Below are 56,670 nucleotides of genomic sequence, written 5' to 3'. Positions count from 1 at the left end.
GAACACCCCCATCGTCCAGCCAAGACAATTGCAGAGACGAAGCCCAAATGCTTAGGGAGCAAAGCCCCACTGTGGCAAACGATTATTCAAACAGAAAGTTCCGTGGTAGAGAGAAGTTTCATATAAATTTTTTCTTTATCTGGATCCGTGGGCGTTCGTCCGCACGCCCCGACGGGCGGCTGGTGAAAGTTATCTTCAAGGATGCTGCTGCAATTATAATCTGATTATAGCAAGATACATCCTGAAAAGAGTCCAGCCGTCACGGATTCAGAAAATTTTCTTTCGGCTTTTCCTTTTCCTTCCTCGGATGAAGGTATGATTCTGTGCGCCTTGATGGGTATTGGAGACTGAATCTCCCAAAAGACTCAGTATAATGTGCTTTTGTGACCCAATTCACAATAAAAGGCCAAAAGAAGTCTTGCCTTTTTTTACTCCTTTATAAATACAACTCATCTGGATAATGCCTGTCGGTGGCACTCTTGCTCTATCGCGGGAATTCAAATCCAGCGATCCTTGTCATACAGAGCTGCGTCATTGCGCCAATGGACAGAATAAATACACATCGACGGGCTCAGTTGTTGGTTATGCTTCCTCTGCTGATATTGTTGCAGGGTTGCGTTTATGGCCTGCTCGATCTGGCTGTGCCCAATTCGGGCTATCGTCAAGTGATTACTATTACTGCCAGCTACGGCGAACATCCACGCCAGCAGCTTGACCTGTATTTGCCGGAACAGGACAGAACCGAAGCGCCGACACTGGTCTTTTTTTACGGTGGCAGCTGGGCGAGAGGGAGCAAGGATAACTATCGCTTTGTTGGCCAGGCGTTTGCAGAAGCAGGTTACCCGATCGCTATCCCCAATTACCGTGTGTACCCGGAACATCTGTTTCCTGACTTTATCGTCGATGGTGCCGATGCACTGGCCTGGCTGAAGCAGGAGGGTTTTGCGGAGCGTGGGATTGTGCTGATGGGTCATTCCGCTGGTGCCCACATCGCCGCCATGTTGGCATATAATTCCACCTATGTGGAAGCCAGCGGCCTTGACCATGCACAGATTCTGGCACTGATCGGGTATGCCGGTCCCTACGATGCTTTCGACCTCAGCAGCCGCAAATTACAGCGGATTTTTGCACCAGCACAGCCGCTGGCAGTGTCCCGTCCGATTAATTTTGTCGACGACAACAGCCCTGCCAGTCTGTTAATCCATGGCCTCAGGGATAAAACAGTGATGGCTCAGCACAGCAAAAACCTGGCCGCTCGCTTACGTGCGCACGAGGTTGTGGCCGAAACCCGTTTCTACCGGAACAATGGGCACGTCGCGGTGGCCGCCAGCCTGGCCAAGCCGCTGCGCCGCTGGACACCGGCCTATGCCGACACTTTGGACTTCCTCGCCAGGTTGACCGCTGAGCCTCTTCTGACCCGAATCTCTGACTGATACACCAAAAACAGGAGCGCAACTCAGGAGAAGCGTATGAAAACCCTCATTGCCGCAACAATGGTGACCTTGTTGGCAGCAGGATGTACTTCAACGCCCTCGATCAGTACAAGCTCAACCGAAGTCCAGGAAGTGAGGTTCAACTGTACGGACGGGCAATCTCTTGCCGTTCGTTTTTTCCCAGCACAAGGCGTTGCCGTCCTGGTGCGAAATAGAGAGACCATGGAACTCCATGAGCAAGTGAGTGGCTCTGGATTCATCTACAGCGATGGTTCCACCGCGATTCGCGGCAAGAGCAATGATCTGACCGTCGAAATCGGAGATCAAGTTCCTTTGCGATGTATGGCTTTATAGGCAGTGCTGATTCAGACCCCTGAATCAGTGAGGGCTGGGCTCTCGTTTTTTATGTATCTTGCTGTAATCATATTATAATTGCAGCTAAAACCTTGAAGATAACTTTCGCCAGTCGCCTCACGGATTCAGGAAAGCTTAACCCCTGTCAGCTCTATTATGGCTTTATCGGTGACCATATTTTTCGCAATCGTTGCCTTGGTGTTTGTCGCGATCCTATGGCGTCATGCCTCCTGTCACCAGAGTCTCCCCTGTCCCGTCTGGCTGCGTTGGCTGGTTGAGTTAGACAATCCCTTCACCAAGACAAATCGAGCCGCATTCATTGTCCAAACACTCGATATATCAACAGGAATGGTGATATTGGATGCAGGGTGCGGTCCAGGACGCCTGACAGTGCCTCTGGCCCGGAGCGTCGGTCCGAGCGGTCGAGTTGCTGCGTTGGATATTCAGCCAGGAATGCTTGCCAGAGCAAAAAACCGGACAGAGAATGCCGGTCTCAACAATGTGGACTTTCTTGCTGCTGGTCTCGGCGAGGGTAAGCTTCCCGCTCAGCACTTCGATCGCGCGGTCCTGGTCACCGTCCTCGGGGAGATTCCCAATCGTGCCAGTGTCCTCGCCGAACTGTTTGCTGTCCTGAAACCCGGGGGTATTCTGGCGATCGTCGAGGTCATTTTTGATCCCCACTTTCAATCTCGCGGCACTGTCTCGGACCTGGCAATGGCAGCCGGCTTTCGAGAGCGGGCGTTCTTTGGCCACAGACTGGCATATGTTCTTCATTTTGAGAAACCAGAGAGCGACGTACATGCCGCTCATCCCGACGTCTGTCCTTGCTCGGCCTCCGGGGTTGAGCTTGGCCATGGACGTTTTTGATCCTGGGCAGCAATGATGATGCACTCAGTTTTTCCTTCCGCCTCACGGCTCTTTTCATCTGAGTTCGGAAATCTGTCGGCCATGGTACTCAAACGACTGGAACTCGAGTGGCACTACCACCAGAGGCCGGATCTGGAGCAGGCGGATCAACAATTGCTCCAATACGCCATTGAATTCGGGCGGCTGTTGAACGTCGTGTACAGATGGCATTTTTTTCCTGCTCTGCGGGAGGAATGTATCTGGTATGCAGGGGTCTTTGGCGCGCGCGGTTCAAACCACGATGCATTTGCCTTGGTTCTGGATAGTTGGATCATGGCCATTCAAGGGTTACTCAAACCACCCGAATGCAATGAACTCGCTCGACCGCTCCAGTCCATCAGGGATGATCTGGACAGATTGATCCAGGAAGCGTCTGCCAGGCGCAAGGTTTCGATCAAGACGGTCAATCCCGCACTTTTGAAAAAACTCATCCGTGGTGACGTTCAAGGCGCCCGAAAAGTCATTGCAGAGTTCGCTGCAGAGTATGTTTCACCAGACCGTCTGATTGTTGAAGTGATGCTTCCGGCGATGGCTGAGGTCGGACAAGGCTGGCAATCCAATGAGCTGGAGATTTTTCAGGAACACCTCGCCACCGAGGCGATCCGCGGTCTCCTTGCCGGACTCACGGCGATGAGACCAGAGAACCGGCAGGAAAGGAATGCCGTTGCCCTGGTCTCTTGCGGCCCTGGGGATGCTCATGAATTGATTCCCCTGGCCCTTGCCTCCTATTTGACATTCCGGGGTTGGAGTGTGAAGAATCTGGGGGTGGGCTTGCCTGCCAATCAGATAGCACGGGCGGTTGCAGCCTTCGAGCCAAACGCGCTTTTCCTGACATTTACCATGCTCTCCAGATTCGAGGAGGTATTGGATGTGATTGCCCAGGTTCACCGTGCGTCTGAAAGTTGTCGGGTCATTGTGGGTGGCCGCGGTGCTGTTGCGGCCAGGGCCGTGCTCGAAGACCGGGGAGTTCGGGTAGCCCTTGATTTTGATGAGGGTTTTCGTCTGGCTGGTGAGGATTCAGTCGATGCGTAGCCTGACCGCCTTTCGTATGGTCGTGCATGATCGTTCTTCAACAGCGGGGGCACTCCTTGGTGTGGTGGCGATTGTCTTTTTAGTAGGCCAGCAGCTCTCCATCCTGTTCGGTTTATTGAACTACATGTCGGTCCTTGTGGATCACAGCGGCGCAGATGCCTGGATCATGAGCGCCAATGTCCGCAATGCAGATGCGGGTAACCTCATCTCGGGGCGCTATGTGGACCGCGCAATGGGCCTGGCAGAGGTGAAGTGGGCTGAACCGATTCTGATCGGCAGCGGGTTGCTGAAAACAAGCGATGGCTCCTTTGAATCCGTACGCGTCGTCGGGGTCCGGCGTCCTCGCCTCGCAGGAGGGCCGTGGGATTTTGCGAAGGCAGATGAACGAGCTTTGCTGGACTTCGAAGCTGTTACCGTGGATCGACTTGATCTGGACAAACTGGGAAACCCTGTGCTCGGCCAGGTGACTGAAATCGGCGACAGGAGGGTTCGGGTGGGAGCAATCAGCGAAGGCGCCCGGGGCTTTCAGGGGACTCTCGTGTTTGCTTCCCTGGAAAAGGTCAAGGAAATTGTCCGTACTCCTTCGGGGCGTTACTCCGCTATTCTGATTCGTTTTCAGCCCGATGTTGACAAGGAAACTGCTCTCAACAACCTCCGGGCCGTAATGCCGGAACAGACCGTGTATGCAACAGATGAACTCTCCCGCTTGACTCAACGCTATTATTTCACTAACACCGGCATTGGCGGCAGCTTCGGTTTTTCCACCACCATTGCCGTCCTGATCGGCATCATCATTATTTCTCTGACCATGTATGCGAGTGTTCTCAGCCGGGCACAGGATTTTGCAGTTATGCGAGCCATCGGAGGAAGGCGTCGGGATATTGCCGTGGTGGTCTTCAGCGAGGTGTTGATTATCGCAGGCATCGGCGTGTTTGTCGGTTTTCTCATGCTGGCAACCCTGCTCAATGCGACGCATGGCTCCGCTATTCCCAGTTATTTTCCAAAATATGTGCCGCCGATCCTTGCCGGGGTTGCTCTGGCTGTCAGTCTGCTGGGGTCGCTGATTGCCTTGCGTGTTGCTCTCAAAGCAGAGCCGGCTTCGGTTTTTCATTAAAGAATGAGGTTTTTTTGCCCTTTCTCAAGCTAGAAAACATCGCCAGAGATTTCTCCGATGGTCGTCAGATACGGCGGGTGCTGTTCCCGACCAATCTCGAATTCGAGCCGGGTGCATTGACGGTACTTTCCGGACCTTCCGGCAGCGGCAAAACCACCCTTCTCTCCATCATGGGGCTGGTACTGCGTCCTTCCGAAGGATCACTGTATCTGGAAGGACGTGATGTCACCACGCTCTCGGACAATGAGGCGGCAAAGCTTCGTCTGCAGAAATACGGCTACGTCTTTCAGCAGCCGATGCTGATCGAAGGCTTGAGCGTTATGGAAAACATCGCGCTGGCGTTTGCAGTTCAGGGTGCGCACCTGCCGGATCATTTCCGTGACAAGACGGAAGGTCTGCTGAAATCCCTGGGGCTGGAAGAGACCTCGCACATGCAGCCACGGCTTCTTTCCGGCGGCATGAAACAGAGGGCTTCCATTGCCCGGGCCTTGATCAAGGACCCTGCCATTCTTCTCTGTGATGAACCAACATCGGCATTGGATGCGGAAAGCGGGCAGGCGGTCATGGCTATCCTGAAGCGTATTGCGCTCGAGGAAGGCAGAATTGTCGTTGTCGTTTCCCATGATGCGCGGGTTTTCCCGTACGCTGACCGGTTGCTTAAAATTGAAAATGGCACCATTGTCGCCAACACCCATGAGCGCTATGTGGAGGCGAAAGAAGTCCAATGATGAAGGTTCGCGCTATCACAGGGTTTGTCCTTGTTATCCTCGTTGTGGTGATCGGCCTTTCCTACATTCAGATTTCTCTGCGCAAGGCGTCCACCCCACCGGCACCAGGGCGAACGCCATCGTTGGATACGGCACCTGTCCGTTTGTACGGTCTCGTCGAACCACTCGGTCGAGAGGCCTTTGTCGGGCCTCCGCAACCCCGTCGAGTTGAGCGGATCTTTGTCCAGGAAGGGCAGGGAGTATCCGCAGGGCAGGCTCTTTGTGAACTTGAACAGCAAGTCGAGCGGCAGGCCCTTGAAGTTGCCATGGCAAGAGCAAAGGAATTCGAAGGACAACTCGATATCCTCCTTGATGAATTGACAAGAGAACTGCCTTTGCCCGGGGAAGGTCTTGCCGAAAACCGTGCGCTTCAGGTTGCGGTGCAGAGAGTGAGAGAATTGGAGGTTCGACTGGAGCTCATCCTTGATGAATTGAAAAGGAAAGCGCCCTTATCGCGAATCGGTTCCATAAGTGAAGTCGAGTATACCCAGAAATCCCTGGAGGCAGAACTGGTGCGAAGGCAGATTACAACGGCCAAGTCCCAGGCCGTCATAGAATTCAGTCAGAAATCTTTGCAAGCGGAACTGCTCCGCCGGCAAATCGAAACAGCTCGAGCGGAAGTTGAACTGAGAAAGCGTGAATTGGACACCCTGACCCTGCGATCCCCGATGCAAGGGCGTTTGTACAAATTCGATGTACGCATCGGTGAACATTTCACCCCGCAGGATTTTCAGCGGATCGTCATAGGGAAGCCGGAAAAACAGGTGCGCCTTTTTGTTGAGAGTTTCTGGTTCGATACGGTACGTATCGGTGATGTCTTTCAGGTGCACAATGCGGAGACCATGGTCCCCATCGGTTTGGGCAAAGTCGTTACCGTCTCGCAATATATGGGAGCCCGCGATTTTCGCAGCGAAGATACTTTTGAACGTCTGGACACCAAATATGCCCAGGCTATTCTCCACCTCGAAGGAGCGGAATCGGTTCCACTGAACAAGCTTGTTCTCTGTGTGCGGGAAAATACTCAGTAAGAATTCTGGAGTGATGAAAGTTCAAAGGAGAGTTCTGACAACAGAATGATCAATTTTAACCAGGAAAGGTACTGGGTACACCGGTGTTTTGTTACGCCCAAAGCGGCTGCGTCGCCATGAGTCGCCGGGTTGCCCGCGGTTGCAGGTGTGTCAGGCGCGACCGAACGACTGCATGACGGTGCGAGGGTGAGGGTCAACGGTGAAACTGGCGAGGTGACGATACTTGAGTGTAACAGTTCGCCCGACGAATGAAGGCGCCGGTTCAAAGCATCATGATCACAGTTCCAGCCAGGGCCAGAAACACATTGGCAAAAGCATAGGTTCCTGCATATCCCAGGGACGGAATCGGGCTGTTGGCCGCCCGAATGACCGTGTTCAGGGCAGGTGTGCTGGTCATGGCTCCGGTGATGGCCCCCAGCAGGATGGCGGTGTTGAACTTGAGAATATATTTTCCAAACAAAAAACCCACTATGACGGGTATCGTCGTGACCAGGATGCCGCTGAAAAAAAGCAGCGGTCCCACGGTCACAATCGCCTGAACGATCCCTTGTCCGGCTTTGAGTCCTATTCCAGCCATGAAGAACAAAAGACCCAGTTCCATGAACAGCCATCTGGCCGCAGGCGGGACTCTGCCGAACGTCGGATGGATAGAGCGCAGAAAGCCTATGAGTATGCCGGTCAGCAAGAGACCTCCGGCAGTCCCCAGGCCCACGGACACCGCCCCCACTTTGAAGGTTATCTTGCCGATGAACAGGCCGGCGGCAATGCCAAAGGCAAAGGTCAGTAAATCGGTTTGAATGATTTTTCTTTCAACATGCCCCAGTCTCTTGGTCAGTTCTTCCAGCCTGTCTTTGTCCCCGCTTACCCGGACGACGTCGCCCTTTTCCAGGACAGTGCTTTCGTCTATGGGCAGCTCCACATGGGATCTGTTCACCTTGGTGACATAACAGCCATACCTGGCTAACAAATGGAGTTCGCCCAAGGGCCTGCCCACAACATCGGCATGGGTAACAACCACTTCATGGGTTTTGGTGGGAATGGCCAGCAGATGTCTATCGAGAATCTCCGGGCCAAGCAATTTTTCCATGGTCTCATGCCCCTCAAGAGGGCCAAGGACCGACACCCGATCGTCCTTTTCAAGCACCGTGTCCGCGCCTGGCCTGAACATGGCATCTTGGCGAAGAACCTTTTGAATGACGCAACCCGTTCTGGTGGTGAAGCGCAGATCACGCAGGGGTTTGCCCATGACCTGGTCCGACTGAACTTGATAGGCCCGTAGCATCTGGTCACCCCCGGTATCAGCATCTTCATCCTCTTCAGGTGCCAGACGCTTTTGCCGTGCCAGTTTGGAGGCCTCCTCGGATAGATTGACCTTGAGCAGCGATGGGATAAGCCTGATGAAGACCAGCAGGCCGATCAGGCCGAACACATAGGTGATGGCATAGGCTGACCCCATATCCTGTATGATCAGGTTTGCCGATTGGTCATCGGTGATCCTGGCCAGGCCGCTGTGGACTGCATCCCTGGCCGCCGCCAACGTCGGCGTACTGGTCAGGGCACCTGCCAGCAGACCGGCGCTGATTCCTTGGGACAGACCGAAGTAGGAGGACAGGCCAAAGGCCAGGCCAACTGCGGTCATGCTCACCACCAGGGCCAGGCTGAAGTATTTGAGGCCGTCTTCGAGAAATACGCTGAAAAACCTGGGTCCTGCCTGAAGACCCACCGAGTAGATAAACAGGATGAAACCGATTTCCAGGGTGTTGGCTGGAATTTCGAATCCAAAATGCCCGAAAAACAGGCCCGCCAGCAGCACCCCGGTGGTGGAGCCCAGTTCAAACCCCCTGAATGTGATATTCCCGATAAGATACCCAAAACCGAGAACCAGAAAAAAGAGCAGTTCGGGTACATCCCTTATCAGCCCGATAATATCGATTTCCATGGTGTGTTTATTGAAAAAAAATCAAGATGACAATTGAATGAAAGGATGGAACTTTTTTTCCCTGTCTGAGCATGAAGGGTCCCGGCCACTTGACATGGCTCATGCCTGGATCCGTGAGCGTTCGTTTATGCGTCGGCTGTTCAGCGGCTAGATCCAGGTCATGGAAAAAAGGGAGAGAGATGCAGACAGGGAGTGCGCTCAGGTTCAGGTTAAGAAAAAAGTTACCAGCACCGGGACCAGAAAGGTAATGATCAGGCCACTGTATATTGATATCATGACAAATTGCTGGCCGGAAAAGCGGACCACAATCGGCAGGGTTGTGTCCATGGAGGTAGCCCCGCCGGAAGCAATGGTGGAGAGCTTGCCTGCGTATTTCACTAGAAAAGGAAGAATGAGCAGGGTCAATGACCTGCTGACAGGCAACAGCGGACTTGTCTCCCTCTGCAACAATCCACAGAAAATACCGGCAACAAGAAAGAGGACAATGAAAAGCATGGTAGAAGTAGGGAGCTATATTGGAACGGCGGGGTGGTGAACAGGCTGCGACAAGAGATTGTCTCGTGGTGTTTTTGCTGTCTCCATGGAAGACCTGCTACAGAATCTGGCTTAAAAATTTCTTGAGTCGGGGATGCTCCGGACGTTCAAAAAAATGGTCCGGGGTGCCGACCTCGACGATCTCGCCCTGGTCCATGAATACGATTCTGTCCGCCACTTCCCGGGCAAAGCCCATTTCATGGGTCACCACGGCCATGGTCATGCCTTCCCTGGCCAGGGTGACCATGACGTCCAGAACCTCGCCGATCATTTCCGGGTCCAGGGCGGAGGTAGGTTCGTCGAACAGCATGATCTTGGGGGTCATGGCCAGGGCCCTGGCGATGGCCACCCGCTGTTTCTGGCCGCCGGAGAGTTTGACTGGATAGACAGCGGATTTTTCCTCGATCCCCACTTTTTTCAACAGACCCATGGCCAGTTCCTCGGCCTGAGGACGCGGGACCTTCTTCAGTTTGATGGGGGCCATGGTCAGATTCTGCAGGACCGTTTTATGCGGAAACAGGTTGAAACTCTGGAAAACCATCCCCATTTCCATACGCAGGGCATTGATGTCATTTTTCGGATTGTTGATATTTTTGCCGTCCACGGTAATGGTGCCCTGGTCAATGGATTCCAGACGGTTGATGGAGCGGAGCAAAGTACTCTTGCCGGACCCGCTGGGTCCGATGATCACCACCTTTTCCCGGGCGTGGATATCCAAAGAGACATCATTCAAGGCCTTGAGGTCGCCAAAAAACTTGGAAACGTTGCGGATGCTGATGATCTTCTCAGCGGCGTTCATAATAGTTCAACCTTTCTTCCATGGTACTCACGGCTTTCGACAGGATCAGGGTGATCACCAGATAGACCAGGGCGACCATGGTGTACGTTTCAAAGTAATTGAAGGTGACGCTGGCAAATTCCCGGCCGCGGCGCAGGATGTCCGAGACCGCCAGAATGGAGACCAGGGAGCTGTCCTTGAGCAGGGCAATGAATTCGTTGCCGACCGGTGGCAGAATTGTCCGCCAGGCCTGGGGGAGGATAACGTAGAACATGGTCTGAGTACGATTGAATCCCAGAGAGCGGGCCGCCTCGGTCTGACCATGGTCGATGGATTCAATGCCGGCCCGGAAGACCTCACCCATGTAGGCGCCGTAACAGAAGCCCATGGCGATCACCGCGGCCACCAGCGGCGGCATATTTTTCAGGAAAATGAACAGGGCATTGGAGTCCGGAAGATTGGCAAACACCTGGCCCAGGGCGAAATAGATGTAGAAGAGCTGGACCAGAAGTGGGATGCCGCGAACGACTTCCACATAAGTGGAGGCGATCAGATTGATGACCCGGTTCTTGGAGATACGTCCCAGACCGGTGATCAGTCCGAGAACCAGAGCCAGCAGAATGGACATGATCGTGACCTGAAAGGTGACGACGATCCCATCGGGGAGAAATTTTAGAACCCGCCAGTAGGGGTCCGGGCGGGTAATGCACAGATAGGCTATGAGGCCCAGGGCGCCGATCAGGGAAATCCACCAGGCGCTGAAAAGCCCTCGATCACGTCTGCGCGGCAGGGCTGCACCGTCGCCAATGTCAATAACGACTTTTTTTTCGGCCATTGTTCACCTTGGTGCCCGGCTGTGGGATTGGGAGGAGTGCATCTTCCTCTTGCCATGAGCTGTTTGCCCACGGCAAGAGGGGAGGATTACCCTGGCAGAGGCTGATTATTCACGGCCGAACCATTTTTTGTAGATCAGATCGTATTCACCGCTGGACCGGACTGCGGCCAGGGCGGCGTTGATCAGGTTCAGGGTCTCGGTGTCGCCCTTTTTAACCGCAAATCCCAGGTATTCCGGCTCGTCCGGTTCAATCAGGAAGGCGAGATGGAGGTTCCTGGAGAAGTCCGGATTGGTCAGGGCGTAATCCGCGGCAACGGCGTCGTCGGCAATCACGGCGTCAAGACGGCCATTGGCAAGATCGGTGATGGCCAGGCCTACTTCATCATAACTTTTGGCATTGTTTCCGGCGATACGCATGGCCGCAAAATAGCCGGTCGTGCCGATCTGAGCACCGATGGACTTGCCGGCCAGGTCGGCTTCGGAAGCAATGGGGGAACCATCCCGGACGACGACCCCCTGTTTGACCTCAAAGTATGGATCGGAAAAATCCATGGCGTTTTTTCGCTCCTCGGTGATGGACACGGAGGAAGAGATGACATCATAGCGGCCAGCAGCCAAACCCGCGAAAATGCCGTCCCAGGCGGTATTCTGGATCACTGCCTCGAATCCACCCGCATGGGCCATAGCCTTGACCAGATCCGGACCGAAACCGACACATTCACGAGCCTCGCTGATCATCTCCATCGGCGGCCAGGTGCAGTCGGACGCGAAGGTGATCGTGCGTTGCGCCCAGGCCGTGGAGCCCATGGCCACCAAAAGCAAACCTGTCAGAAAAAAACGTTTGAACATACTCTGTACCCTCCATTTGTTTACGTTAAGATGATATGTCGTGCGAGGAGAAACATTGTCTCCCGTGCAGTGTGCCCGCCGGGTGTTGGCCCTGGCAAGCTGAAAAAATAACGATGCACAACCGATATTTTCAAATCGTTCTCTACAAAAGGACCATGCCACACTGAAGCGGTGCAACAGGCAGAGAGAAGATACTCGTTATTTCAACCAGCTCCAAGAATTTTTCGTCCTGCCATGCCGTATACGTGACAATTCGACCTCCATCCTTCCCTTATGTGGGAGAATTACCTTCTTCATCGACAATCGTTTTCCAAAAAAGTCAGGATCGGTGACCATGAATATGTTGGGTATTCCTTGTCTGCCCTGTTTTATGTATTGTGAACTAAGCCTGATCCATTTATTCGTTGATTTTAAATGGTGAATTTTATGCATTGTGTTGAACTTCTCCACTTATCATGTACCTGAATCCGTGAGCATCAGCAGAGGCACAGCTAAGGATCTGCCGATCCTGGCCTGCGATGCCGTGGGTCTTATTACCCACCTGTTGCAGGATGATCGGCGCGTGCTCCTCTATGGTCCGCCGGGGACGGGCAAATCGACCCTGGCGAAACGTATTGCCGCCGCCCTGGCACAAAAGGGTCGTGAATGCCGGTGTCTGAATGCTGATCCGGGTTCACCGGCTTTTGCTGTTCCCGGTGCGGTCTCACTGGGACTATGGTACCAGCATGCCTGGCAAATCCTGGCCATGGAACCCTTGTGCTCCCTGGATGCGGGCCGATTTCGCCTGCCGTTGATCTCGCTGGTGCGACGGCTGACAGCCCGGGAGTCGACAGGGGTGCTTTTACTCGATAGTCCCGGCGTAGTGCGCGGCGTGGCGGGCCGGGAACTGTTAACCAATCTGGTGGAAGCGGCAAGGGTGGATATTGTTCTCGCCCTCTGCGTGGAAGGTCGGCCATGGTCGTTGTTGGATGAACTCAAGGCCCTGCCTGTCGCGGTCTACCTCGTCACCGCCCCAGCAGGGGCCAAACGGCCTGGGAAACGGGTGCGGGCCCGGGAGCGGACCCGGCTGTGGGACGCGTATCTGCAGTCAGGTTTTGAGCGTTGTCTTGATATATCTGCGCTGCTTTGGTTGGGAACACCACCACCCCTTGATGCAGTGGAGGCCTGGGCGGGTCGGCAAGTGGCGTTTTTTAAAGATCGGCACCTGCTGGCCATGGCAGAGATCCTCGCTGTGCAGGGGACAACCCTGCTGGTGCGCACAACAGCCGAAATTGATGCCGCTGATCGAGCGTTGGTGCGTGATGTCCGGCGTAATGCAGGCGGCATGCTGGAAACGGCTGAACCTTTTGCCTCGGAACAGCTCAGCTATCTGCCATCATCAGATCCCGCCTCTGGTGTGATGGAGCTGGGTGGCCTGCGTATCATGGGCCGAGCGGGTGCGGTGGACTTCGACCTGGTGAACGGTGAATTTGGCGATCCCCTGCTTCATCTGCGCCTGCGTCACCAAGGACGCAGCCTGCTTTTTGACCTGGGTGAGGGCCGACGCCTGCCGGCACGGCTTGCCCATCAGGTCACGGACGTCTTTATCAGTCACGCCCATCTTGATCACATCAGCGGTTTTTCTTGGCTGCTGCGATCACGCATCAACCACCCCAGCCCCTGCCGCCTCTATGGTCCACCGGGATTGGCGATCCATATTCAGGGTTTTATCCAGGGAGTGCTCTGGGACCGGGTCAGGGATCGCGGCCCCAGATTTGAGATCGCCGAACTGCACGGCAACCGCCTGCAACGATATCGCCTGCAGGCTGGGACTGATACCTGTGAACGAATGGAGGACACTGCCGCCAACCAGGGCATTATTCTCAGGGAAACAACTTTTCAAGTGCGGGCGGTCTTTCTGGATCATCATACCCCGGTGCTCGCTTTTGCTCTTGAGCCGGTTCATGAACTCAAAGTCCGAAGGGATCGTCTCCATGCCCGGGGATTAGAACCCGGTCCCTGGCTGAAGGAACTCAAGGCCTGTCTGGCTGCCGGCGAAAGAGGGGTGCTGATAGAACTGCCCGATGGGAGCAAAGAACTTGCCAGCGCTCTGGGTAGTGACCTGATTCTTTTTGCAACCGGCAAGAAACTGGTCTATGCCACTGATCTGGCCGATACCCCTGATAATCGCTGTCGTCTGATCTCTCTGGCCCGTGGCGCGCATACCCTGTTCTGTGAGGCCATGTTCCTCGAGGCCCAGAGAGATCATGCTGCCCGCCACGGCCACCTCACCACCACTGCCTGCGGAGAGATAGCCACCCAAGCCGGCGTTGCCCGTCTGGTCCCTTTTCATTTTTCCCGTCGTTACGAGAACGACCCCATGGCCCTGTACGAAGAAATTGCGATAGTGTGCAGCCGTGTGGTCAAGCCGAAAGCTGCGTCTTGATTCGGGGTTGGGTGGGCAACGTCCCTGCTCCAGGGCAGAAAGCCGGCAGGGTCAGGTGGGCTGCCGGGTTCCGATGAAATGGCGATAGCGCTCGCAGGTATCGAGGAGATCCCGGTGCCTGCCGTGGCAGATGATCCGGCCTCTCTCCATGAAATAGATCTGATCCATCCGCTGCAATGCGGCAACATCATGGGTGATCAGCAGCATGCTTTTCCCCTGGCGATTGGCAAAAAGGGTTTCCATGAAGCGGCGCCGATTGAGGTTGTCAAGGCCCTCGGTCGGTTCATCCAGAAGCCAGACAGGGGCGTTTTTCAAAAGGGCCCGGGCAAGAATCAACCGGCGTGCTTCCCCGCCGGAAAGGCGCGCACCGCCTTCTCCGTTCCAGGTATCAAGTCCTTCCGGCAGTCCGGCGACAAAATCAGCGAGCTGGGCACGGACCAGGGCGGCCCACAGTGCCTTCTCGTCGGCCCCAGGGTCGGCAATCAGCAGGTTGTCACGCAGGGTGGCATTGAAAATATGCGATTTTTGCGAAACCAGGGTCACCATCTGCCGCAGCTGTGCTTCGGTGAACCGGCGCAAATCCGTGCCACCGATGGTGATCCGACCCTGATCCGGATCCCAGAAACGGGTCAGGAGGTGGGCCAGGGTGGTTTTGCCGCAACCGGAAGGTCCCACCAGCGCCACCATCGCATGCGGGGCAAGGCGGAAGGTAACCTGGTGGAGGGCCGTTCCGCCGGTGGTTTCCGGGTAGGTGAAGGTGATTGCGTGGTACATAATGTCGAAGTCAGCCGGCATCGCTGCCGGAGTGGTCTCGAAGGAAACCGTTGCCGGTGCCCGGGTTACCTCCAGGATGCGGTGTGCCGCGGCGTGGATTTTTCCCAGCATCTGATAGGCTGGCGGCAAGGGCAGCACAGCTTCAAAGGCAGCCAGGATCCCGAAAGTAATAAGCGCCAGCATTGCGCCGTCAAACCGGCCCGCTTGGGCCATGGGGATGGCAAGGTAGAGCGCCGCGATCGCGGCGCATCCGCTGAACAGGGTCATCATGGCGGTGCAGAATCCATTGATCCGGGCCATTTCTTCCTGCAAGCTGAGTAATCGATCGTTTTCCTGCAGCCGGAACTGACGATGCCTGTGATGGACGCCATAAACAATCAAATCAGCTGTGCCCTGGATATCTTCAATCAGGTTCATTCTGATGGTGGCCATCTGCTGCTGGATCCGTGCACCGATCCTCCGGGCCAGGCGCTGGGCCAGCAGAGGGATCAGCAGGCCGGCCCCTGCAAAAAATATCAGAAAAACGGCAGCCAGGGCAGGAGCCAGGAGCCACAGGAGAAAACCGGATATTGCCGCAACGCTGCAGGCAGCGATGGTTGGGGACAGAACGCGGACAAACAAGGTGTCCAGGGTGTCGATATCGGTGACGATGCGGCCAAGCAGATCGCCGCTGCGATAGCGATACAGGCTGGCGGGTGCCTGCGGTTCTATTCTGGTGTAGAACCAGATGCGCAGGGAGGAGAGCAGGCGCAGAGTGGTCTCGTGAGCTATGACCCGTTCCGCGTACCGCCCGGCGGTGCGGGCGATAGCAAAGGCACGGATACCGGCACTGGGGGTGAAAATGTCAAACATATAGGCCGAGGCCACGCTCAAGCCGGCAACAGCCGAGGCACTGAGGAACCAGCCGGAAAGGGCCAGCAGGCCGATGTTGGCGAGCAGGGTTAGCAGGGTGAAAAACATGGCCAGCATCACCCAGCCGCGATGGGGCCACAGCAGTTTGATAAAAGGCCACAGAGATTTCATGACGCCGCTTCACCGCTGCTGAAAAAAAGGCCGGCATAGATGCCTTGTGCTGCCAGCAGGTCCTGGTGGCTGCCCACTTCAACTACCGACCCGTTCGCCATGACTGCGATGCGGTCAGCCGCCCGGGCGGTTTCGAGCCGGTGGGTCAACATGATCATGGTTCTTCCCCTGGCCAATTCCTGCAGGGCGGCTGTGATCAGACGCTCATTCTCTCCGTCGAGACTGGCGGTCGGTTCATCGAGAATTACCAGGGACGACTTTCTTGCAAAGGCACGGGCCAGTGCCACTCGCCGTGCCTGACCGCCTGAAAGCAGTTTGCCCTGTTCGCCGACAGCGGTTGCCAACCCTGAAGTAAGGTCCTGGGCAAAGTCATCCACCTGTGCCGCCCGGGCGGCAGTGATAATCTGCTCCTGAGTCAAATGGGGATCTCCCATGGTAATATTATCCGCCACTGTCCCATGAAACAGCGTGGGCTGCTGGGGGACCCAGGCAAGATGGCGGAGCCAGTCCGCTGTATTGAGGCTGGTCAGTGGTTGACCATTGACTTCGATGCTCCCCTGTTGCAGAGGCAGAAAGCGAAGCAGCAGATGCATCAGGGTGGTTTTCCCGGCACCGCTGGCACCGACAATCGCCAGCCATTCGCCGGCCTTGATGTGCAGGTTGAGGTCATTGAGAGCAGGTCGCTGGCCATGGGAGAAACTGTGGGAGACATGGCGCAGGTCAAGACTGATGCCGTCGTTGACGAGCAGGGATCTGCCCTTATCTTGTTCAGATGGCGGCAGTGGCTGATGGAGGATGGAACTGATTTCCGCCGCCGCCCCCAGTGCTTCGGCCCGAGCATGGTAGTGGTTGCCGAGTTCTCGCAGCGGCAGAAACAGTTCCGGGGCCAACAGGAGCAGGAAAAGACCGGTCTGCAGGGTCAGAGGACGGGAGTAGAGGCCGAAATCGAAATAATGCAGATAGGAGAGACCAAGAAAGACTGCTGTCATGGCCAGGGCGACGCAGGTTAGGAATTCAAGAATCGCAGAAGAGAGAAAGGCCACCCGCAGTACGGTCATGGTCCCCCGGCGGTACCGTTCCGAGGATGTGGCAAGGCGTTCTGTTTCCTTTGTGGAACGCTGAAAGAGTTTCAGCGTAGTCAGGCCCTGGAGGGTATCCAGAAAATGGGCGCTCATGCGGGAGAGGAGTTGAAAATTTTTCTGGTTCAACTTCTCGGCACCCCGGCCGATCATAATCATGAATAAAGGGACCAGGGGGGCGGTGATCAGAAAGATCAGGCCCACCACCCAACTGATGGCAAGGGCCGTGAGGCCGATCATGAGCGGTACGATCAACGCCAGGGGTTTCTGGGGGAGATATTGGGCAAAATATCCGTGCAGGCCCTCCACCCGTTCCACCAGGGTGCTGGTCAGCGGGGCGGTCTGTGTATCCCGGATGTACATTGGCCCCAGGGCCTGGACATGCTTGAGCAGTTTTCGGCGGACAGTTCTCCGGACCAGGGTCGAGGCCTTTTGTCCGCAGATTTCCCGGACCCAGGTCAGCAGGGCTCGCACACCAAGAACAACCAGGAGCATGAGAAAGAAGGGATGCAGCGCTTCCCGCGGCGCGGCATCGATACAGGCGGCATGGATGATGTGGGCCAGGAGCCCTGCCTGTATGATGATACATGCCCCGGAAACGCTGCCCAGGACGACCGTGAGGGAGATCCAGGGGCGGCAGCGGTGATGCAGGGATTGCAGCCAGGTAAGAGAGGTTGACGGCGGCAAGGATTGATCCTTTATTGATGAATTTTAACAGCGGCAGTATTGTACAGGGGAATAGGTTGCCGGTCAACGAAGCCGAGTACCTTGGGCAGGGGAAGGAGTCCATGGTCCGGACAAAGTGCCGGAGTCCGAAGCGGAAGTCCGGTGCGGCCGAGTGCCCGGGCTTTGTTGCACCATGCCGAATTTCAGGGGCAAAAAAAACTGGATCCGCGAGCATTCGTCCGCACGCCCCGAAGGGCGGCTGGTGGAGGTTATTATCAAGGATTCCACTGCAATTATAAGCTGATTACAGCAAGATATTATATCCAAAACAAGAGCCCAGTCGTCACGGGTTCAGGAAAAAATCTGGTCCACGGTGACCGTTGAACAACTGATTGATGAGCGCACAAGGTGAGGTAGATAATGAGCATGTTGATGATCTGTCCCGGATGCGGGGTTAAAAACAGAATTCCGACGGAAAAAAAGCACCTTTCCCCCAAATGTGGTCGATGTGGGACATCACTGGCCGGGGCCCCGATTTCCGGAATTGTCAACCCGCTGACCGATGCGCAGTTTCAGCAGCGGGTCGAACAGTCTGCCATGCCGGTCCTGGTGGACATGTATGCACCGACCTGCGGGCCCTGCCAGATGATCGCACCGGTGATCGCTGAACTGGCCGAGGCTTTTGCCGGCCGGCTGATGGTTTATAAACTCGATACCTCCAGTCAGGGGATGACGGCAAGCCGCCTGCGGATTCGAGGGGTGCCGACTCTTTTGTTTTATAAAAATGGTGTGATGGTGGATCAATTGGTGGGGGCCGCACCGCAGGCCCAGATCGAGGCGCGGATCAAGACGATACTTTGACAGTCCTGAATCCGTCACGGATTCAGGACAGTGTCATGACCTCAGTTGTGAAGTTGGCGGAAAAACCCTATAGTTTCAGCGGTACACAACCGAAAAGTCAACAGAACTCTTCTGTCTTATTTTTACCTTTCGGAGGTGCGATGCGCAACCGCCTGTTTCTGATTCTACCGGGGATCATGCTTTGTCTTGTGTCAGCCTGCATTCGCCTCCCGCAGCCGCAGGGATTTTTCTATTCAGAGCAGCGCAAAATGCAGGCCGCTCATCATTGGAATGTGCTGGCCAATGATGTCGCCAGTCGGATCAATTCCGAATTAATCCGACAGAATTATATCGATACAGCGGTCTATGTCCGCCACAGTTGCAGCGCCCCCGATGCCTGCGGTCCCGGCGACACCTTTCCCTTTGATGAAGGGTTCAACGATCTGCTCACCACGCAATTGGTTAATTTCGGTGTCAAGACCCTGGTCAGGGAGGATGATGGGTTGATTGTCGACTACAAGGTGCAGCTGATCCAGCACCGGGCCAATCGTCGTCAGTGGCCGCAACCCGGCGTGCTTACCGCCCTTACGGCCGGTATTCTGGTATTCCGGGATGCTCCCTGGGAAATCTCCACCCTGGCTGCCGCCGCCACGGTCGATGCCTTGAATGCTGTTTCGGTGACCCATGGGCATTTTGAAATCGTTATCACCACCTCGATTGTTGATGGTAACAGATATGTGATGCGTACTTCGGACCTTTATTATATTAATGATGTCGACTTCTGGCAGTATCAGCAGCCGAAGCCAGCGACCGAAGTGGGTCTGGTCAGCCGAAGCGTTCATTCCCCGGCTTTCGAGGATATCGAGGAGGCGCCATGAGCAGATCCGTTCCGTTCCTGTCAACCGGTCTGCCCTTGTCCCTTGTCCTGCTCCTCCTCACTGCCTGCAGTCATCTCAATGGCACCCGGTTGGAACCGGTCCTCGGCGCGGATGTCAATCTGGTGAAACTGGGTGATCGGGTTGCCAACGTGCTGATTACCCGTTCCTATCCTCCGCTTTTTCCTCAACAGGCCAATCAGCCGATCCTGGTGACGACCTTGGTCAACAATGACAATCTTGACGACACCTCGAGTTTTGGCCGCAGTTTTCAGAACAATGTCACCGCCGGTTTTGTCCGCCGCGGCTATGCGGTCAGGGAAATCAAACTGCGGCGGGATCTACTGGTTGAGACCCACCGGGGCGAATTCATGCTTACCCGCGAGCTGCGCGAACTGGCAACCAGGGAGCAGGCCCAGGCCATTGTTGTTGGCACATATACCATGACCAATCGGGTCATGTATCTCTCGGTCCGGCTGGTTGATCCAGAGGAACGCGGTATCCGGTCAGTGTATGAGGATAGACTCTATCTCGATGCCAACACCTTGGGAATGCTTGGCCTCAGGTTCGATCACCGGACGACCGACGCTGCCTCTGAACAGGTTCGTCCCCCTTCACCGTCCATTCTTAATCGGATTCTGTATTAGTCTGCTCCTGGGACCAGCAGTCAAGGGCCGCAGGGAATGCTTGCTGCACCAAAGGATGAAGGGCCAGGATTCCACAGGAGTTTGGCTTTCGTCTCGAAGCATCGCATGTCATCGAAGGATATGGCTGTCTTGATGACCATGCGTACCCTGACCCTGAATCCGTGACGGCTGGACGCTTCTTTTGGATATATATTGCTGTAATCATAATATAATTGCAGCTAAACCCTTGAAAAAATCTTTCACCAGCCGTCCTTCGGAGCATCCGTCCGTACGCCATCTTCATTGCCCGTAACCGTCCGATAAAGTGTACTTTAATCGAACGGTCACGAACAACGAAGCTGACGCAAGGACGAACGCTCACGGATTCAGGCTGATATAAAAAAGTGAGATAATGGTGTCTGGAGAATAGGCTTGAACTGGGTGAAAAGTTTTTTTCTGCCAAAAATAACCCGGGGCTTTGTCCTTCGCCTTCTGGTTGTCACCGCGACAGCATTCCTGATTTTTTCTCAAGTGCTCATACCGCTGCGCATCAATGGCCACAGCATGGAACCGACGTATCGGGATGGTGGATTTACGTTCTGCTGGCGGTTTCGTTATCTGTTGACGGAACCCGCCCACGGTGACGTGGTGGTCATTCGTTTCTCCGGGCGCCGAGTGGTTCTTCTCAAAAGGGTGGTGGCCCTGGCCGGGGAAACCGTGGAGTTTCGTTCTGGTGTTTTGTTTGTCAATGGTCAGCCCGTTGATGAACCCTACGTCCAGTCTGCCTCGGACTGGCAATTAGCGCCCCGGGTGGTCGAACCGGGAAAGGTCTATGTGGTGGGGGACAATCGCGGAGTTGCCATGGAGCGGCATCATTTCGGCCAGGTTGATCGGCAACGAATTCTCGGAGGTGTAGTGTGGTAACGACAAAAAATGCAGGTATCCTCCTGCTGGTCCTCTTGGCAGTCGTTTTTGCCTTGTTTCGACTCCTGCCCAGTGATGAAAAAGCGATACGTAAGCAGCTGACTGTTTTTGCCCAGAACGCTTCGAAAAAAGCGGACGAAAAGCCGGTTGAAGGGCTGAGAAAATCACGTCGAATTGCCGACCTCTTCAATGATCCCTGCCGGATCTCTGTCGAAGCGGTTGATTTTACCGGCACTTTCAGCCGTCAGCAGATCATGGACCGTATTCTTATGGTGCGTGCTACGTTTAACGCGGTGACCGTGAAGCTCCATGATATATCGATCCAGGTATCCGAGGAAAACTCAGCCGATGTCCGGATGACGCTTCGCCTGAGCGGCCAACGTCAGGATCATGCCGTTGCCGATGTGCAGGAAATTTCGGCAACTCTGGAAAAAATCGACGGGGACTGGCTTTTCACCAGCGTCCGTGTCGTCGAGGTGTTGAGCAGGTGAGTCAGTGAGTCGGCGGCAAACGGTTCCAGTTCGTAAGTCACCCTGGATCCGTGAACGTTCACCCGGATCATACGGTCAGCAGCAGGATCAAGGACATGGAGATGAATGACAGGAAGGTGGAGACAATGATAACCGCGGAGGCCAGTTCGGTGTCGGAATGGAGCTGTGAGGAGAGGATATAGATGGCTGTTGAGGTGGGCAGGGTGAAAAAAAGCATGCTGACCTTCCATGCCAGTCCGGTCACATTGAGTATCCAGAGGAAGAAAAGCCCGAGCAGCGGCAGCAGCGCCAGTTTGAAAAGCGCTGCAATCATGGCTAACCCCATGTTGTTCCGAAGACTGACAAAGGTGAGGCTGCCGCCGATGGAAAACAGGGCAAGGGGCAGGGTCACCTGGGACATCAACCTGAGCGTGTTGTCGAGGTACACAGGAAATCCGCCCACCAGATGAGCATAGAGCATCCCAGCGAAGCAGGCGATGATCAGCGGGTTGGCCACCAGATGCCTGCCGGTGGTGAGCAGGCGGTTGTCGTTGCCGCGGCTATCCGCGCTGAACCAGATAAGCACGGACACCACCAGGATATTGATCAGCGGAATGATCAGGCCCACCAGAATACCGTATAATTGGGTTCCGGCCACCCCATAGGCATTGATGACCACGGCCATACCAATATAGGTGTTGAAACGGTAACATCCCTGGTTGAAGGAACCAGCCTGGAAACGGGAGACTGGCCACAGGCGAATGAATAGCAGGCTGAACCCGCAGAGACTCAGCACCGCCAGAGCGACGGCCAGCAGGTAGTGCCAGCCGCCATCAAACTGAAGTGGCGCCGCGCCGATTTTCCAGAAAAGCATGACCGGAAAAAAGACAAAATAGACCAGCCGGTCCGAGGTGCGAAAAAAGTTGGTGTCGGTAAGCCGCCAGTACCTGACCGCGGCACCGAACAGAATCAGGGCCAGGACCGGGAACAAAGCGTTGAGCAGGATCATGGTTGTCTCGGCCCGGTTGGGGAGAAATAGTTCAGCGGACCGTGTAGCGGGGCCGCCGGATACGGGTCTTCTTGCACCTGGGGCAGCGGCTTGGAGGGTTCAGCCGCTTGCGATTGGTAAAAAGGAATCCGCAGTTCAGGCACAACGAGGGTTCGATCACTAATTGCTGACCACTGGCTTTCAATGTACGTTCGATGTGGCGCAGATGTGAGTAAATTTCGTTTTCGCTCTGGTGGAGTTCCTGGGAGAGATCACGGGCGCCGTACCTGCCATTGGTCAGCAGTTCAATCATCTGTTTACGGATGGTCTGGGATGATGTTGTCCTCAAGGATGTCATGTTACCCTGCCCTGTTAAGGTGATCTTGTCGTTGACGGCAATATTTCTCCAGATAGTGCTCCACCCTGGTCCGGCTGATTCGGCTCAGGTGCTGCATCAGAGCAAAAGGGATGGCGTCCAGTTTATAGCGTTCGCGGAGCAGCTCGGTCATGGTCATCCACAGACGGCCGGTCATCTCGGCATCGGCCAGGGCTCGGTGAAAAATGCCGCTGGTGGGGATGCCGCAATAGTGGACCAGGGTGGCGAGTTTGTGGTTAGGTGCCTCCGGCAGGATTCGGCGCGCCATCAGAACGGTACATGCCATGGGGTTGTCCCGGCTTCTACCGATCAGGGCCAGTTCGGCATCGAGGAATCTGCGATCAAAGGCGGCATTGTGGGCAATCAGCGGGGTGTCGCCGATCCAGTCGGCAAACCGGGTCATAACCTCCTCACAGGGTGGGGCCTGCGCTATCTGCTGGTTGCTGATCCCGGTCAGAGATTCAATAAACCAGCCGATGGGAAAACCTGGATTCATCAGTTCCTGGAAGTGGTCCATAATTCGATTTCCTTCCAGGCGTACCGCACCCACCTCGATCGGTCGGTCTCCAAGCCCGGGGGAGTGACCGCTGGTTTCAAAATCCAAGACAATGACGGTGGAGGAAGACATGAGCTCTGATCCGGATGTACCAGGGATGGATGAGCGGTTTCGATCTCAGGCTGGGAGCTGACAATCGGTTTGGCCGGATTTTCAGGTTAGAATCGCAATGCAGGGTACCGATGAATCGGTTACAATGCCAAATGACGGTACTCTATTTCACCTTCAAACTCAATGCATGGAGGAAATAATGCGTCCGGATGAAATGCAGGAAAAAGCGGTTGATCTCTTTCTGAAGCGAATGCACTGCAGTCAGGCCATAGTCTTGGTCGGTCAGGAGAAGCTGGGTGTTGCTGCTCCCTCGGTCATTAAGGCCATGGGTGCTTTTGGGGGCGGCATTGGTGGGACCGGTTATATCTGCGGCGCTCTTGTCGGAGCGGCCGGTGTCATTGGCAGCCTGTATAGCCGCAGCAGCCTGGAGGAAAAGGAAAACCCCCGAATGTGGGCAGCCACCAAGAAGGTTGTGAAAAATTTCGAGGAGCTTTCTGCCCCCTACGGTGGGGTCAATTGTGCGCAGATCGCCCAGGTCGATTGGATGGAGCGGGACCAGGTCAAGGATTTTTACACCAACCCCGACAGCCGCCGGCAACATTGTATCCGGGTCGTCGGCGAGACCGCCCGGGCGCTGGGTGAGTTGCTGGAGCAGGAAGCCGCAAAAATGGCTGAAAAAAACGAAGCAAAATAATCGGCTCTGGCGGCCAACTCATTCATGAGCCGCCATGGCAAGCTCTCCATGGGCAGTCTTTCAAGGCTGCCTTTTTTTTTGGAAAGAGGATCGGAAACAGTATGGAACTGCTTAATTTTTCCACCGCGGAAACAGCGCGGTTCAATAAGGCCCTGACCTTTGTCAACAGCAAGGAAATTGATATTGATCTGCTGGCGCCAGCAACCCTGATCGTTAAAACTGAAAATTATGAGGATGAATGTGAGCAACTGACGCCATATTATGCCTGTCTTGGTGTGGAAAACTGGAACGCCCGGATGGTGTACAATCCGGTCAGGGGCGGCAATCATAAAATCCTGGTCAACAAGGGGGCAATCAGCGGTCTTTCCTATATCCACAGCATGGTGACCGAGCTGGTGCATCTTGTCAATTTCAGTCGCTATGGGGCTGATCATGGCAATGTCTATCGATTCGATCCGGAGATGGCCATAGGGCAGTATTATTATGAATTTCTCCTGTGGACCAAATTTCAGGCCATGAAAATAGCCACCCGTGCCCATGCCCTGCTCTCCTGGCATGAGGTCAACGGCGACGACCCGCCGGCAGATGGATGCTACCGGTTTGCCGCTGTTGATCTGGCCAGTACCGGATTGATCGAAAGCCTGGAACGAATGCGGCAAGCTGCGGATATCGCTGTCTGGCGGGAAGGTTTGTGGACCGTGCTGGAGGAGATGGTCTTGTATTTCGGCCGATTGACCTTTTATCAACAGGAGCCCAGGCCCTGGGAAGTGGATGAGCGTTTTCCTCAGGCAGGTATCGAGGAGGTGGTTGGTCTGGAGAACAGTCTGATTTTCTATGCGCTGCTGCAGCAGACAGGAGAGTATGATCAGTGGTTGGAACAGAAAGGGAATTTCCGCAAGGTTATCGTGGCTATGCAGGAGCAAGGCAGGCAATTATTCAAAGCAACCGGAGACTGAAGTCCCGGCTCACGGCCTTTCCTGTATCCTGAATCCGTGACGGCTGGACGCTTGTTTTGGATATATCTTGCTGTACTCATCTTACGATTGCAGCAGAATCCTTGACAATACCCTTCACCAGCCACCCTTCGGGTTGTCCGTCCGCACGCCACCTTCATTGCCCGTACCCGTCCGATAAAGATTCCTTTCATCAAGCGGTTGCAGACAATAAAGCTGACGCACGGAAGAACACTGACGAATCCAGGCGCTTATGAAGTGCTGGCGAAAGATCGCTCTCTGATGAGTGACAACAACTCCACCGATGCGCCTGGTGAGCGGCAATGCGTCTCCTCTCTCTTGTCAACCAGAAGTTACGAAAAAATGGTGCACCGGGCCATTGCCTTTGCCAATTTCATATTCCGCCCCGGCAAGGATGGCGCCGGTGATGTACTCCTTGGCCATACGGACGGCGGCTTCCATGTCTTCGCCCCAGGCCAGAAAGGAGGCGATAGCCGAGGAGAGGGTACAGCCGGTGCCGTGGTTGTTTTTAGTGGAGATCCTATATTCGGGCAGAATGATCAGCCGGTCATCAGCAACGAGATAGAGATAATCAGTGCTGGTTTGTGACTCCATGTGCCCACCCTTGATGAGGACACTGCCGCACCCCAGCTTTCCCAGGTCGATGGCCGCACTTTCAATGGCCACAGGAATTGAGGTGTCGATTTCCCGGTTGAGCAGCAGGGCTGCTTCCGGCAGGTTTGGCGTTATCAGGTCGACCAGAGGCATGAGTTCCTCTTTCAAGGCCTCGACAGCCTCGTCCTGGAGGAGTTTGTCGCCACTCTGGGCGATCATCACCGGATCGAGTACGATGTTGCGAACCGAGAATTTCCGCAGCCCCTCGGCCACGGTGCGGATTAATTCCGGAGAATACAGCATGCCGATCTTGACCGCGTCGGTTCCGATGTCAGAGAGGACCGCTTCCATTTGCGCGGTTACGAAATCTACTGGGACCGGGTGGATGGCGCTGACGCCAAGGGTGTTCTGGGCCGTGAGAGCGGTAATGACGCTCGTGCCATAGCAACTGTTGGCGGCAATGGTTTTCAGATCTGCCTGGATACCGGCGCCGCCACCGCTGTCCGATCCGGCAATGGTCAACACCCGGCAGTATTTTTTTTGTTCGTCCATGCATGCTCCTTTGTTCGTGCGGATTGAATCTGTTGTCTAAGGGCCTTGGCTGCGCTCCGTGGGCATGGAGCGGAGACTATGGCGGAAACTACTGCCACGCCGTCGGCTCCGGCGCGGATTAAGTCGGCGGTATTTTCCGGATGAATGCCGCCAATGCCCACCAGGGGCAAAGTCACGGCGGCGCGAATGGCACGGAGACCTTCCAGACCAAGCGCCGGGGCAGTGTCGTGTTTCGTAGGGGTTACGAAAATTGGACTGACACCGATATAGTCGGCACCTTCCGCTTCGGCATGCAGGGCATCATGCACCGATTCCACCGAAATACCAATGATCATGGAGGTGCCGGCCAACCGGCGGGCATCGCGGATGTGCATGTCGTTCTGGCCAAGGTGGACACCGTCGGCATTGACGGCCAGGGCCACGTCAACCCGGTCGTTGATGATCAGGGGGATGCCGACGCCGGTCAGGATGGTTTTGAGGGCTCTGGCCTCTTCAATAAATTCCCGGATGGGCCGATTTTTCTCCCGCAGTTGCACACAGGTCGCTCCACCGGCAATGGCGGCTCGGACGATATCGGGTGTTGACCGGCCCCGGGCCAAACCTCTGTCGGTGACCAGATAAAGAGAATAATCAAACATTTCTCTTATCTCATGCCGTGCTGATGCGACAGCGCTCCAGCATCTCTTCAGGGGTGAGGTTATGGAGGGCATCAAGCAGATGGATCATGAAGGTCCCGGTGCCGGATGCGGTGGCGCCAGCCGTTTCACCGGCAACCGCGAAGAAAGCCAGCGCGGTGGTGGCGGCGGAAACGGAATCACTGTCAACAGCGTGGAATGCCGCAACCAGGGCAGTGGCGGAACAACCGGCTCCGGTGACGGAGGGCATCAGGCTGTGGCCTCCTGAAATGGTCAGGGTCCGGTCACCGTCGGTGACGAGATCAATGGGACCGGTGATAGCCAGGGTGACACCGAGTTCACAGGCCAGTTGACCGGCCACGGCAGCGGCTTCTGTCACTGAATGCGTGGTGTCCACCCCTTTGGTGGTGGAATTCTCGCCGGCAAGGGCCAGGATTTCCGAAGCATTGCCACGTATCACCCGCACCTTGGTTTCGGCCAGTATGGATCTGGCTGCACTGGTGCGAAGGGCGGTGGCCCCGGCACCCACCGGATCAAGGATGATGGGGATGTTCAACTCAGTGGCCCGACGTCCGGCCTTCAGCATGGCCGACACCCAGGTATCGGTAAGGGTGCCGATGTTGAGCACCAGCGCCCCGGCCAATGCGACCATTTCTTCGACCTCGTTTTCGGCATGGGCCATGACCGGAGAAGCACCGCTGGCAAGAAGAACATTAGCGGTGTAGTTCATCACCACGAAGTTAGTGATGTTGTGGATCAATGGTTTCCTTGTCCTGATACTGCGCAGGTTTTCAGCTGCTTTTCGGGCCAGTGTGGACATTGGACTCCCTCTGTACAGACAAGTGCAGAATGAATAAGGAAAACTCGGTTCTGCCATGGTCTACCTGCGGCCCGGGGAACGACTCCCTCATGGGCAGTGGCAGGAGGGGACAAGTTGCCCCGGCAATAATGGGAACCGAGCACCATCCTTGCAGGAAAAAGTGTCCTGTGTATAGAAAAATACGCATCAGGTGTCAAGGTGAACCTCATGTCCGAGGTGGTCTGGTGCCCTTCTTTGGCCATTCCAGGGTCACGGTGGACGAGGTGGCGACTTTTTCCGGAAAGATGGAGGGTTGACCGTTGGGGACAATACCAAGAAAGTGCAGACCAGTCTCCCGGGCGGCCCGGTAATCAGCCAGAGCATCACCGATGAACAGGCAATGACCGGGTGTAAAGGAGAAACGACCCAGAATGTCGAGGATAATTTCCGTTTTGGGACGGGGTGAACCATGGACTCCGGCGAACAAGGATTGCAGACCTTTGCGGGCGACAATCAGTTGCATTTCATCCTCCGGGGTGCCGGAAACAACAAAAGCCGGAACAGATGAGGCGCGCAGTTGCTGCAGAGTGGACATGGCACCGGTTATCAAGGGTGCAGCGACCACTTCGTCGACAACCAGGTCAGCAAAGGCCTGACCCATGCGGTCCAGTTGCTGGTCGTTTGTTGACTCCCCGGCGATGGTTTCCAGACAGTGACGCAGTTTTTCCCGTCTGGGCAGGCCACCGTTGGCAAGATGATAACGGACCACCGCGTTCTGCACAGTCGGGCCGTAGGGGGCGAACAAGGTGGTAAAAGCCCGGACCTTCACCTCGGTCGAGGCGGCAATCACCCCGTCAAAATCAAAAAAAACCGCCTGCCACTGCATCTGGTCGGTATTCATTCGTTGATCCGTTGCGTTGATTGGAAATCGGTTTGCTGTGCCTGAAAGGACAATCGTTCATCGGCCACCCCCTCCATTGCTCCTTCAAGTCTCCTTGAGGAAACCGATCACGCGGAGTTTGCAACTGTTTGCTTGACGTATGAACGCTGAATATTCTGTAGGCCTGCAGTTAAAAGTATGTGCGGTATCTGACCTGTGTTGTTCTTGTATACGAGGGGGAGTCTTGTTCAGGGTTGTCATGCCAGCATTTTCTCGAGTTGCATACCTTTTTTATTGAACAAATATGTCGTTCATGCCTTTTTTTTTCAAGGGGGGATAGATAGGATCGTGAGACCATGCTCGTCGGAGTTCCGGTCTGATTACGACCAGGATCTGGATCCGTGAGCGTTCGCCCGTGCATCAGCTTTATTTCATTGATTTTTTCTGAAAAGGTACCAGGGGCTCATTTTTTTCTAAACTTTCTCTGCACGCAGGGCGATGAATAAATATGAGAATGTTTCCGGAAATCGTCAGGAGGATGTTTTCCGAAAATATTCCGTGGCCGCAGCGGATAAGATCTTTGATTGCATTTGATTAAGGGATTAATCAGACATCCAATGGAGGGATATATGCGATTCAGAATCAGGAAAGGGAAGGACTGTTCAGTTTATACCATTATTGTTTCCGGGCTGGTGGATGAAGACGCTGGCTGGGATATCATGCAGATCGCACAGACCATGCTGAGTATGACCAGATGTAGAAAACTCATTATTGATCTGCGCATGGCACTGCTTGATGAGGGTCTTTCAGTCTTTACCAGCGATACCCTGCTTGCTGTTTTTGAGGAGGGGTTGTTGAGCAAGGACGCAGCCTTGATAATACGTCATCGTTATGACAGTGAAATTCGACTCTGCTCCGATCAATTGCCCCTGCAGCCCACTGGCGGGTTCATCAATGTACAGATAAATGAAGCCAAGTTTTTAGCACGAGCCATGAAATGGCTGGAACAGGAGGCCAGAATGCTGGCCCATTGATTGGGTGTTATTTTCCGCGAGAAGGTCTCCATCCACAAACAGTGCTCTTTTCCTGCCTCTTTGTTGCGCATGCCTGCGGGTCCATTCGCAGGCATGCCTCTTTTCAGAAAAAAATAATTCCGTTTTTGGTTGCTAACCAGGTCATGGTTGGTGTTCAAAAACGGTCCTGGTGTGATTGGAATTCACTATCGGCGGCCGTTGCCAGCAGTTGTTCAAAGTCAATCCGATCCTGAAATCGTTTTTTGCGGGTTCTGGCGGTGTCCAGGCGATACCTGCAGGTTTCTCCCGGCGCGGCCAGGATCTCCTCCCAGCGTTGATGCCCATCGGGTGTCATCCAGATACCGGCCCCCTGGCCGGTACACACCGTTACCGCCAGATTTTCAATGGTCCGGACACCAGCCAGCAACTGGTCTTCGTTGGTCAGGGTCTGTGAATTGATTACGGCCAGATCGCATCCCTGTTTGGCCGCAGCCAGGAGTGTTTCTGGATGTCTCAGGGCCAAAGGGGGAGCGAGCAGGACCCTTGCCGGCCCGCAATCCAGCCAAGGGAGCGCGGCTGTGTCCTTGAGAGGCGCGTTATCATGTCTCCATTGCTGGGGCTGATCCGCACCGGCAAACCAGAATATGCTGGAGTCCATACCAAGTCCGCGACGCAGGGCCACCCGTCGGCCGCTGGGAGTACAGAAAGCGTGGATACGGTCCAGGTGAGCATCGGTATAGTTCCAGGCAGGCAGAACGTACAGGGAAGCTGAGGGGGGCACCTGTGCGGTGAATTCATCCAGAGAAGCAAGAGGGTGCTGGCCGGCGCGCGGTACAGGGCAGATTATGTGCAAATCACCGGGTTCCGGTAGTTGGTGGAACGCGGTCAGATCAGTTATCGCCGCCAGGTTGAGATAGCAGTCATGGATATCGCTCCGGCAACGGGTGGCCAGACGATGCAGACGAGGGGAGGAATCGAGCTGATGGTCCTGGTTGAGCGGCAGGTCCACCAAGAGTACCTGTGAATCCGGGTGACAGGCATCGAGCAGAGGGGTGCCATGGTGGTCAAAGACCGCCGATGGTGCCTGGCGGCAGTCCATGACCAGGTCCATGCCGGTACGGTTGCAGGCTGCCAGATGGAAACCGTTTTCCAGGGCCCTGGCCCGCCAGATCTCCCGGGGGTCAAGACCCGAGGGCGGCCAGTTGGCTGGAGAGAGGACCAGGTTGGCTCCGCGCAGGGCGGTAACCCGGGGCATGAGGCTATGATAGCAATCGTAGCAGATCAACACGCCAACTCGACCCCAGGGAGTACCGAAGGTGTTGTCCTGACGTGGATCTCCAGGGCAGGCCCAGCGGCATTCGGCATTGATTTTTCGATAGCGGCAGATCAAAGTCCCATCCGGGCCGAGAATAAAGGCACTGTTAAAAAAGATACCGCTCTTCGGGTCGCGTTCGGCCAGACCGATGCAGGCATAGAATCCGAAGGAGCGTGCCAGTTCGGCCAGACTGGTCAGGGTCGGGCCGGTGGTGGTTTCGGTGTATGGGGCGATATCATGGCGACTGGTGAAAGAGTAGCCCGAGATGGCAAGTTCCGGTGCCACCACTACCTGGGCCCCTGATTCTCCTGCCCGGCGGAACAGAGAGAGCAGATGTTCCCGATTATGATCCGGCTGTTTATGCCTGGCGGTACTGTGAATAAGGGCCAGTTTCAACGTCGGCATGATGATGGTCTCCTCTTGACAACGATTCGTTGACCTGATCCATGCTGATACGCTCACGGATCCTGGGATGAGTAAATCGTCTCTCTTTTTCCCGGCGGAACCTGACCAGGGGTTGTTCAGTCCATTGAGCTTCTAGTCCCGCAAGGATCAAGGTTTTGACCAGAGTGGCAAATCGCCATGTCCTGTCGGTTGCCTGATTCAGAATTCAATTCCCTTCTGTGCCTTGACACCGCTTTTGAGAGGGTGTTTGACTGCCAGCATCTCGGTGACCAGGTCAGCGGCGTCGATCAGTTCCTGTGGAGCGTACCTTCCGGTGATGACAACATGCTGGTTGGGATTGCGATTGGTCAGCACATGCAGGCAAGGGGCAATCTCCACCATTTTGTAGTGAAGCAGATAGGTGAATTCGTCCAGCACCACGGTATGGTACGCGCCTGAGTCGATAACCGTGCAGGCAAAGGCCCAGGCTTCATGGGCCAGGCGGATGTCTTCCTCCCGATCATCGGTTTTCCAGGTGAAACCCTTGCCCATCACATGCAGATCAATCAACCCATCGAAGCGTTTGACCGCGTCGAGTTCGCCGTAGCGCCAGCTGCCCTTGATGAATTGGATGAAACAGACCCTCAGGCCATGCCCGGCGGCCCGCATGGCCATGCCCAGGGCCGCAGTGGTCTTTCCTTTGCCATTGCCGGTATAGACGATCAGTAATCCTTTGGGCATAGCCTGCTTCCCCCGGTGTTCGATTGTTATTTTTGAGTCCATGACGTCTGGACGCTTGTTTTACCTATATCGTGCTGTAATCAGGTTATAATTGCAGTGGAATCAGTCGCATCTGGATTGTCGGCGATACCTGTAACTGTCTACAAATACAGGAACATGGCAAACAGTACAACTGCAAAACCCATAATTGGTTCCGAAGAACGCGGTACGCTGTGCGCTGACCAACCCAGTGTTTGACAACCAACTATATGTGCTGTATCTGCATGTATTTATTTTTTTGGGTCACCAATACCTCTCGGTTTTCCAGCAGGCGGCGCCGGGGCAGTGATTTTTTCGCAATATACGGTATCAATACCCCGCATCCGCTTGGAATGTTAGGGCTTTGAGGGGCGTAGTCATCAGCTTGACCCCAACCTGAATCCGTGACGAATGGACGCTTGTTTTGGATATATCTTGCTGTAATCATATTATAATTGCAGCAGAATCCTTAAAGAGAACCTTCACCAGCCGCCCTTCGGGGCGTCCGTGCGCACGCCATCTTCATTGCCCGTAACCTTCCGATAAAGTTTACTTTAATCGAACGGTCACAGACAATAAAGCTGACGCACGGACGAACGCTCACGGATCCAGGCCCAGGCCCTCACTGGAGGAGCAGAGCAGGAAAGGGCAAGGATGGAGAGATGGAGAACGAATACATGCAGGGGACGGCGTTAGAAGGCTGGCTCGCAATGATTTGGGTAAACCTGGGCATGGGTATAGGGGCATGTCAATAAGACCACGCGTTCGTGCGTCGAAGCGGGAGATTTTCGGCTGGGCGATGTTTGATTTTGCCAATCAAGCCTATACGCTGCTTATTATAACCGTCGTGTTCGGTGATCTTTTTACCCGGGTGGTGGTCGGCAATGATGGTGATTACCGGTTGGGCAACTTCCTCTGGAGCCTGGCCTTATCAACCAGCTACCTGCTGGTGGTTGTCTGTTCGCCTGTGGCTGGTGCCATTATGGACTACAGGGCGAGCAAAAAGCGTTTTCTTTTTGCCAGCTATATAACCACGGTAGGGGCCACGGCAGCGCTTTATTTCGTTGCGCCCGGCTATGTTGTTCTGGGGGTGATTCTGCTGATCATTTCCAATTTTGCCTATTCCATCGGCGAGGCTTTTATCGCCAGCTTCCTGCCCGATCTAGGTCCACCGGAGGATCTCGGAAAAATTTCCGGATTCGGTTGGTCTTTAGGCTATGTTGGCGGGATGGTTTCAGCGGTATTCGTTCTTCTGGTCCTGGGAGAGGTGAGTGCCGAAAATTTTGATCGTATTCGCTGGGTTGGTCCCTGGGCAGCAGCATTTTTTCTGGTAACCGCCATCCCAACTTTCATCTGGGTCAGAGAACGCGGGTATCAAAAACCCTTGCCGGCGGGAAAGGGGTATGTGGCCATCGGCATCGATCGAGTGTGCACAACCCTACGTCGCATCGATCATTTCCGCGACTTGAGCATCCTGCTGGTCTCGGTCTTTTTTTCCATGAGCGGGATCTACATCATCATTTCCTATGCGTTTATCTATGGGGCCCAGGTAATCGGCTGGGATGAGCATATCCGTACCATCATGTTCGTGGTCATGCAGATAACCGCTGCTGTCGGCGCCTTTGGGTTTGGTTTCATCCAGGACCGGTTGGGGGCCAGGTGCACCTACCAGATCACGCTGGTCATGTGGATTGTTGCCATCGTGCTGATCTATCTGACCCCAGCCCTCACCGGCTGGCTGAACACCTGGGGAGGACTGAGCCTGGAGGCGCAACATGTCTTTGTCATCGTCGGCAGTCTTGCCGGTTTTTCTCTGGGTTCCTGTCAGTCGGCAACCCGTACCCTGGTGGGCCTCTTTTCTCCGCTTGATCGAACAGCGGAGTTTTTTGGCTTCTGGGGACTTGCCATGAAACTGGCAGGGATGTGCGGACTGCTTGCCATCGGCCTGCTGCAGATCGTTTTAGGTCTGCAGCAGGCGGTGCTGTTCTGTGCCCTCCTTTTTGCCGTTGCTCTGGCCATCAGTTGGCGATTCGATGAGGAACGCGGCCGCAGGGCCGCGGAAAAAGGCTGAAACCTCCTGAAATTTCCATGAGGGACATTTTCATGAGACATGGGCTGATCAGGACCCTGATTACAATACGACCCAAACAGCCACCCCAGCCGTCCCGGATCCAGGAGAGAGCGTCGACAACCGGTACCACATCTCCCTGGCTGGTTCACCGACCAGAATTCAGGTCAATGTCCGTTGATGGCCATCATCCGTTCGTGAAGACGCCCGGCCCTGAGCATAAAGGTCTCTAATTTGGCGGTGATGACCTGGGGGAAGGGTGATCCGTCGCTTTCGATGGCCAGAAAGGGCAGGTTGTCGATTTCGGTCAGAATCGCCTCCAGATGAGGTTCGGTCCCATTGATGGCCATTTTATTCCTGGCCGTCATGGTTTCACTGAGAATGGCCTCTGAAATGCGATTGGGCATGCATCCGAACGGGCCGATGGCAATGACGCCGCAGGAATGGCGCACGATATCGGTCAAAGCGCCTCCCACGGTCAGGACCGCCTCTCCAGAAAGATCTGCGGAAATGTAAGGACGGGCGTTGGCCAGCAGCAATTCCACATCTACTCCCTCGGAGTGGACCAGACCTGTGCGGGCCAGGATGGAGCGGATGGTTTTTTCATAGCGGCCCTGAAAAAAGACACGAACCTTGAATTTGAGTTTTTCCAGGGCAGAGATGGGATCCTGATTGAGACCATGCTCCACCAGGTAGTTGCAATAATGGATCCACTCGGACACCGGCGCGCAGGCCACGGCAAATCCGTGCTGCGCCAGCCGTTCGGTCAGGTATTGCCGTGAAAGTCCGTCCCGGCGGACAAAAATTTCCCCGGAAAGGGAGATGGTGGGGATGGTGTGGGGCGGCTGCCTGAGGGGAATGGTTTGCAGGCGATCGGCTGTGCGGGCCAGTTGCGTGGTCAGGGTTTTGAAATTCGCACTGCCCATGGCCGCAAGGACGAGCTGCCATTGCTCCTCGAAGATGACCATGGCGCTGTCCGGATCCTGCGCGGCTGCAAGCAGCATGGATCGTATATCCTCCATGGTGTCGGAAACGATCATCGCCCACCAGGCATGACGTTCAAAATTATTGCCCATACCAATATAGGAATTATCCGAAGAAAGGGCCAGTATGGCGACATCCGGGATCCGCATCTTGCGGACCAGGTCTTCCATGAATACCGAGTATTGGCCGAAACGGCATGGTCCGGAACCGGTGGGCATGAAGTAGATCAGCGCTTCGCCGGGGACCTGTTCGTTCTGAATATAACCGAGCAGGGTTCCGGTGGTCAGGATCAGGGGCAGACACTCCTTGCAGGAGGTATTGGCCCGGCCGGTTTTCAGAATCTCCTCGTCGTTTTCCCGGTACGGTTTGGCGTTGAGACCATATCCGCGCAGGATGGCAGCAAAAGCCTCGGTACCGAGCCGGCCCATGGACGGGATGAGAACGGTGACTCGGGGGTCGGTCAGCGACAGCACCGCTCCGGATGAGGTCCGGACTTCGGTTCGACCGGATTTGCGCTCCAGCTTCGCCGGGGTGAAATCCTCCTTGCCGGTGCTGATACGTCGGGTGGCGGTCAGGCGGCGGTAGGCCTGAATGATGTCCAGGAATGCTTCAATCCGGGTCTCGATACCCGCATCGGCGGTGTGACTGTCAAGTTCCAGGGTCAGCGATGGTTTACGTTCCATAATTTCCCGTACGTAACCGATCAGAAAGGAATCAGGGCCGCAGGAGAAATTGGTGATAAAGGCGCTGAACAACTGGGGGTGTTGTTTGATACTGCGAGCAGCCTTGAGCAGCAGTTTGCCCATGCCCCAGTACATATGCCGTTTGGATCGCTCCTGGTCGAGATCGAGAAAATCAAGGGGCAGGACTGTTACCCCTCGGCTGGCGAATTTATTGGGGATCCCCATATGTGCTTCTTCAGCGCAACCGTTGTACGGGCGCGAGAGCAGGACCACTGCGATCCTGTCAGGATCTGCTTCGATTTCAGCGAGCACGCGCCGGCCCTCCTCCCTCATTGCGTCCATGCAGGCAACCTGCTGTTGAGCGGCAAATTCAAAAGCTTTTTGGGCGGTTCGTTTGTCAATGCCCATGGCACGGGCGGTCTCCACCAGGGGACCCCGGGCGGAGGCAAGGCCTGCACTCAGGTCCAGCAGGGGAGTCAGCAGACGGGTGCCGCGCCGGTTCAACTGGTCGAGGGCCTGGCGAAAGGCGGTTTGCAGGTAATAGGTTTCTCCCTGAACCAGCGGACAGACCTGGGACTGAGGGTTGCTGACCGAATCAAGGTTGGGGACCGCCTTGAAGTGGGGGAGAAAAATAAACTCCGGTGGATCGTCGCGTTCGAGCAGGGCGTGAAAAAAACCGTGCGCCAGTTCGACAGGATAACAGAAAGCGGCGCCGCGATGATCGATGCCTTCCGGCGCGCTCTGCTCAGGCAGGACGATGTCAAAGCCCAGTTGCGCAAAAAACTGTGAATAGAGGGGGTAGTAGGTATTGACCAGAAAGCTGCGGTTAAGGCCGACACGGCCGCAGGATGCAGAAGAGCGCTCATTGGCTTTATGGGCGAAGGTTTCGAAGACCAGCTTCTGGCGCAGGTTGACGAGATCAAACTTTTCAGCGTCGACGTGGACGTTGTGGCGCAGGTTGTAATAGCGGTTGCAGGCTCCGCCAAAGGGGTGTTTGCGCCCTTCCACTTCGATCATGGCAATGGCACAGTGCCGGTCACATTCGCTTTTGCCGCCGCGACAGGTGAAGCTGCGGCCGTAGCGTACCTCGCGGCCTGCCAGGGTTTCAAGGTCAAAGGCCGCCTCGGCCATGAGACCGCTGTCAAGACGTTTTTCAATTTCCAGGGCGACACCGAAGGCCCCCATCAGCCCAGGCTCCGGGGGAACAATAATGGGTTTACCGACCAGCGCCGCCATGGCCAGGGGAACTGCCCGATTATAACAGACCCCTCCCTGCATGAAGACCTTTTCTCCCACCGGGCGGTTTCCCTTGACTCGGTTACAGTAGTTCATGCAGACCGAGTAGACCAGCCCGGCGACAATGTCTTCATGGGCTACACTTTCGTGGATGGCGTTTTTAATATCCGAGGCGATGAAGGCTGCGCACTGGTCATTGAAGTTCGGTGGGAACTGTCCCTTGAGAGCGATCTCGGCGATGGCCTCCATGGCCACTCCAAGAGTTTCGAAAGCTGACTCTTCCAGAAAGGAGCCGGTGCCCGCTGAACAGGCCTCGTTCATGGCGTAGTCCGAGGGGACTGAATTGATAATATAGGTATATTTGGCATCCTGGCCGCCGATTTCAAAGATGGTGTCCACCTGGGGATCAAAGTGTACGGCGGCGGTGGCATGGGCGATGATTTCGTTGATGATGCCGTCGGAAAGGGCATGCAGACCAGCGATCTGGCGGCCGGAGCCGGTGACGCCAAGGCCGATGATGCGCAAGTTGCCGGGATCTATCCGCTGCTCGACCTGGTCGAGTAATGCACGGTAACATTGCCGGGAAGCGTTGACCGGATCGCCACTGGTCCGCAGGTACACGGAAGCAAGCAGCGCTTGGTCGCGGCGCCGAAGCAGAACCGCCTTGGTGGTGGTGGAACCGACATCAAGGCCGATGAGACAGACATCTCCAGGTTGCACCTCCGCACGTTCGATGGATTTGAATGTCACCATCGGTTCGAATGCATGGAGTGGGCTCAGGTGGGCAAATGCGCTTTTTCCCTCAACAAACAGTCTGGCTGGGCCGGGGTATGGTGCGGTTTCGTGGGTCAGCCCCCACAGGGCAGCACCGAGTGCCTCCATGTAGGGGGCCTGGGCGGGAACGACAAGTTCCGGCAGCTCCTGCCGGAGATAGTGCAGCATCAACTGGTTGCGGGCTGTGCCGCCGGTGATCATGATCCGGTGGTGATCAACCTTTTTGAGCAGTTCAAGGATCTTGTTGGCCATCATCCGGCACAGACCGGCCGTGACCTCGGACCTGGGAATTCCCTTGTTGGTGGCATGGGTGCAGTCTGATTTGCAGAAAACCGAGCAGCGGCCTGAAACGTGATACGGTTCGGCTGATGTCGTAAACTCAGCTGCCTCTTCCAGAGTAATGTTCATTCGCCGCAGTTGTTGCAGGAAAAATTCACCGGTGCCTGAGGCACATTTATTGCCGGTGACGACATTGGCGATACGCCCGGAGCGATCCAGTTCATAGACCATGAAGGTCTCTCCACCTGCGGAAACCACGGCGGGACAGTCGACCCCCTCAGGTTTGACAAAGGGATAGGCGATTTCCACCGCCTCGGGTTCCGGGATTGAGGAGAGGTTGACAAAGGTACGGAACTTGCGACCAGTGGCGGCAATGCGATCACAAGAGGCTATGTCAATCGATTCGAGCGCCCGGAGCAGTGTGCGCTTGGGGGCACCTTCGTGTGGGTAGAGGGCGTGGTCGATGATCCGCGACTGAAGCCCTGCTACCGTTGTCTTCGCCTCGACCAGGCAAAGGGAGATCGTTGAAGCCCCAAGACAGATGCCGAGTGATTTTATTGGATTGGTCATGTGATTGGTTGTATGGGATGCAAACCGTAATGGTTCTGTTTTATGGATGGAATGCCTGGGTCACGGATTATCGTCTGTGTGTGCGGCAATCTGTTCTCCACTGCTGGAGTGCTGGTGAAGGGTTCTATCGTCGCAACCACCAGTGACCGCGAATATCCAGGTTGGTCAATCCCAGTTGCTCTGCTTTTGCGACCACCCGGGCATATTCATCACTGGTAATTCTTCTTGCTATTTTCGGAAAGTCAAAAGCCTTAAATGCCGGAGTGAATTGGGCCATAATATTGATATATGTTTCTTTTGGCAAATGTTCTGCAATCCATTGCAGTATTTTTTCGGAACCAGCAGTGTTATTCGGCATGACCAGATGTCGGATGATTAAGCCCCTTTGCAGCACGCCGTCACCTCCCGGTTCGGCTATGCCGACCTGATGGTGCATGTCCAGGATGGCTTTTCTCGTCAGTTCCGGATAGCTTTCCGCACCTGAAGAAAACTTTGCCGCCATCTCTCCCTCCCAGAATTTGAAGTCAGGCAGATAGATGTCGACGATGCCGTCGAGCTGGGTGATGATTTCAAGACGCTCCCAGCCGCTGGTGTTGTAGACGATTGGCAGCCGCAGCCCCTGGCCGGCCGCTTTATCCAGGGCCTTGAGGATATGGGCTGAATAATGCGTTGGCGTGACAAAATTAAGATTGTGACAGCCGAGTTCCTGGAGCCGAAGCATCATCGCAGCCAGGTCATCGATCGACTGTTCCTGTCCCCTGCCTTTCAGGCTTATTTCCCAGTTCTGGCAAAAGACACACCGCAGGTTGCAGTGGGAAAAAAAAATCGTTCCGGAACCCTTTCTGCCGACCAAGGGCCGTTCTTCTCCAAAATGAGGATGAAAAGAGGAAACGACTAGTCTGGCGCCCGGGGCCTGGCAGAATCCACTTCTCCCCTGCAGGCGATTTACCTCGCATTGGCGAGGACAGAGTTGGCAGCTTTCCATGGTATTCCACAGAGACTCGGCTCGCTGCGCAAGCTCTCCTGTGCGGTGCAAGGCCAGGTAAGCCGGTTCAAAATCAGGATCAGGGGTGCCGGATGCCAGTGCCGGCGAGTTTTCAAGAAGCAAAGCAGGTGCACTGGCACAGGCACAGATCGTGGAAATACTTTTCAGAAAATGTCTTCTTGTACAAGAAGTTGGGTGTAGTCGAGGCATGATGCTCCCTCCCGATGGTCTGTGAGGATTCCGGTGTGGCCAGTACTCTCAGGTTGATGGTCTTTCCTTGGCGGAACCGTTGAGCGGGTTCGGTACGTACTCATCGTGTCCGACATTCAACATTCAACTCAATAATATAGTTCATGAACGTTGGTTTGGCAGGGTGATAATGACAAGAAAACTGGTCAGCTTCAGCATGGCCACGGTCAGGCAGGTGCCGGTCAGGCCAAGAACGGGCAGGAGCACCACCGCGCCTGCGATCCCTCCCAGCCAGCCCCCCACCAGGTCTGACGCGTAGAGATAAGCTGCAGTTCTGCTCATATTCTCGTTTTCATTGAGGTAGATCTTGTTTGCCAGGGGAAACTGCGCGCCGATCAGGAGCCCGCAGAGACAGGACACCAGTAAAAAGAACATTCTGAAAAAAATGAAAAAGCTAGGATTGTCCAAATGGGCATGCAGGGAGAAGAAGAGAGCGGGCAGGGCAAGGGAAAAAAAGAGAATGGCCAGCTCAACACGAACAAAGAGAGAGAAGCAATTGCCCCTGCGCGTCATTGCCCAGGTCGCAAGCATGGCACCGCCGGCGGCCCCGGCCATAAAAGCGGCCACAAGCAGGCCGATCCAGGCAAAGACATACCCGAAGATCGCTTGAAAGGCAAAAATGATCATCAAATCAAAGATCATGCCGGCAAAACCCGTTGTGACGATAGCAAAGGGAATGCCCACGCGTGTTGATACGGTCCACCTGATGCGCACCAGGGCATATAGACCCAGCATGAGGACACAACCCAGAGCAACAGCTTCCAGGCGGATTTTTTCAAACTGACTGAACAGCGAACCAAAGGCGGGAGCAAAGACGGCGTTCCAGTGAGAAATACTGTAAAATAATCCTAATGGCTTAAAATCATGATTTATTCTCTGGCTACCATCTTCAAGGAACAAGAGGAACCAGTCCTGCCAACCCTGGTGCAGTTTGTTTTCGATGTGCCAGGGCAGGATCACGTCGGTTGTCATTTTTCGCTCGTGCAGTCGTTCAACAACCTTTTCCGTGTTCAGAGTGATAACGGCTTGCGAGTCCGATGCCAGAAAAAAGTTGCTGCCGTCGCCGGGAATGACCCTAATGTACGGAAAGACGCTGTGCAAGGTCGAGAAAAGAGAACTGTTGAGGTTTCTGAGTTCATCACTCAAAAAAGTGAAAGATCCCGGCAGGCCGAGGACAAGGATGCCGTCAGGATTCAAGCGGCTCCGCGCCAGAGAAAAAAATTCCCGGGTAAAAAATCTGTTGGCCTGCAGGTTGGATGGTTCGAAAGTGCCCAGGAAGATAATATCATACGTTTTGCTGGTAGCCTGCAGTAACAAGCGGCCGTCAATGTGCTGTACCGTGACTCTGGGATCGTTTAATTCGGCATCCGTCAGCTCGGTGGGGAATTTCTGTAACAGTTCAAGGAGCAGGGGATCGAGTTCGGCGTATTCTATTGCCTCAACCGTGGGATGTTTCAAGGCCTCATGGATCATACCGCCTGCTCCTCCGCTCAAAAACAACAGGTGCGATGGGTTGGGATGAGCCAGCAGCGGCAGGTGGACAAATTCTTCGACAAAAGGGATGTCGGGAACTGGAGTGATCAGGGCGGGAACGCCATCCATGAAAAAGATGTATTGACCCTCATTAGCCACCACACTGATATTTCCGAATCGTGAATTCTGGTAATGGACAATCTGCTGATGTTTCCATTGTGCGCTGATGGAGGCCTGGTGCAGTCTATCGGCCAGGCCGGCAAACACCAGTGATCCGGCGACAAAGAATTGAAGGATCAGGAATGCCGCCATAATCTGGTAATATCGGCTGACCCTCCGCAACGGGAAAAACAGTGCCAGACAGGCCAGGACATTCAGCAGCGCGAGCCAGGATGCGGCCTGAAAGGAATGGAGATAGGGGATAAACAGGTAGGTGCAGACAATGGCACCGATGATTGTCCCCATGGTCTCATAGACGTAGACTTTCCCTGGGGCGGAGCTCTCCTGGCCGCACCAGGCCGCATACAGCCGACAGCTCAGGGGAAACAAGGCCCCGTGCAGAAGACTGACCGGCAGCAGAATCAGCAAGGAGGAGAAGAACATCGGCACCAGACCGATACTTTCTCCGATGGACACTCCGAGGGTGTTTTTCAGGGTTCGAGTCAGAAAAATGGCAACGAGAACAAAGGAGAAGAACAGCACTGTCATCAGGGAGAACGTTTCCAGCTGATGCGGAGATTTTTCAGCTATCCGGCCAAGAAAGAAACATCCAAGCGCTTCGAGAATCAACCAGTTGGCGAGGATGAGGCCGATGCTCAGCTCGTTGCCGGAAAAAACGATCAACATTTCCCGTAAAAGCAGGATCTGGGCAACCAGGCCGCTGAATCCCATCACGAGGATGGCGATGTAAATTCGTGTTTTCATCAATTAGGCAAACGGCACATGGGTCTCGTATCTGCTGGAAATATGCTGATCCAGTAGGGAAAACCTATGTGGTCATAAATTGCGGATGTGGACGGTGGATGGTATCATGATCAATTACTCCGAGAGTACTTTGGGCCAGTAATGAGGACAGGGAAAGCAACCAAGAGTGAAAAAATATGGCAGGCGTTGGTGAAAAAAGGTTACATTCTCAATTAAGCATGATGGCTCTCTCGCCGCAAGTGTTTTTCAGGTGTGCATGCGGCGGGAACAGTACAACCGAGGTATCCGGGATCTGAGGTGACTGGGGTGATCATGAGGGCTTTTCACCGTGCGAGGCAGCATGACGGTTTCTTTTCTGCTTGTTTCCGGTTGTATCCTGGCCTGGATGCTTTCCCCGGAAGCTCTGATAATTCTGGGTAACAGTATCGGCGTCGCTGGGGCGGGTTTTTTCCTTTCCCTGGGCGGTGGTCTGGTGGTGTCCTCTCTGGCTGCGGCACTTCTGCACAAACCGAACTTGAACTCTTACCCTGATTCACCGACCTTTGGCAAGCTCGCCGATGCGATCGGCGTCGTTCCCGCCATGGCCATGCTGCTGGCCAGTCGTCTCTGTCTGGTTCTGTTTTTACCTACAGGTATGCTGGTCACCGCTGGTTTTGCCTTTAACGAAACTGTTTGGTATCGCTTTCCTGCTTTTGCCTTCAGTGCTGTGCTGCTGGCCTGTATCCTTGTCCTTCATCTGATTAGTCGGCGCATTGCGGTCATGGTGCAGGTGTTCTTTGTCGGAGTGACAGTTGTCTGTCTCCTGGTGCTCATTGCTGCAGGCCTGCCGGCGTTGTTACCGGGTCTGTCCACTTTGTCGTTGCCGGTTCTTTCCGTCATCTTCAGTCCAACGGGTTTGTTTATCGCCTTGTTGCTGTTTCTGGGGTACGACCAGACGCGGCCTGTGGAGGAGGCGAAGCAGGGGGCAGCAGGGGTGGTAGGAGCTTTGATGATCGGCGGGGCGGTCTACGCTCTCTGGGCGGCGGTTTCGCTGGGCCATGTGCCAGGTGAAACCCTCGCCGCATCGACCCTGCCTCATGTCCTTGTTGCCCGGGAAATATTAGGTCACTCCGGCAGTATGATCATGACGATTGCCGTGATCTCCGGGACCTGCGGAGTGGTTAATGGTCTTTTTCTCTTGGCCAACACTTCCTTGCGGCACATGTCGGTTGCTTTTTCCCCTCGCCCTCTTTCGGCTAATCAGGAACGAGTATTTTCAGTTCTTTACAGCGCCAGCATCGGCCTCGCACTGGCCGCCGGTCTTGCCGGCAGCAGTCAGCTTGAGACCTTTATCCATGGGAGCCTGCTACTCTGGTTGCTGACCGTCGCCATGCTCTGCTACGCTGCCGCCAGGCGGTTGCGGAAGCTGAAACGATCACCTCTGCCTCTTGGATATTCTCTCTGCGCTTTGTACCTGGCAGCGGTTCTCTGGTTGGCTACAACCGTCGATGAGCCGGGAGTCCTGATCATGTTCTGCCTCGTCGCCCTCTCGATTGCGGCGTTGCTCTCCTCTCTCTGGCTCCTTGTCACCGGCAGGCGCCTCAACCCAAGACTTTTGTACGATCAAGGGGAAATTCAATGAAAAGTATGAAAAGGTTACTACTCTGGACCCTGGCCATTAACTTGTTCTTTGTTGCTTCGCTTTCCGCCGCCACTGTGGGGCTCATGGACAAGGATACATTGCTGGAGCAACTTGATGCCGAAAACCTGGTGATCCTTGATGCGCGCCAGGGCAGGGACTGGACCGCCAGTACTTTTAAAATCAAGGGAGCGGTCCGTTTTGAGGGAAGAGATTTTTCGGTGGTGGATGCATATCCTCCCGAGACCACCCTGGTGTTGTATTGTGCCTGACCCAATGAATTTACAAGTGTCAGGTTGGCACAGCAACTGATCAACAGAGGTTTTACCAATGTCTATGCCCTGCAGGGTGGCTGGCAGGATTGGTTCCGCAACAGGTATCCGGTTGAAGAGAAATAGGACAGAGGAGCTGACCATGGATTACACCACCAGCCATTTCACCCAGAAGGTCAACTTCTGCCGGGTTGATCTTGACTGGGGCAATCGACGGATGGAAGTCCGTTTTTTTGGTTATGACAGTAAGGAACTGACCCGCACCGCGGTGCTGGAGCTGGCCTGATGCAGGGAACAACCAACACACTGCTGCAACGAGGTGATTATGAAACGGATTTCCTCCCCCATCACTGAGCTCAAAGCCCATTACACCGTGGTGGTTGTCGGCTCCGGCTACGGTGGCTCCATTGCCGCCTCGCGCCTGGCCCGTACCGGTCAATCGGTCTGCCTGCTGGAGCGCGGACGGGAATTGCTGCCCGGAGAATGCCCCGACAGCAGTCTTGAAGCCCTGCGAGAAATCCAGGTGGATCTGCCGCCTCGATGTGCTGTCCCGTTGTTTAGGTGCCACGACCTTTGTCATGGCCATGCTGGCCGGCATGCAGGGCGTACGTTCGGCCCTGATCTCGCAGATCGCCACCCATATCCGGGCCCCTTTGAGCACCCGCTTCAAAACCGGTCTCCATCTGCCCACCGTGCTGAAAAGCCTGGGAGTGGAGTCACACACCGCGTATACAGACCGACATGCGGACTGGAGTGATACACTGTTTGACCGAATGTTGCGTCTGCAGCCCATTCCCCTTGAGGAGCGCTGCTGGAGTTCTGTCTGCCATCATATCACCTTTCTCTACGGCATGCTCTACGAGCACGAGCGCCTCAACAAAGCCACCCATGACGCCTTACACGAGAAAACGGCAATCTTTACCAGCGTCACGTTATAGCCGGCTACGGACATATTGACTGCATTTTTGGCGCTGAGGCCGCTCGAGATGTGTATCCACTGATCGTGCAGCATTTTGAACACCTGAATCCGTGACGGTTGGGCTGCTGTTTGAATTCTATTGTACCCGGATCCGTGAGCGTCGGCATGCACACAGAAGATGGCAATAGTTCTCAGCCCTCCAGGGGAGGAGGGATCAGCACGAAATTCCCCACATGCTTCTTCTCGAGGAATTCCTGCTGGGCGTCCATGATCCGTTCGAGGGGAAGTGTTTTTGCCACCAGCGGCTGCAGTTGGCCCTGTTCGATGTACGAGATAAGCTGGGGAAAAATGGGTTCGTCCCAGGCTGTGCACCCTATCAGCAACAGATCCTTCAGATAGAAGGTCCGCATATCGAGTGAGACCAGCGGTCCACCGATGGCCCCGGAAGACACATACCTGCCCCCTCGTTTCAATACCTCAAGCAGGTCCCCGAAAGCAGGTCCGGCAACATTGTCGATAACCACATCCATGGTGTTTTTGCCGAGACATGCAAGGCAATCCGCATCGCGGGCAATGACTTGGTGTGCGCCGATGGCAAGTACCTGCTCGGTTTTCTCCTTTGTAGTGATTGCCGTGACCCTGGCGCCCCGGCGTTTGGCAAGTTGAACCGCGGCTGAACCGACACCGCCGGATGCTCCGGTGACCAGCACCTGGTCTCCCTGAGCCACCTGAGCACGATGCACCATGTTCTCCGCTGTTCCATAGGCACAGGGTATGGTCGCCAATTGGGCATCACTCCAGTCGCAATGCACCGGGAATACCTCTCCGACTGGTACTTTGACAAATTGGGCAAAGGCCCCATCGAAATCAGAGCCCATCCAGATATTGTCCCAGGACATAAAACCTGATGTTCGTATACACGGGCGGACGAGCACGCGGGTGCCGATGGCGGCTGGGTTGCCATCGGGGCCAACGGCAGCAATGCGGCCACAGCAATCAGTGCCCTGAATGAAAGGAAAGGGGGTGGCCTCGTTCCAACCTCCATCTGTCCTCGTATCTGCTTGCAGGTCTTCTGCAGTTGCGGCATCTTCCGTGCCTGTCTTTACTGATGAAGAATACCAGCCAACCCGGGTATTGATTTCCGTGTTGTTGACCCCGGCGGCAAGCACCTGGACCAGCACTTCACCGGAAGCAGGTGTCGGAAGAGGAACCACTCGCGGCCTGAGTTGTTCGTATCCACCATTGCCGATAGTGACAATGGCCTTCATGGTTTGTTCTCCCTCCCTGGGGTCAAATCGGTCATTGTGTGGAGTACGGCTCCATGTACTGTCCATGTCAGAACTCCTTGATACCTTTCATGTCATCTCAAATCCCTGCTGCAGGGACAGTTGCCTGTCCCGGGCAGGTCTCCCCAAAAAATTCCGCCCCGGTGGCAGGTACGTTTCTGGTGTCTTGATCCGGAACAGCAACCAGATCCAGGCCAATGATGCGGAAGGCGCCTGCGGCACCCAAAGGTGGATGAGGCGGATGAAAACCGATATACCGACTTGTGTCAAGGGACGGTCAAGTGACTCCTGGGTCCGTGAGCGTTCGTTCGTGCGTGAGCTTAATTGTCGGTGACCGTTCGATTAAAGTGCATTGTATCGGGCGGTTGTGGCCAATGAAGAGGGCGTGCGGGCGGGCACCCCGAAGGACTGCTGGTGAAGGTTGTCTTCAAGGATTCTGCTGCAATTATAAAAGGATGACAGCAAGATGTACCCAAAAACACTCCAGCCGTCACGGCTTCAGGAGGAGTGCTGGCCGGCGGTCAGGGAGGCGGAGTATTCCCGGATGAGCAGACTCAGGGCGGTCTGCCGCTGGGACGTGTCCTGGTTGCGCACCGCCAGAGCCAGGGCTTGCCGGGAGCCAACCAGCACCACCAGCTTTTTACCCCGGGTCAGGCCGGTGTAGACGAGGTTGCGGAAGAGCATGCGGTAGTGTTGGTTCAGAACCGGGATAATCACCGCGTCGAATTCCGATCCCTGCGATTTGTGAATGGTGATGGCGTACGCGAGATCGAGTTCGGCGATCTGTTCGTGGCTGTATTCGACGCGACGTCGGTCCGGCAGGAAGGTGACCTCGCAGCTGAGATTGGCATTGTTGATCCGGGTGATCCTGCCGATATCGCCGTTGAAGACGTTCAGGTCGTAATTGTTGCGGCGGTGAATGACCCGGTCACCGGTCCGGAAAATTCGTTCGCCGATCGACAGTTCGGCTGTCCCTTCGACAGGTGGGTTGACGCTGTGCTGGAGCGTGGTATTGAGGTTCGCCGCCCCCAGTGAGCCACGTATCATCGGAGTCAGCACCTGGATCTCGATGTTGGTCCCGAAATATTTCGGTATCCATTCCCGGTAGAGTTTACGCACCACGTCGACAGCGGTGAGACCGTAATACAAGGAGGACCAGGGGTGGGTCTTTTTGGCCAGGGCAAGCAATTCCCCGGCCGCCGAATCGGCGGCAACCAATACCCCTGGGGAAACATGGCTGAACTGCTGCGGGACGGTGAAATCCCAACCTCGGGTTTCTTCTTCCGGGATCTGGGGGTCAAAGGGGGTCTGCGCGAACAGTTCTTCCCGGGCCTTGATGCCGGCATAGTGCAGTTTGATCTTGTTGATGAACTGCAGCTGCTTTTTGGTCGCTTCGGTTGAATCAATGAAAAAACAATCGGATTGTTTCCAAAGCTGAGGTGATTTAAAAGGTGAATCCAGGCAGGGCAACACGCCGGTATTGATCTGGTGCGCGGTGGTGATGATCGTCGATTCCCGCGCCTGACGAAAGATGGTGGTCAGTCGGTGGCAGGGGATGCGGCCGCAGTTGATCAGGTCGCGGAGGACATTGCCCGCTCCCACCGGCGGAAGCTGGTCGGCATCGCCGATGAACAGGATGGATGTTGCCGGCGGCACGGCCTTGAGCAGCGAGGCTGTGAGCGAGATGTCGAGCATCGAACTTTCATCGATGATGAGACAGTCAGCCTGCAGCGGGTTGTCTTCACAGCGCTTGAAACCAGTTCCTTGAAATTCAAGCAGACGATGAATTGTTTTGGCCTCCATGCCGATCACCTCGCCCATACGCTGTGCTGCCCGTCCGGTGGGAGCGGTGAGCAGGACCGAGAGGCGCAGGGTCTTCATCAGGGCGACAATGACCTTGGTGGTGGTTGTTTTACCGCACCCTGGGCCACCGGTGAGGATGGAGCAGTGCTGGTCGATCACTGAACTGACAGCCCGGACCTGCTCCTCACTCAGGGCCATGGTCCGCTGTTGGGTGTAGCGGTGGATCCAATCCGACACCTTGGCACGGTCAATACCGCGCCTTCTCACCATACCGGCCAGCCGTCGGGCCACGTATTCCTCGTCGTAGTACAATGATTTGGCGTAATAACACGGGACCTGATCGCCGCTCCTGGCGTCCGGGAGAATTCGTACCCGGACCTGCCCCTCTCGGTGCATGGTTTCCAGGTGCTGGGCCAGACTGCTGGTCAGGTCAATCTGCAGCAGTTCTTCTGCCTGGGAATTGATCTGTTCCTGACTGAGGTAACAGTGGCCGAGTTCCCGGGCCGCTGAGAGGACATGGCGGAGAGCGGCACGGATGCGCAGTGGTGCGTCTTCGGCAAAGCCGATGGACAGCGCCACCCGGTCCGCGGTGAAAAAACCGATGCCATACAGATCCTCGGCCAATCGGTAGGGATTTTCCTGGACCACGGCAATGGCGCGATCACCGTATTTTTTGTAGATACGAACCGCAAACAGGGTCGAAATACCATGGGACTGGAGGAAAATCATGACATCGCGGATGGCCCGATGTTCGAGCCAGGCCTCCTGGATCATGGTCAGTTTTTTTTCAGCGATACCGGGGACCTCGGTCAGACGATTGATGTCTTCCTCAAAGACGGTGAGGGTCTGGGCGCCAAAATGATGGACAATTCGCTGCGCGGTCTTGGGGCCGACTCCCTTGATCAGTCCGGATCCCAGATATTTTTCCAGGGCGCCGGCACTGGCTGGTTTCCGTTCGGTGGCGAATCGGGCCTTGAACTGGCGGCCGAATCGGGGGTGATGGGTCCAGTTGCCGGTAAATTCCATGGTTGCACCGGCAAAGACCCTGGTCTGATGCACGGTGACGGTTATCAGTTCACCGTATCCCCGGAATGGAGAGACCTTGAGAACCGACCAGCCACTGGTTTCATCATGATAGGTGACCCGTTCAACAATACCCCGAATTTTTTCTTGAATTTCCGACTGTTCCACTCAGAATAACTCTTTGTTGCACTTGGTCCCTTGTCTGATCGATACATTGATGCTATATTAGTAAACCCAATGCTACAATATTATCCAGTCAAAGAGGAGTTCTTTATGGAAGAATTGCAGGAAAATGTGAGAAAAGTACTGGCGCAGGTTCGGCCCACCCTGCAACGGGACGGTGGTGATGTCGAATTTGTCGGTCTTGATTCTGATATGGTGGTCAAGGTCCGGCTGACAGGAGCCTGCAAAGGGTGTCCGATGTCGCGGATCACCCTTAAGGAAGGGATCGAGAAATTCGTCAAAAGTGAACTTCCGGCTATCCGCGCCGTCGAGGCGGTTGAATAGGGGGCTGGCATGGGTTTTCTGGAAAGCCTGCTTTGGCTGACCCTCAATGTGTATCACGAAGCGCGCTCCGAGCCGGAGATCGGCCAGCTGGCCGTGGCTCATGTCACCCTCAATAGGGCCATGGAGGACCGGAAAAGCGTGGCTGATGTGGTCCTGGCACCATATCAGTTCAGTTGGACCTTTCAAAAAGATTCGTATGTTCCACTGGAAATGAATCCGCTGGGGGAGAGTCTACGGGTCGCTCTCAAGGCGATGACCACCCCTGATTTCACTGATGGCTCGACCTTTTATCATCATGTTAGAGTCGATCCCCATTGGGCAGCACACAAAATTTTCACTGGCCAATACGGTGTGCATAAATTTTACCGACGTCCTGAGTCACCGCTCTCGGTATCTGTTTTTTAGCCGCTGCCGATTCTTGTTTGCCTAGTTTTTTCTCTGCTGAACTTCAACATCCGTTTCCCCTCATTTCTTATCGTCCCGTCTTCTGCCATCCTTGTCAACTTCCCTCGTGCCACAGGCATTTCCGGTGCTGTTGGCATTGGTTTGCTGACGGAGGTCGACTCCTGAATCCGTGACGACTGGACGCTTGTTTTGGATATATCTTGCTGTAATCATCTTGTAATTGCATCGGAATCCTTGACAATTACTTTCACCAGCCGACCTTCGGGGTATCCGTCCGCACACCATTTTCATTGCCTGTACCCGTCCGATAAAGTTAACTTTAATAGAACGGTCACAGGCAATTAAAGCTGACGCACGGATGGTAACCGTTCACCTGGTGAACATTGAGCAGGTACTGAAGGTTACCGCCCCCTGTAGGAGCCCACCCCTGTGGGCGAATTCCCGTTCCTTTTCTCAGCAGCTTTATCGCCCACGGGGGTGGGCTCCTACAGGGAAGTACCGGGGGTAACGACCAAACTCTCGTGTCTGGTGAACGGTTACCACGGATGTTCGCTCACGGATCCAGGCGACTGTCATGGCATGACGGTGCTTGACAAATCGTTTTGTCTCCTTTATAGAAGAAACATCGCTGGGGGTGGCTTACTGCCTGAGATGATACCCATTGAACCTGATCCGGATAATACCGGCGAAGGGAAGCGGACAAGACGACAGGAACTGCAAAGAGTTCTTTTTTGGGTTTTATAACCGCTTGTCCTTCCCGGGAAGGACAAGCGGTTTTTTTTTGCACTCCAAGGTTCTTCATGGGAAGACTATCTGGGGAAAGCGAAAAAAATGATCGGATGGGACTGGGAAACAGCTTTTTTGTGGGTGTGTGACATGGAATTGATAATTAACGGTGAACAGCAGAATATTCCGGTGGGAACCATCACGGAACTGGTGGAGTATAAGAGGCTCGAGGCCCAATCACTGGTGGTCGAACTTAATCGCGCCATAATCAAACAGGAGCAGTGGGCATCGGTCCAGCTCAAGCCAGGCGACAGGCTGGAACTGCTCAGCTTTGTCGGTGGAGGTTGAACATGGAAAACGATATCCTCACACTGGGTGGTATCACTTTTACCAACAGGCTGTTCACCGGTACCGGCAAGTTTGCGGCCAACAGCCAGATTCCCGGAATGCTGGCCGCCAGCGGTTCTCAGATGATCACCGTGGCTCTGCGGCGCATTGACAACGATGCCCGCGCAGAGAATATCCTGAAGTATATTCCTGACAACGTCACGCTTCTGCCCAACACCTCTGGAGCGCGGACCGCGGAACAGGCTGTACGCGTCGCCCGTATCGCCCGTGAGGCCGGATGCGGCCCGTTTATCAAGATCGAAGTGATCACCGACATGAAATACCTGATGCCGGATAACTGGGAAACGCTCAAGGCCACCGAGATTCTTGCCCGGGAGGGTTTTGTTGTCCTGCCCTATGTGCTGCCGGATCTGGTGCTCGCCAGACAGCTGGAGCAGGCGGGCGCGGCAGCGGTCATGCCACTGGGTGCGCCCATTGGGACCAATCGTGGCCTGGAAACAGCGAGTCTGATCCAGCTTCTCATTGAAAACTGTACGGTCCCGGTGGTGGTTGATGCCGGCATCGGCCGGCCGTCCCAGGCGGCAGCGGCCATGGAAATGGGGGCGGATGCCGTTCTAGTCAATACCGCCATCGCCACAGCCCGGGACCCTCAGGCCATGGGTCGGGCCTTTGACCTGGCAGTCAAGGCGGGTCGGGCAGCCTATCTTGCCGATATGGCAGAAGAATCAACGTTAGCTCGGGCTTCGTCGCCACTTACGGGCTTTCTTGATGACTGAGACCTGGATCCGTGAGAGTTCGTACCGTGCGTTAACTGCAATTATAATCTGATTATAGCAAGATATATCCAAAAAAATAGTCCAGCCGTCACGGATTCAGTTGAGAGAGAAGTCGCTGCGGCAATCATAGGGTCTGGACCGGTGTGGTTACCGGTTACGCTGCCTGTGGTGGCTGCATGGGGGGCCATGCCGCTCATGGAGAACAGCTGCCCGTTGATTGTGTCGTACCCCTTCACCGGGGCTGAAGCAAGGAACCAATGGCACGCTTCGAAAAAGGGATTCCTTTACTGCTCTCAATAGCATCGCCAAGGTGTCATCATGTCCTTTTATGAGATTGTTCAGAAGTACAGCCCGTTTGATTTTGAGGGCTTTTTCGACCAGGTCACCGATGCGGCCATCAAGCGCAGCCTGGCCAGGGAAAAACCGGGCGCCATGGATTTTCTCACCCTGGTCAGCCCCAGGGCAGCCGGGCACCTTGAAGCCATGGCCCAGAAGGCGCACCGCTTGACCGTGCAGTATTTCGGTCGGACCATCCAGCTTTTTATCCCCCTGTACATCTCCAATCACTGCACAAACCAATGCATGTACTGCGGATTCAACCACAATAATCCCATCCAGCGCCGGATATTGTCCCTTGAGGAGATTGAAGAGGAAGCCAAAGCCATTGCCCGGACCGGCATGCAGCATGTCCTTTTTCTGACCGGCGAGGCTCAGCACATCACTCCCATCGAGTATCTGGTTGAGGCGGCCCGCTGTCTGAAGCGCTATTTTGCCTCGGTGGCGATCGAGGTCTATCCGCTGGAGACAGAGGAGTATCGTCTTCTCCAGCAGGCCGGGGTCGACGGCATGACCCTGTTTCAGGAAACGTACAACGAGGACGTGTACAGGCGAGTGCATCAGGCCGGAAAAAAAAAGGACTATCACTGGCGGTTGAACGGTCCGGAGCGGGCGGCGCGCGGCGGTTTGCGGGTGGTCAACATCGGACCGCTCCTGGGTCTGGCCGAACCGCGCAGGGAAATTTTTTTCACCGGCCTCCATGCCCGCTATCTGGAAAATTCCTTCCTGGACACCGAGGTGGCGATTTCCCTGCCCCGTTTCAATCATGCGGAGGGGAACTTTCAACCGGATTACCTGGTGGACGACAAGACCTTTGTCCAATTCATGACCGCCCTGCGCCTCTTTCTGCCCCGGGCAGGTCTGACTATCTCCACCCGGGAGAGTGCTACGTTCCGGGATCGTATTCTGCCTTTAGGGGCGACCCGTTATTCGGCGGGATCCAGCGTCGGCGTAGGGGGGTATGCCGAGAGCCGACCGGACTTGGCGCACCAGTTCGAGATCACCGACGAGCGAAATGTCGAAGAGGTGGCCAGGGCCATCATGACCCATGGCTATCAGCCGGTCTACAAGGACTGGGATATGATCGTATGAAGATAGCAATAGCGGGAGTCGGTGGTATTGGATCCAATGTGGCCGTCAATCTGGTGCGCAGTGGCATCAGTTTTCTCAAAATTGTCGACTATGACCGGGTGGAGTTTTCCAACCTGAACCGGCAATTCTATTTTCACGATCAGATCGGTCGATTCAAGGTGGAGGCCCTGGCGGAGAATCTCAAACGGATACGGCCAGAACTAGAGGTGGAGGCGGTTGTCGACCGGGTTGATGTGGAAAATTGTCAGTCACTTTTTTCCGGTTGCGACTTGATTGTCGAAGGCTTTGATCGACAGCAGGACAAAAAAATGCTGGTGGAGTATCTGGGATCTGAACGGATGCTGGTCTTGGCCTGCGGCATTGCCGGCAGTGATCTTGCATGTATCCGCAGCCGGCGGCTTGGCACCTGCTGTATTGTCGGCGATTTTGCCACTGATTGTCAACAGGCGCCTCTTTTTGCCCATAAGGTGACTACTGTTGCCGGTTTCATGACCGAATTCATAGTTCAACAAGGAATCAAATATGGAAAAAAAATCGACTAAACCGATTTTTCCCACCGGTATTTATGGTATCACCGCCGAGAAATTTTCCGGCGGACGCTCCAATCTTGAAGTGGTTCGGGCGATGATCGCCGGCGGGATCAGTATTCTCCAATACCGTGAGAAACGACCGCGGAAAAGTTTTGCCGCCATGCTGGAGGAGTGCCGCGCGATCCGCGATATAACTCGAGAGGCGGGTGTGCTGTTCATTATCAACGATTATCCGGATATTGCTCTGCTGGTGGATGCCGACGGCGTCCATGTCGGTCAGGATGACTTCCCGGTGAACGAAGTTCGCCGCCTCATCGGGGATGAAAAACTGATCGGTTTATCCACCCACAGTCCCGAACAGGCGGACGCCGCAGTCCAAGCTGGGGCTGATTACATCGGGGTCGGGCCCATTTTCAGTACCCAGACCAAGGACGATGTCTGTGCTCCGGTGGGGCTCGGTTACCTGGAGCATGTGGTGCGAACCAGCTCCCTTCCTTTTGTTGCCATCGGCGGCATCAAGGAGCATAATCTTGATCGGGTCCTGGAACGTGGGGCCCGCACCGTTTGTCTGGTCACCGAAATCGTCGGCGCTCCGGATATTGCGGCCACCGTGCGCCGGCTGCAGGCGGCCTGCGCCTGAATCCTCTTCTGTTTCCCCATTGTAAGGAGAAGTACTATGGTCCATGCAACGCAAATGGCCGCTGCCCGCCAAGGCGTCCTCACCTCCCAGATGCAACAGGTCCTTGCCGATGAAAGAATCCACCAGGACGATCTTCTCGAGCGGGTCGCCAACGGTCGCATCGTCATTCCCGCCAACCGCAACCATCCCAACCTGATCGCCAAGGGGATCGGTGCCGGCTTGAGCACCAAGATCAATGTCAATCTCGGGGTTTCCGAGGACTGCTGCAACGTTGAGGCCGAGTTGAACAAGGTCCGTCGGTCCATCGAACTGAAGGCCGATGCCATCATGGATCTGAGCACCTTTGGCGACACCCGCACTTTTCGGCAACGAACCGTGGCCTTGAGCCCGGTCATGATCGGTACGGTGCCGGTCTATGATGCCGTGGCCCGCTACGGAAAGGATGTGGCTGCGATCTCAGTGGATGATTTTTTCGATGTGGTGCGCATTCACGCCGAGGATGGAGTCGATTTCATGACCATCCACGCTGGTCTTACCCGGGTGGCGGTCCAATGTCTGCGCACGAACCCCCGTTTGACCCATGTGGTCAGCCGGGGCGGTTCGCTGCTTCTCGACTGGATGATCCGCAACGATGCGGAGAATCCTTTTTTCGAACATTTCGACCGATTGCTGTCCATTTGTCGGGAATATGACGTCACCCTCAGCCTGGGTGACGGCCTGCGGCCAGGCAGTCTCCGCGATGCCACCGACGCTGCCCAGATCCAGGAGCTGATTGTTTTGGGCGAGTTGACCAAGCGTTGCTGGCAGGAAGATGTTCAAGTCATGATCGAGGGCCCGGGACATGTACCCCTCAACGAGGTGGTGGCCAACATGCAGCTTGAAAAGAAACTGTGCCATGGCGCTCCGTTTTACGTGCTGGGTCCCATTGTCACCGATGTGGCTCCGGGCTACGACCACATCACTTCGGCCATCGGCGGCGCCCTTGCCGCCACCTACGGCGCCGATTTTCTCTGTTATGTCACTCCGGCTGAACATCTGCGTCTGCCGGATGCGGATGATATGAAAGAGGGGATCATTGCTTCGCGCATTGCCGCCCATGCCGCCGACGTGGCCAAGGGTATTCCCGGGGCCATGGATTGGGATAACGCCATGAGCCAGGCACGCAAGGAGCTTGATTGGGAACGGATGTTCGAACTCGCCCTGGACCCGGAAAAGGCCCGTGCCTACCGGGCTTCTTCCCAGCCTATTGACCAGGAGGTCTGCACCATGTGCGGAGACCTCTGTGCGGTCAAGCGCAGTCGCGCCATTCTTGAATCGTAAAAAAAGCCTCCCACTCGCAAGATCGGTGCTCGCATCAACGAGCACCGATCCTCCTAAGCTGTGCCTCAAACAGATTCTGCTCTTTTCGTTGTCCGACTCACCTCCAACCTGTTGTGTTACTTGTCGAACAGGTGGCGGAACTCCGCCAACCCTTCCTGCTCCAGATCATCTTTGGCAACAAAACGTAAGGCCGCTGAGTTGATGCAGTAGCGAAGACCGGTTGGTGCCGGGCCATCCTTGAAAACATGCCCCAGATGGGAATCCGCCTGCCGACTGCGGACTTCGGTACGAACCATGAACAGCCGCCTGTCGGTGTGCTCGACAATATTGTCAGCTACCAGCGGGCGGGTGAAACTGGGCCAACCCGTGCCGGAATCATATTTGTCGGTGGAACTGAACAGCGGTTCGCCGGAGACAATGTCAACATAGATGCCCTCTTCTTTGTTGTTCCAGTATTCGTTATTGAAGGGTGGCTCAGTGCCGTCCTTCTGGGTAACTTCGTATTGGAGCGGGGTCAAACGTTTTTTCAGATCTTCTTTCATGTCAGTCTTGTCAGTCTCCACGGTGGGAACATGCTGCCAGGTTGTCTTGAGGAAGTTTTCCCGGCCGGAACCGGCTCGGTAGAGTTGATAGCGAATCGGGTTTTTTTTGTAATAATCCTGATGATAGTCCTCCGCCGGGTAAAAGTGCGATGCCGGTAATATCGGGGTGACCAAAGGTTTGGTGAAAATGCCCCTGGATGCCAGATTCTCTTTGGATTGCACCGCTGCCAGGCGCTGGTTTTCGTTGGCGTAGAAAATGGCGCTGGTATACCCGGAGCCCCGATCCGCAAACTGGCCACCGGCATCGGTGGGATCGATTTGCCGCCAGAAGGTCTCCAGCAGTTCGTTGTAGGTGATCCGGTTGGTATCATACACCACCTCAATCACCTCCAGATGACCGCCGCGGGCATAATTTTCATACCTTGGATTTTCGGTGGCGCCGCCCGCGTATCCGGAACGGA

Annotated in this window: 52 protein-coding genes, 1 pseudogene and 1 riboswitch (1 of these 54 running past the window's edge); of the genes and pseudogenes, 31 read left to right on the top strand and 22 right to left on the bottom strand. The window is 55.2% G+C overall.

Features of this window, described 5'->3' with window-relative positions:
- From JWG43_RS02105 to JWG43_RS02070, 8 genes are all read left to right on the top strand, one after another.
- Positions 1-224 (top strand): hypothetical protein (locus tag JWG43_RS02105; RefSeq protein ID WP_205241152.1); only part of this gene is annotated, 224 nt, incomplete at its 5' end.
- Positions 225-470: 246 nt separating this feature from the next.
- The gene (locus JWG43_RS02100; protein WP_205241151.1) at positions 471-1,433 is read left to right on the top strand and encodes an alpha/beta hydrolase fold domain-containing protein; all 963 of its coding nucleotides are present in this window, start codon (positions 471-473) and stop codon (positions 1,431-1,433) included.
- 36 nt (positions 1,434-1,469) lie between these two features.
- Positions 1,470-1,787, top strand: a complete 318-nt coding sequence (locus tag JWG43_RS02095; protein WP_205241150.1) for an MliC family protein — start codon at positions 1,470-1,472, stop codon at positions 1,785-1,787.
- A gap of 156 nt (positions 1,788-1,943) precedes the next feature.
- A complete protein-coding gene (locus tag JWG43_RS02090) occupies positions 1,944-2,654 on the top strand; it encodes a class I SAM-dependent methyltransferase (protein ID WP_275888407.1) in 711 nt (236 codons plus the stop codon).
- An 81-nt stretch (positions 2,655-2,735) separates the two neighbouring features.
- Positions 2,736-3,725, top strand: coding sequence for a cobalamin B12-binding domain-containing protein (locus JWG43_RS02085; protein ID WP_205241148.1), 990 nt, complete (start codon positions 2,736-2,738; stop codon positions 3,723-3,725).
- On the top strand, positions 3,718-4,839 hold the full coding sequence (locus JWG43_RS02080; protein WP_205241147.1) for an ABC transporter permease: 1,122 nt from the start codon (positions 3,718-3,720) through the stop codon (positions 4,837-4,839). Before JWG43_RS02085 ends, JWG43_RS02080 begins: the two co-directional genes overlap by 8 nt.
- 14 nt (positions 4,840-4,853) lie before the next feature.
- Complete coding sequence (locus tag JWG43_RS02075; protein ID WP_205241146.1) at positions 4,854-5,567, top strand: ABC transporter ATP-binding protein; 714 nt, start codon at positions 4,854-4,856, stop codon at positions 5,565-5,567.
- Positions 5,564-6,634: an HlyD family secretion protein gene (locus tag JWG43_RS02070; protein ID WP_205241145.1), complete on the top strand. Its 1,071-nt coding sequence runs from the start codon at positions 5,564-5,566 to the stop codon at positions 6,632-6,634. The genes JWG43_RS02075 and JWG43_RS02070 overlap by 4 nt, the downstream gene beginning before the upstream one ends.
- Before the next feature lie 262 nt (positions 6,635-6,896).
- Here JWG43_RS02070 and JWG43_RS02065 read toward each other — a convergent pair whose 3' ends face one another.
- The 5 genes from JWG43_RS02065 to JWG43_RS02045 form a co-directional block, all read right to left on the bottom strand.
- A complete protein-coding gene (locus tag JWG43_RS02065) occupies positions 6,897-8,573 on the bottom strand; it encodes an aspartate:alanine exchanger family transporter (protein ID WP_205241144.1) in 1,677 nt (558 codons plus the stop codon).
- A 204-nt stretch (positions 8,574-8,777) separates the two neighbouring features.
- Positions 8,778-9,068, bottom strand: a complete 291-nt coding sequence (locus JWG43_RS02060; RefSeq protein ID WP_205241143.1) for a LysO family transporter — start codon at positions 9,066-9,068, stop codon at positions 8,778-8,780.
- Positions 9,069-9,165: 97 nt separating this feature from the next.
- Positions 9,166-9,906 carry an amino acid ABC transporter ATP-binding protein gene (locus JWG43_RS02055; protein ID WP_240193314.1) on the bottom strand — a complete coding sequence of 247 codons (741 nt, stop codon included), beginning with the start codon at positions 9,904-9,906 and terminating at the stop codon, positions 9,166-9,168.
- Positions 9,893-10,720 carry an amino acid ABC transporter permease gene (locus tag JWG43_RS02050; protein ID WP_205241142.1) on the bottom strand — a complete coding sequence of 276 codons (828 nt, stop codon included), beginning with the start codon at positions 10,718-10,720 and terminating at the stop codon, positions 9,893-9,895. The genes JWG43_RS02055 and JWG43_RS02050 overlap by 14 nt, the downstream gene beginning before the upstream one ends.
- Before the next feature lie 105 nt (positions 10,721-10,825).
- Positions 10,826-11,569, bottom strand: coding sequence for a basic amino acid ABC transporter substrate-binding protein (locus JWG43_RS02045; protein ID WP_205241141.1), 744 nt, complete (start codon positions 11,567-11,569; stop codon positions 10,826-10,828).
- Between the two features lie 469 nt (positions 11,570-12,038).
- Between JWG43_RS02045 and JWG43_RS02040 the strand changes: the two genes are divergently transcribed.
- Positions 12,039-13,994, top strand: coding sequence for a Clp1/GlmU family protein (locus JWG43_RS02040; RefSeq protein ID WP_205241140.1), 1,956 nt, complete (start codon positions 12,039-12,041; stop codon positions 13,992-13,994).
- Positions 13,995-14,045: 51 nt separating this feature from the next.
- Here JWG43_RS02040 and cydC read toward each other — a convergent pair whose 3' ends face one another.
- Positions 14,046-15,791: a thiol reductant ABC exporter subunit CydC gene (gene cydC, locus JWG43_RS02035; RefSeq protein WP_205241139.1), complete on the bottom strand. Its 1,746-nt coding sequence runs from the start codon at positions 15,789-15,791 to the stop codon at positions 14,046-14,048.
- On the bottom strand, positions 15,788-17,557 hold the full coding sequence (gene cydD, locus JWG43_RS02030; RefSeq protein ID WP_205241138.1) for a thiol reductant ABC exporter subunit CydD: 1,770 nt from the start codon (positions 17,555-17,557) through the stop codon (positions 15,788-15,790). The genes cydC and cydD overlap by 4 nt, the downstream gene beginning before the upstream one ends.
- Before the next feature lie 399 nt (positions 17,558-17,956).
- On the opposite strand from cydD, the gene JWG43_RS02025 reads away from it, so the two are divergent.
- The 5 genes from JWG43_RS02025 to JWG43_RS02005 all read left to right on the top strand — a co-directional run bounded on the left by JWG43_RS02025 (position 17,957) and on the right by JWG43_RS02005 (position 21,292).
- Entirely contained in the window at positions 17,957-18,397 is a 441-nt protein-coding gene (locus JWG43_RS02025; protein ID WP_205241137.1) for a thioredoxin family protein, read from the top strand.
- A gap of 248 nt (positions 18,398-18,645) precedes the next feature.
- Positions 18,646-19,254 (top strand): hypothetical protein, encoded by a 609-nt coding sequence (locus JWG43_RS02020; protein WP_205241136.1) that lies wholly within the window; start codon positions 18,646-18,648, stop codon positions 19,252-19,254.
- Positions 19,251-19,898 carry a FlgO family outer membrane protein gene (locus JWG43_RS02015; RefSeq protein ID WP_205241135.1) on the top strand — a complete coding sequence of 216 codons (648 nt, stop codon included), beginning with the start codon at positions 19,251-19,253 and terminating at the stop codon, positions 19,896-19,898. Before JWG43_RS02020 ends, JWG43_RS02015 begins: the two co-directional genes overlap by 4 nt.
- 420 nt (positions 19,899-20,318) lie before the next feature.
- Positions 20,319-20,801 (top strand): signal peptidase I, encoded by a 483-nt coding sequence (lepB, locus tag JWG43_RS02010; RefSeq protein WP_338033215.1) that lies wholly within the window; start codon positions 20,319-20,321, stop codon positions 20,799-20,801.
- Positions 20,795-21,292: a hypothetical protein gene (locus tag JWG43_RS02005; protein WP_205241134.1), complete on the top strand. Its 498-nt coding sequence runs from the start codon at positions 20,795-20,797 to the stop codon at positions 21,290-21,292. The genes lepB and JWG43_RS02005 overlap by 7 nt, the downstream gene beginning before the upstream one ends.
- 67 nt (positions 21,293-21,359) lie before the next feature.
- Here the strand turns inward: JWG43_RS02005 and JWG43_RS02000 are convergent, their stop codons facing one another.
- From JWG43_RS02000 to JWG43_RS01990, 3 genes are read right to left on the bottom strand one after another with little or no spacing between them, the layout of a single operon-like run.
- Complete coding sequence (locus tag JWG43_RS02000) at positions 21,360-22,280, bottom strand: AEC family transporter (protein ID WP_205241133.1); 921 nt, start codon at positions 22,278-22,280, stop codon at positions 21,360-21,362.
- A gap of 31 nt (positions 22,281-22,311) precedes the next feature.
- Positions 22,312-22,617, bottom strand: a complete 306-nt coding sequence (locus JWG43_RS01995) for a transcriptional regulator (protein ID WP_205241132.1) — start codon at positions 22,615-22,617, stop codon at positions 22,312-22,314.
- Position 22,618: 1 nt separating this feature from the next.
- Positions 22,619-23,263: a 3'-5' exonuclease gene (locus JWG43_RS01990; RefSeq protein ID WP_205241131.1), complete on the bottom strand. Its 645-nt coding sequence runs from the start codon at positions 23,261-23,263 to the stop codon at positions 22,619-22,621.
- Positions 23,264-23,441: 178 nt separating this feature from the next.
- On the opposite strand from JWG43_RS01990, the gene JWG43_RS01985 reads away from it, so the two are divergent.
- Both JWG43_RS01985 and JWG43_RS01980 read left to right on the top strand, forming a co-directional pair.
- A complete protein-coding gene (locus JWG43_RS01985; RefSeq protein WP_205241130.1) occupies positions 23,442-23,936 on the top strand; it encodes a C-GCAxxG-C-C family protein in 495 nt (164 codons plus the stop codon).
- Positions 23,937-24,037: 101 nt separating this feature from the next.
- Entirely contained in the window at positions 24,038-24,892 is an 855-nt protein-coding gene (locus JWG43_RS01980) for a hypothetical protein (protein WP_205241129.1), read from the top strand.
- Between the two features lie 339 nt (positions 24,893-25,231).
- Here the strand turns inward: JWG43_RS01980 and thiD are convergent, their stop codons facing one another.
- The 4 genes from thiD to JWG43_RS01960 form a co-directional block, all read right to left on the bottom strand.
- Positions 25,232-26,056, bottom strand: coding sequence for a bifunctional hydroxymethylpyrimidine kinase/phosphomethylpyrimidine kinase (thiD, locus tag JWG43_RS01975; protein ID WP_205241128.1), 825 nt, complete (start codon positions 26,054-26,056; stop codon positions 25,232-25,234).
- A complete protein-coding gene (gene thiE / locus JWG43_RS01970) occupies positions 26,023-26,694 on the bottom strand; it encodes a thiamine phosphate synthase (RefSeq protein WP_205241127.1) in 672 nt (223 codons plus the stop codon). Before thiE (JWG43_RS01970) ends, thiD begins: the two co-directional genes overlap by 34 nt.
- A gap of 10 nt (positions 26,695-26,704) precedes the next feature.
- Positions 26,705-27,511, bottom strand: coding sequence for a hydroxyethylthiazole kinase (thiM, locus tag JWG43_RS01965; protein WP_205241126.1), 807 nt, complete (start codon positions 27,509-27,511; stop codon positions 26,705-26,707).
- Positions 27,512-27,716: 205 nt separating this feature from the next.
- A complete protein-coding gene (locus JWG43_RS01960) occupies positions 27,717-28,391 on the bottom strand; it encodes an HAD family hydrolase (RefSeq protein WP_205241125.1) in 675 nt (224 codons plus the stop codon).
- Positions 28,392-28,999: 608 nt separating this feature from the next.
- On the opposite strand from JWG43_RS01960, the gene JWG43_RS01955 reads away from it, so the two are divergent.
- Entirely contained in the window at positions 29,000-29,404 is a 405-nt protein-coding gene (locus JWG43_RS01955) for a hypothetical protein (protein ID WP_205241124.1), read from the top strand.
- Between the two features lie 154 nt (positions 29,405-29,558).
- Here the strand turns inward: JWG43_RS01955 and JWG43_RS01950 are convergent, their stop codons facing one another.
- Positions 29,559-31,103 carry a carbon-nitrogen hydrolase family protein gene (locus tag JWG43_RS01950; protein ID WP_205241123.1) on the bottom strand — a complete coding sequence of 515 codons (1,545 nt, stop codon included), beginning with the start codon at positions 31,101-31,103 and terminating at the stop codon, positions 29,559-29,561.
- Between the two features lie 198 nt (positions 31,104-31,301).
- Positions 31,302-31,865 carry a cob(I)yrinic acid a,c-diamide adenosyltransferase gene (cobO, locus tag JWG43_RS01945; protein WP_240193312.1) on the bottom strand — a complete coding sequence of 188 codons (564 nt, stop codon included), beginning with the start codon at positions 31,863-31,865 and terminating at the stop codon, positions 31,302-31,304.
- A 721-nt stretch (positions 31,866-32,586) separates the two neighbouring features.
- Here cobO and JWG43_RS01940 point away from each other — a divergent pair.
- Positions 32,587-33,912 (top strand): MFS transporter, encoded by a 1,326-nt coding sequence (locus JWG43_RS01940; RefSeq protein ID WP_205241122.1) that lies wholly within the window; start codon positions 32,587-32,589, stop codon positions 33,910-33,912.
- Positions 33,913-34,076: 164 nt separating this feature from the next.
- On the opposite strand, the gene JWG43_RS01935 is transcribed toward JWG43_RS01940, so the two are convergent.
- The 3 genes from JWG43_RS01935 to JWG43_RS01925 form a co-directional block, all read right to left on the bottom strand.
- Positions 34,077-38,435 (bottom strand): acyl-CoA dehydratase activase, encoded by a 4,359-nt coding sequence (locus JWG43_RS01935; protein WP_205241121.1) that lies wholly within the window; start codon positions 38,433-38,435, stop codon positions 34,077-34,079.
- 124 nt (positions 38,436-38,559) lie between these two features.
- Positions 38,560-39,630 (bottom strand): radical SAM protein, encoded by a 1,071-nt coding sequence (locus JWG43_RS01930; protein ID WP_205241120.1) that lies wholly within the window; start codon positions 39,628-39,630, stop codon positions 38,560-38,562.
- Between the two features lie 141 nt (positions 39,631-39,771).
- Entirely contained in the window at positions 39,772-42,066 is a 2,295-nt protein-coding gene (locus JWG43_RS01925; RefSeq protein WP_205241119.1) for a fused MFS/spermidine synthase, read from the bottom strand.
- 340 nt (positions 42,067-42,406) lie between these two features.
- On the opposite strand from JWG43_RS01925, the gene JWG43_RS01920 reads away from it, so the two are divergent.
- From JWG43_RS01920 to JWG43_RS19510, 5 genes and pseudogenes are all read left to right on the top strand, one after another.
- The gene (locus JWG43_RS01920; RefSeq protein ID WP_205241118.1) at positions 42,407-43,687 is read left to right on the top strand and encodes an APC family permease; all 1,281 of its coding nucleotides are present in this window, start codon (positions 42,407-42,409) and stop codon (positions 43,685-43,687) included.
- A 5-nt stretch (positions 43,688-43,692) separates the two neighbouring features.
- On the top strand, positions 43,693-44,082 hold the full coding sequence (locus tag JWG43_RS01915) for a rhodanese-related (seleno)protein (protein ID WP_275888412.1): 390 nt from the start codon (positions 43,693-43,695) through the stop codon (positions 44,080-44,082).
- A gap of 16 nt (positions 44,083-44,098) precedes the next feature.
- Complete coding sequence (locus tag JWG43_RS01910) at positions 44,099-44,242, top strand: hypothetical protein (RefSeq protein ID WP_205241116.1); 144 nt, start codon at positions 44,099-44,101, stop codon at positions 44,240-44,242.
- 39 nt (positions 44,243-44,281) lie between these two features.
- Positions 44,282-44,491 (top strand): annotated as a pseudogene (locus JWG43_RS20165) (NAD(P)-binding protein); the annotation flags it as partial.
- Positions 44,457-44,894 (top strand): hypothetical protein, encoded by a 438-nt coding sequence (locus JWG43_RS19510; RefSeq protein WP_240193311.1) that lies wholly within the window; start codon positions 44,457-44,459, stop codon positions 44,892-44,894. The pseudogene JWG43_RS20165 and the gene JWG43_RS19510, both read left to right, overlap by 35 nt.
- A 172-nt stretch (positions 44,895-45,066) precedes the next feature.
- Here JWG43_RS19510 and JWG43_RS01895 read toward each other — a convergent pair whose 3' ends face one another.
- Complete coding sequence (locus JWG43_RS01895) at positions 45,067-46,143, bottom strand: alcohol dehydrogenase family protein (RefSeq protein ID WP_371925140.1); 1,077 nt, start codon at positions 46,141-46,143, stop codon at positions 45,067-45,069.
- Positions 46,144-46,659: 516 nt separating this feature from the next.
- The gene (gene recD2 / locus JWG43_RS01890) at positions 46,660-49,155 is read right to left on the bottom strand and encodes an SF1B family DNA helicase RecD2 (protein ID WP_338033214.1); all 2,496 of its coding nucleotides are present in this window, start codon (positions 49,153-49,155) and stop codon (positions 46,660-46,662) included.
- A gap of 114 nt (positions 49,156-49,269) precedes the next feature.
- On the opposite strand from recD2, the gene JWG43_RS01885 reads away from it, so the two are divergent.
- The 8 genes from JWG43_RS01885 (at position 49,270) to thiC (ending at position 55,667) form a co-directional block, all read left to right on the top strand.
- A complete protein-coding gene (locus tag JWG43_RS01885) occupies positions 49,270-49,494 on the top strand; it encodes a NifU family protein (RefSeq protein WP_275888410.1) in 225 nt (74 codons plus the stop codon).
- A 9-nt stretch (positions 49,495-49,503) separates the two neighbouring features.
- Positions 49,504-49,899, top strand: coding sequence for a cell wall hydrolase (locus tag JWG43_RS01880; RefSeq protein WP_205241111.1), 396 nt, complete (start codon positions 49,504-49,506; stop codon positions 49,897-49,899).
- A gap of 620 nt (positions 49,900-50,519) precedes the next feature.
- A riboswitch (TPP riboswitch) is annotated at positions 50,520-50,610 on the top strand.
- 165 nt (positions 50,611-50,775) lie between these two features.
- On the top strand, positions 50,776-50,973 hold the full coding sequence (gene thiS / locus JWG43_RS01875) for a sulfur carrier protein ThiS (RefSeq protein WP_205241110.1): 198 nt from the start codon (positions 50,776-50,778) through the stop codon (positions 50,971-50,973).
- A gap of 2 nt (positions 50,974-50,975) precedes the next feature.
- Entirely contained in the window at positions 50,976-51,749 is a 774-nt protein-coding gene (locus JWG43_RS01870) for a thiazole synthase (RefSeq protein ID WP_205241109.1), read from the top strand.
- A 318-nt stretch (positions 51,750-52,067) separates the two neighbouring features.
- A complete protein-coding gene (gene thiH / locus JWG43_RS01865; protein ID WP_205241108.1) occupies positions 52,068-53,177 on the top strand; it encodes a 2-iminoacetate synthase ThiH in 1,110 nt (369 codons plus the stop codon).
- Positions 53,174-53,719 carry a sulfur carrier protein ThiS adenylyltransferase ThiF gene (thiF, locus tag JWG43_RS01860; protein ID WP_205241107.1) on the top strand — a complete coding sequence of 182 codons (546 nt, stop codon included), beginning with the start codon at positions 53,174-53,176 and terminating at the stop codon, positions 53,717-53,719. The genes thiH and thiF overlap by 4 nt, the downstream gene beginning before the upstream one ends.
- A complete protein-coding gene (thiE, locus tag JWG43_RS01855) occupies positions 53,700-54,347 on the top strand; it encodes a thiamine phosphate synthase (RefSeq protein ID WP_205241106.1) in 648 nt (215 codons plus the stop codon). The genes thiF and thiE (JWG43_RS01855) overlap by 20 nt, the downstream gene beginning before the upstream one ends.
- A 36-nt stretch (positions 54,348-54,383) precedes the next feature.
- A complete protein-coding gene (gene thiC, locus JWG43_RS01850; protein ID WP_240193310.1) occupies positions 54,384-55,667 on the top strand; it encodes a phosphomethylpyrimidine synthase ThiC in 1,284 nt (427 codons plus the stop codon).
- Between the two features lie 116 nt (positions 55,668-55,783).
- Here thiC and msrB read toward each other — a convergent pair whose 3' ends face one another.
- On the bottom strand, positions 55,784-56,670 hold the 3' portion of the coding sequence (gene msrB, locus JWG43_RS01845; RefSeq protein ID WP_240193323.1) for a peptide-methionine (R)-S-oxide reductase MsrB. 115 nt of this gene lie beyond the right edge of the window; 887 of the gene's 1,002 nt are visible here — the last part of the coding sequence; the start codon falls outside the window, past its right edge; it ends in the stop codon at positions 55,784-55,786.

The sequence above is a fragment of the Desulfobulbus alkaliphilus genome (assembly GCF_016918545.1).
In the GTDB taxonomy this organism is placed as follows: domain Bacteria; phylum Desulfobacterota; class Desulfobulbia; order Desulfobulbales; family Desulfobulbaceae; genus Desulfobulbus; species Desulfobulbus alkaliphilus.
Note: the sequence above shows the minus strand (reverse complement) of the source record. Positions and strands in the feature narration are given on the sequence as shown.

Bases quoted from the DNA above. Each gene is read 5' to 3' on its own strand.
- JWG43_RS02095 (WP_205241150.1), top strand. From the start codon at position 1,470: ATGAAAACCCTCATTGCCGCAACAATGGTGACCTTGTTGGCAGCAGGA.
- JWG43_RS02090 (WP_275888407.1), top strand. From the start codon at position 1,944: ATGGCTTTATCGGTGACCATATTTTTCGCAATCGTTGCCTTGGTGTTT.
- JWG43_RS02085 (WP_205241148.1), top strand. From the start codon at position 2,736: ATGGTACTCAAACGACTGGAACTCGAGTGGCACTACCACCAGAGGCCG.
- JWG43_RS02080 (WP_205241147.1), top strand. From the start codon at position 3,718: ATGCGTAGCCTGACCGCCTTTCGTATGGTCGTGCATGATCGTTCTTCA.
- JWG43_RS02070 (WP_205241145.1), top strand. From the start codon at position 5,564: ATGATGAAGGTTCGCGCTATCACAGGGTTTGTCCTTGTTATCCTCGTT.
- JWG43_RS02065 (WP_205241144.1), bottom strand. From the start codon at position 8,573: ATGGAAATCGATATTATCGGGCTGATAAGGGATGTACCCGAACTGCTC.
- JWG43_RS02060 (WP_205241143.1), bottom strand. From the start codon at position 9,068: ATGCTTTTCATTGTCCTCTTTCTTGTTGCCGGTATTTTCTGTGGATTG.
- JWG43_RS02055 (WP_240193314.1), bottom strand. From the start codon at position 9,906: ATGAACGCCGCTGAGAAGATCATCAGCATCCGCAACGTTTCCAAGTTT.
- JWG43_RS02050 (WP_205241142.1), bottom strand. From the start codon at position 10,720: ATGGCCGAAAAAAAAGTCGTTATTGACATTGGCGACGGTGCAGCCCTG.
- JWG43_RS02045 (WP_205241141.1), bottom strand. From the start codon at position 11,569: ATGTTCAAACGTTTTTTTCTGACAGGTTTGCTTTTGGTGGCCATGGGC.
- cydC (WP_205241139.1), bottom strand. From the start codon at position 15,791: ATGAAATCTCTGTGGCCTTTTATCAAACTGCTGTGGCCCCATCGCGGC.
- JWG43_RS02025 (WP_205241137.1), top strand. From the start codon at position 17,957: ATGAGCATGTTGATGATCTGTCCCGGATGCGGGGTTAAAAACAGAATT.
- JWG43_RS02020 (WP_205241136.1), top strand. From the start codon at position 18,646: ATGCAGGCCGCTCATCATTGGAATGTGCTGGCCAATGATGTCGCCAGT.
- JWG43_RS02015 (WP_205241135.1), top strand. From the start codon at position 19,251: ATGAGCAGATCCGTTCCGTTCCTGTCAACCGGTCTGCCCTTGTCCCTT.
- JWG43_RS02000 (WP_205241133.1), bottom strand. From the start codon at position 22,280: ATGATCCTGCTCAACGCTTTGTTCCCGGTCCTGGCCCTGATTCTGTTC.
- JWG43_RS01995 (WP_205241132.1), bottom strand. From the start codon at position 22,617: ATGACATCCTTGAGGACAACATCATCCCAGACCATCCGTAAACAGATG.
- JWG43_RS01990 (WP_205241131.1), bottom strand. From the start codon at position 23,263: ATGTCTTCCTCCACCGTCATTGTCTTGGATTTTGAAACCAGCGGTCAC.
- JWG43_RS01985 (WP_205241130.1), top strand. From the start codon at position 23,442: ATGCGTCCGGATGAAATGCAGGAAAAAGCGGTTGATCTCTTTCTGAAG.
- JWG43_RS01980 (WP_205241129.1), top strand. From the start codon at position 24,038: ATGGAACTGCTTAATTTTTCCACCGCGGAAACAGCGCGGTTCAATAAG.
- thiD (WP_205241128.1), bottom strand. From the start codon at position 26,056: ATGGACGAACAAAAAAAATACTGCCGGGTGTTGACCATTGCCGGATCG.
- thiE (WP_205241127.1), bottom strand. From the start codon at position 26,694: ATGTTTGATTATTCTCTTTATCTGGTCACCGACAGAGGTTTGGCCCGG.
- thiM (WP_205241126.1), bottom strand. From the start codon at position 27,511: ATGTCCACACTGGCCCGAAAAGCAGCTGAAAACCTGCGCAGTATCAGG.
- JWG43_RS01960 (WP_205241125.1), bottom strand. From the start codon at position 28,391: ATGAATACCGACCAGATGCAGTGGCAGGCGGTTTTTTTTGATTTTGAC.
- JWG43_RS01955 (WP_205241124.1), top strand. From the start codon at position 29,000: ATGCGATTCAGAATCAGGAAAGGGAAGGACTGTTCAGTTTATACCATT.
- JWG43_RS01950 (WP_205241123.1), bottom strand. From the start codon at position 31,103: ATGCCGACGTTGAAACTGGCCCTTATTCACAGTACCGCCAGGCATAAA.
- cobO (WP_240193312.1), bottom strand. From the start codon at position 31,865: ATGGACTCAAAAATAACAATCGAACACCGGGGGAAGCAGGCTATGCCC.
- JWG43_RS01940 (WP_205241122.1), top strand. From the start codon at position 32,587: ATGTCAATAAGACCACGCGTTCGTGCGTCGAAGCGGGAGATTTTCGGC.
- JWG43_RS01935 (WP_205241121.1), bottom strand. From the start codon at position 38,435: ATGACCAATCCAATAAAATCACTCGGCATCTGTCTTGGGGCTTCAACG.
- JWG43_RS01930 (WP_205241120.1), bottom strand. From the start codon at position 39,630: ATGCCTCGACTACACCCAACTTCTTGTACAAGAAGACATTTTCTGAAA.
- JWG43_RS01925 (WP_205241119.1), bottom strand. From the start codon at position 42,066: ATGAAAACACGAATTTACATCGCCATCCTCGTGATGGGATTCAGCGGC.
- JWG43_RS01920 (WP_205241118.1), top strand. From the start codon at position 42,407: ATGACGGTTTCTTTTCTGCTTGTTTCCGGTTGTATCCTGGCCTGGATG.
- JWG43_RS01910 (WP_205241116.1), top strand. From the start codon at position 44,099: ATGGATTACACCACCAGCCATTTCACCCAGAAGGTCAACTTCTGCCGG.
- JWG43_RS01895 (WP_371925140.1), bottom strand. From the start codon at position 46,143: ATGAAGGCCATTGTCACTATCGGCAATGGTGGATACGAACAACTCAGG.
- JWG43_RS01880 (WP_205241111.1), top strand. From the start codon at position 49,504: ATGGGTTTTCTGGAAAGCCTGCTTTGGCTGACCCTCAATGTGTATCAC.
- thiS (WP_205241110.1), top strand. From the start codon at position 50,776: ATGGAATTGATAATTAACGGTGAACAGCAGAATATTCCGGTGGGAACC.
- JWG43_RS01870 (WP_205241109.1), top strand. From the start codon at position 50,976: ATGGAAAACGATATCCTCACACTGGGTGGTATCACTTTTACCAACAGG.
- thiH (WP_205241108.1), top strand. From the start codon at position 52,068: ATGTCCTTTTATGAGATTGTTCAGAAGTACAGCCCGTTTGATTTTGAG.
- thiF (WP_205241107.1), top strand. From the start codon at position 53,174: ATGAAGATAGCAATAGCGGGAGTCGGTGGTATTGGATCCAATGTGGCC.
- thiE (WP_205241106.1), top strand. From the start codon at position 53,700: ATGGAAAAAAAATCGACTAAACCGATTTTTCCCACCGGTATTTATGGT.
- thiC (WP_240193310.1), top strand. From the start codon at position 54,384: ATGGTCCATGCAACGCAAATGGCCGCTGCCCGCCAAGGCGTCCTCACC.